Origin of the sequence: Streptomyces sp. NPDC014882, from assembly GCF_043081325.1 — a bacterium.
Taxonomy (GTDB): domain Bacteria; phylum Actinomycetota; class Actinomycetes; order Streptomycetales; family Streptomycetaceae; genus Streptomyces.
The window spans coordinates 57,672-113,779 of sequence record NZ_JBIBWL010000020.1; the positions used below are offsets into that span (position 1 = coordinate 57,672).

The following is a 56,108-nucleotide window of genomic DNA, read 5'->3' on the forward strand; positions in this document are numbered from 1 at the left end:
CCAGGCCGCACTCGCCGCCCGTTCCGGCGCGACCGCCACGTCCCTCCTGGTCGCGGCCCTGGCCCCGGCCGGCCGGATGTTCGCGAGGAGGGCCGGCATGAGGAAGGTGAGCATCACATGAGCCGGAACCCGAACCGGGGCGCGAACCAGGACGTCACCGGGGAGGCCCGTGCCCCGGCCCCGGCCCCGGAGTCGAGCCGTGTCCCGGTCCCGGAGTCGAGCCGTGTCCCGGTCCCGGTCCCGGAGTCGAGCCGGGATGCGGGCGGCCGCGCGGCCCGGCACGTGAGCCGGGTGGCGGGCGGTGACGGTCACGGCCCGGGCGAGGACATCGCCCGGGACCCGAGCCGAGCCGCACGCGCGGACGGGGCCCGGGACGTGAACCGGCGCGCCGGCCACCCCCTCCGCTTCGGCTACGGCACCAACGGCCTCACCGACCTGCGCCTCGACGACGCCCTCGCCCTCCTCGCCGACCTCGGCTACGACGGCGTGGGCCTCACCCTCGACCACATGCACCTCGACCCGCTCGCCCCGGACCTCGCCGCCCGCACCCGCCGGGTGGCGCGCCGGCTGGACGGGCTCGGGCTCGGCGTGACCGTGGAGACCGGCGCCCGCTACGTGCTCGACCCCCGCCGCAAGCACGGCCCCTCGCTGCTGGACACCGACCCGGACGACCGCGCCCGCCGCGTCGACCTCCTCCTGCGGGCGGTCCGCGTCGCCGCCGACCTGGGCGCGCACGCCGTGCACTGCTTCAGCGGCACCGTCCCCGCCGGCACCGACGAGGACACCGCCTGGAAGCGCCTCGCCGAGACCCTCACCCCCGTCCTGGACGCCGCCGCCGGCGCCGGCGTCCCCCTCGCCGTCGAACCCGAACCCGGCCACCTCCTCGCCACCCTCGCCGACTTCCACCACCTGCGCCGCACGCTCGGCGACCCCGAGCCCCTCGGCCTCACCCTGGACCTCGGCCACTGCCAGTGCCTCGAGCCGCTCCCGCCCGCCGACTGCGTACGCGAGGCCGCCCCCTGGCTGCGCCACGTCCAGATCGAGGACATGCGCCGAGGCGTCCACGAACACCTCCCCCTCGGCGACGGCGAGATCGACTTCCCGCCCGTCCTCGCGGCCCTCGCCGCCACCGGCTACCAGGGCCTGACGGTCGTCGAACTGCCCCGCCACTCCCACGCCGGCCCCCACTTCGCCGCCCGTTCCCTCCCGTTCCTCCGCCACGCCGCCCCTTCCGCCCCCTCCGTCCCCGTTCCACCGCACGGCGATCCCTCCGCCACCCCCGAAGGGAGCACAACCCCATGACCCACCCGCCTGCCGCACCGGCCACCCCCGAGGCAGACACCACCGGCGGACCGGCGGCCCCCGGCGACGGCACCACCCCCGCCCTCACCCCGCCCGCCGAACTGCGCCGCCGCCTCGACGACCGGCTGGGCGGAGCCGCCCGCGCCTGGCTCGACCAGGCCCTGGACGAGGCCGCCGCCCACCCCGGCGCCCACGGGCCCCTCTCCGTGTGGGAGCTGCGCCTGGCCGAGGCCGGCCGCCGCTGCGGCCCCGCCCACGCCGACGCCGCCCGCGTCCTCATCCTGCACGCGGCCCACGCCGACGCCGACGCGCTGAGCAGGGTCTACCTCCAGGGCACCGCCGACGAACGCCGCGCCGTCCTGCACGCCCTGCCGCACCTCGTGCCCGACGGCCCCGCCGCCCTCCCGCTCGTCGAGGACGCCCTGCGCACCAACGACACCCGGCTCGTCGCCGCCGCCCTCGGCCCCTACGCCGCACGGCACCTCGACGCCCACACCTGGCGGCACGCGGTCCTGAAGTGCCTGTTCACCGGCATCGGCCTCGACCACGTGGCGGACCTGGACCGGCGCGCCCGGGGCGACGGCGAACTCGCCCGCATGCTCGGCGACCACGCCGCGGAACGCACCGCCGCCGGCCGCCCCGTCCCCGAGGACCTGCACCGCGTCCTGGCCCTGACCGAGTCCGCCCCCGCCACCCCGCCGCACGGCACGGACGACCCCCACGGCAAGGAGTCCTGATGCGCATCTTCGACCCCCACATCCACATGACGTCGCGCACCACCGACGACTACGAGGCCATGTACGCCGCGGGCGTCCGCGCCGTCGTCGAGCCCGCCTTCTGGCTCGGCCAGCCCCGCACCTCCCCGGCCTCCTTCCTCGACTACTTCGACTCCCTGCTCGGCTGGGAGCCCTTCCGGGCCGCCCAGTACGGCATCGCCCACCACTGCACCCTCGCCCTCAACCCGAAAGAGGCCAACGACCCGCGCTGCACGCCCGTCCTCGACGCGCTGCCCCGGTACCTCGTCAAGGACGGCGTGGTGGCCGTCGGCGAGATCGGCTACGACTCCATGACCCCCGCCGAGGACACCGCGCTCGCCGCCCAGCTCCAGCTCGCCGCCGACCACGGACTGCCCGCGCTGGTGCACACCCCGCACCGCGACAAGCTCGCGGGACTGCGCCGCACCCTGGACGTCGTCAAGGAGTCCGCGCTGCCCGTCGACCGGGTCCTGGTCGACCACCTCAACGAGACCACCGTCGAGGAGGCCAAGGACAGCGGCGCCTGGCTCGGCTTCTCCGTCTATCCGGACACCAAGATGGACGAGGAACGGATGGTCGCGATCCTGCGCGCCCACGGCCCCGAGCGGGTCCTGGTGAACTCCGCCGCCGACTGGGGGAGGAGCGACCCCCTCAAGACCCGCAAGGTCGCCGACCTGATGCTCGCCGAGGGCTTCACCGAGGACGACGTCGACCTGGTCCTGTGGCGCAACCCCGTCGCCTTCTACGGGCTCAGCGGCCGCCTGAGCCTCGACGTCGACGCCACCGGCGCCACCCACGAGGGCAACTCCGTCCTGCGCGGCGCACCGAAGGACGGGCCCCGGCCGGCCGGCGCCCCCGCCGCGGAGGCGTGAGCCGTGCGCTTCCGCCACCCCGACGGCACCACCGTCCACCTCGCCTACTGCACCAACGTGCACCCCGCCGAAACCCTGGACGGCGTCCTCGCCCAGCTCCGCGACCACTGCGAACCGGTCCGCCGCCGCCTCGGCCGGGACCGGCTCGGCATCGGCCTGTGGCTCGCCAAGGACGCCGCGCACGCCCTCGTCACCGACCCCGCCGCCCTGCGCGGACTGCGCCGCGCACTCGACCGGCGCGGCCTGGAGGTCGTCACCCTCAACGGCTTCCCCTACGAGGGCTTCGGCGCCGAAGAGGTCAAGTACCGGGTCTACAGACCCGACTGGGCCGACCCCGAACGTCTGGAACACACCACCTCCCTGGCCCGCGTCCTCGCCGGACTCCTCCCCGACGACGTCACCGACGGCAGCATCTCCACCCTGCCACTGGCCTGGCGCACCGCCCACGACGAGCAGCGGGCGAAGACCGCCCGCACCGCCCTGCGCACCCTCGCCGAACGCCTCGACGCCCTCGAAGAGCTGACCGGCCGCTCCATCCGGGTCGCCCTGGAACCGGAACCCGGCTGCGTCGTCGAGACCACCCGCGACGCCATCGCCCCGCTCACCGCGATCGCCCACGACCGCATCGGCGTCTGCGTCGACACCTGCCACCTCGCCACCTCCTTCGAGGACCCGCACACCGCCCTGGACGACCTCACCCGGGCCGGCGTGCCCGTGGTCAAGTCCCAGCTCTCCGCCGCCCTGCACGCCGAACAGCCCCACCTCCCCGAGGTCCGCGAAGCCCTGGCCGCCTTCGCCGAACCCCGCTTCCTGCACCAGACCCGCACCTCCACCCCCGCCGGCCTGCGCGGCACCGACGACCTCGACGAGGCCCTGGCCGGCCACGCCCTGCCCGACGCCGCTCCCTGGCGCTCCCACTTCCACGTCCCGCTGCACGCGGCCCCCGCCGCGCCCCTCACCTCCACGCTGCCCGTCCTGAAATCGGTCCTGACCCGGCTCGTCGGCGGCCCGCACCCCCTCACCCGCCACCTCGAGGTCGAGACCTACACCTGGCAGGCCCTCCCGCCCGGGCTGCGCCCCCGCGGCCGCGCCCAGCTCGCCGACGGCATCGCCGCCGAACTCGCCCTGGCCCGCGACCTGCTGACGGACCTCGGCCTGAAGGAGCTTCCATGACCGACCCCACCCCCCTCCTCGTCCTCGACGTCGTCGGTCTCACCCCCCGTCTCCTCGACCACATGCCCCACCTCAAGTCCCTGGCACAGAGGGGCTCCCTGGCCCCCCTCGGCACCGTCCTGCCCGCCGTCACCTGCGCCGCCCAGTCCACCTTCCTCACCGGCACCCTCCCGTCGGAACACGGCATCGTCGGCAACGGCTGGTACTTCCGCGAACTCGGCGACGTCCTGCTGTGGCGCCAGCACAACGGACTCGTCACCGGCGACAAACTGTGGGACGCCGCCCGCCGGGCCCACCCCGGCTACACGGTCGCCAACATCTGCTGGTGGTACGCCATGGGCGCCGACACCGACATCACCGTCACCCCCCGCCCCGTCTACTACGCCGACGGCCGCAAGGAACCCGACTGCTACACCCGGCCACCGGCCCTGCACGACGAACTCACCCGAGAACTCGGCACCTTCCCCCTCTTCCACTTCTGGGGCCCCGGCGCCGACCTCGTCTCCAGCCGCTGGATCATCGACGCCACCCGGCACGTCCTGCGCACCCGCCGGCCCGACCTGGCCCTGTGCTACCTCCCCCACCTCGACTACGACCTCCAGCGCTTCGGCCCCGACGACCCGCGCTCCCTGCGGGCGGCCGCCGACCTCGACACCGCCGTCGCCCCGCTGCTGGACGAGGCACGCGCGGAGGGCCGTACCGTCGTCGCGCTGTCCGAGTACGGCATCACCCCGGTGAGCCGGCCCGTCGACATCAACCGCGCCCTGCGCCGCGCCGGACTGCTGGAGGTGCACACCCAGGACGGCATGGAGTACCTCGACCCGACGGCGTCCCGTGCCTTCGCGGTCGCGGACCACCAGATCGCCCACGTCTACGTGCGCCGCCCCGAGGACCTGGACGCCACCCGGGCCGCCCTCACCGGCCTGCCCGGCATCGGCGAACTCCTCGGCGACGAGGGCAAGAAGGCACACCACCTGGACCATCCGCGCTCCGGCGAACTGGTCGCCGTCGCGGAGCCGGACTCCTGGTTCACGTACTACTACTGGCTCGACGACGCCCGCGCGCCCGACTTCGCACGGCTCGTCGAGATCCACCGCAAACCCGGCTACGACCCGGTCGAGCTGTTCATGGACCCGCTCGACCCCTACGTGAAGGTCAAGGCGGCCACCGCCCTGGCGCGCAAGAAGCTCGGCATGCGCTACCGCATGGCGGTCGTGCCCCTGGACCCGTCACCTATTCGGGGCAGCCACGGCCGCCTCCCCGCGAGCGACGACGACGGTCCGCTCCTCATCTGCTCCACCCCCCGAGCCGTCGGCGACCGGGTCGCGGCCACCGACGTGAAGTCCCTGCTGCTGCACCTGGCCGGTCTCTCCTGACCGGTCACAAGTGGAGCACTCACCACTGACAACGCCCTCCGACCACGAGGAGTTCCAGGCATGAGCCGCATCTCCCAGCCCGACCCCGAGCTCACCCACCGACTCACCAGGCGAGGCATGCTCGGCGTGGCCGCGGGCGCCGGCGCCGCGGCCCTGCTGGGTGCCGCCGCCCCCGCGACCGCCGCCCCCGCGACCGCCGCCCCCACGACCGCCGCCCCCACGACCGGGCCGACGGCCGCGACGACGCCCGCGACGGCCACCGGCACGACGACCGGCGGCCGCGGCCGGCCGGTCCTGCCCCCCGGCCGGCTCGGCATCCAGCTCTACAGCCTCCGCGACAAGGTCTCCACGCTAGGCTTCGCGCCCGTCTTCGCCGAACTGGAGAAGTACGGCTACGCCGAGGTGGAGTTCGCCGGATACACGCAGGGCTCCGCCGGCCCCCTCAGCCTGAAGCAGCTCAAGCGGCTGGCCCGCGACCACGGCCTGACGCCCGTGGGCAGCCACGTCGGCTACCACTCCGACGACCCGAACGCCTACACCTTCGCCCAGAACCTCACCAAGGTCCTCGACGACGCCCAGGCCCTCGGCCTCCCGCACATCGGCACCGCCTCCGGCCCGTTCCGCTACGGCTCCACCGTCGACGCGTGGAAGCGCGCGGCCGAGGAGTTCAACACCTACGGCGCGGCGGCCAGGGCCCGCGGCATGAAGTTCTACCAGCACAACCACTCCGAGGAGTTCTCCTTCGCCACCGACGACCCCACGGTCCGCCTCTACGACGTCCTGCTCGCCGAGACCGACCCCGACCTGGTGTTCCTCGAGATGGACGTCTTCTGGGCGTACTCGGGCCAGTTCCGCTTCTCCCGGCGGCCCGACGGCACGCCCGCACCGTTCGAGCCGCTCGACTACGTCCTCCGGCAGCCGCACCGCTACCCGCTCTTCCACGTCAAGGACGGGGTGAGCGACCCGGCGAACACCTACGGCTACCGGATGACCGACGTGGGCGACGGCGACATCGACTACCGGCGGTTCATCTCCGCCGTGAGCCGGCTGCGCGGCGAGCGGCTCGCCCACCACTGGCAGGCGGAGCACGACAACCCGGCCGACTCCCTCACCTTCGCCCGGCGTTCGAGCGAGCACCTGCACTCGCTGCGCGAGAGGTGCTGACGCCCCCGCGCGCCTGAGACGGCCCTCCCCGGCCGGACCGGACCGGGGAGGCGCTGTCGCGGCCGACGCCGCGGATCGACACCGAGGGCCGATGCCGATGCCGATGCCGATGCCGAGAGCCGGCGTCGCAGGTCGACGCCGCGGATCGACGTCGCGCGGGCCGACGCCGCGGGTCGCGGAGCGTCCCGTGGGAGCCCGTGACGCCCGCGGGCGCCGTGAGGGCCCGGGCACGCTCCGTGACGCGGTGGAGCGTGCGCCGCCCGGACGCCCCGCAGGCCCCCGGCCAGCGAATACTCGGGTGAGAGGCACTCCGAAAGCTTGGTATTGTTGTCCATGTCGTCGCGGGCAGCACCCGCAGCGGCAGACACCTGGTCCGGGTGGCGGAATGGCAGACGCGCTAGCTTGAGGTGCTAGTGCCCTTTATCGGGCGTGGGGGTTCAAGTCCCCCCTCGGACACGCATCACCCTCCTCGCCGAGCGCGTTCCCCTCGGTGAGGGGAAGGTCGCGGAGAGTGTCCGCGCAGAAGTCGCCCGCCTCCGGGATTCCCGGAGGCGGGTTTTCTCGTCTCCGGGCGCGCCCCTCTCGGGGAAAACGACCCAAGGGCTTGATTACCTCCCGAATGCCGCGGAAGCCCGTTTATCGGTTGTGTGTGCAGTGGCCTGTCTCCCGTTCACTGACGGTCCGTCAATGTTCATCCGGACCGCCCATGTTGGCGGTCTGTGACCGCTTCGCGTGGTGATACGATCACGGCGTTTGTAGAGCGGGCGGATGGGTGAAGGACGACATCCCCGACTACGGGGACAGTCCGGGCGGTGGTCTCGATGCGGGCGGTCCCGCCGGTCCACCCGCATTGACGGGAATTCAGCAACTGGCCGTCAGTCGCCTGAAGAGAGTCTTATGACTGATTACATACAGAACCCGGTACTCTGGGCTCTCCTCGTCGCCGTGCTCGTCGCCGTGGCCCTCATCGTTCGTCAGCGGAGGGCGGCGCGGGCCTTAAGGCAGGAGTTCGCAGATCTCAGGGCTCGGCACAGTGAGCTCGAGAACGGGTACGCGAAATCCGTCGAGGCGGCGCAGGAAAGAGCCGAAGAGGCAACGAAAACAGTCCTGAAGTCCGCCATGCGGACCCTCCAGGGCCTTGCCGCGGAACAGCAGTTGATCGTCTCCCGGCTCCAGACCAAGTACGGCGAGTCGGTCATCCTCCAGGACCTTCTGGAGATCGACCACACGAACTCCCAGTTCGGCCGTCGGGCCCAGTCCATCGCCGTCCTCTGCGACGGCTGGCTGGGACGTCAGCGCGAAGTGGCGTCGGTCTACGACGTGGTCCGCAGCGCCCAGGGCAGGATCCGCCACTACCGGCGGGTGGAAATCCTCTCGCAGGTCGATTTCGGCATCACCAGCCGCGCCGTGGAACCGGTCGCGCTGGCCCTCGCCGAAATGCTCGACAACGCGACCAGCTATTCGAGCCCGGACACCGTCGTCGAAATCAACATTCGCACCGTGCCCAAGGGCATTTGCATCGTCGTGGACGATGCCGGCGTCGGCATGAACGACGAGGAGCGGGCCCGCGCGGAGAAACTCCTCTCCAGCGACCGCGTCTCCGGCGTCTCCGGACTCGGCAACCCGCCGCAGTTCGGGTTCGCGGTGATCGGCGTCCTCGCCGAGCGGTTCGGCTTCGAGGTCTCGGTGGACTCCAGCTCGCCCTACGGCGGCGTCCGCGCGGTCCTGCTCCTGCCGCACGACCTGCTCACCAACGCACCGGAGCAGAAGGAACCGGCGCCGGTCGTTCCCGCCGTCGCCGTGGCCGCACCCACCCGCGGCGGCCCCGAGGTCGCGCCGGCCCCGAGCACCACCGCCGACGGCCTGCCCAAGCGGCGCCGCAAGCGGCCGATGGCCATCGTGCCCGGCAGCGCACCGGCCGCCGCGGCCCCCTCCCGCTCCGGCGCGGAGACGGCGGCGATCATGGGCGCCTTCCAGCGCGGTACCCAGTCCGGCCGGCGGGCCACCCCCGCGGACCCCGCGGAACAGGCCGGCAGCACACGTGGCGCAAGCAGCGAAGGGCATGAGTTCTCGTGAACGACGATCTGTCATGGATGCTTGACAGCGCCCTGGAGATACCCGGGGCCCTGCACGCCGTCCTGATATCCGCCGACGGCCTGCTGATGGCCCGGACGCAGGACTTCGGAAAGGACGACGCCGACCGGGTGGCCGCCGCCATGAGCGGCGTCCAGTCGCTCAGCCGCTCCCTGGCCTTCTTCTGCGAGGACGCCCAGCAGCGGTGGCGGCAGACACTGGTCGAGTTCGACGGCGGCTGGGTCTTCCTGATCTCCGCCGGAGAGGGCGCCTACCTCGGCGTCTCCGCCTCGCCCGAGGTCGACATGGCGGACATCACCTTCCGGATGCAGCAGCTCGTCGGCCAGCTCGGCAAGGCGCTGACGACACCGCCGCGCGAGAACCTCGGCGCGCGCTCATGACCGGTTTCGACGAACTGGAACCGCAGACACCGGAGTTAGTGCGTCCGTACGTCATCACCAAGGGCCGCGGACTGCCCGACGAGGAGCAGCTCTCCCTCATCACCCTGGTGACGGCGGCAGCCGACCACCAGCAGCGGCCGACCCGGCTGTCCCCGGAGGAGCAGAGCCTGCTCGAGCTGTGCTCGGCGGGCTACCTGTCGGTCGCCGAGATCGCCGGGCACACCCACCTGCCGCTCGGCGTGGTGAAGATCCTCCTCGCCGCCCTCACCGAGGGCGGCTACCTCATCACCCGCCCGCCCGTGCAGCGGGCACCCCTCGCCGACCGGGAGATCCTGGAGGAGGTGCTGAATGGTCTCAGGGCCAAGTTTGGATGAACAGGCGTACGTCCGTGAGGGCGCGTCGCAGACGGCGGTGAAGATCCTCGTCGTCGGCCACTTCGCGGTGGGCAAGACCACGTTCATCGGGGCGATCTCCGAGATCACCCCGCTGTCCACCGAGGAGACGATGACGCGGGCCGCCGAGTCCGTCGACGACCTCAAGGGGGTCCAGGGCAAGGTCACCACCACGGTCGCCATGGACTTCGGCCGCCTGACCATCAGCGACCGGGTCGTGCTCTACCTGTTCGGGACGCCCGGACAGCAGCGTTTCGTGCAGATGTGGGAGGACATGGCCCGCGGCGCCCTCGGCGCCCTCGTCCTCGTCGACCCCGAGCGGCTCGCGGACTCGTTCGCCGTGATCGACCTGATCGAGCAGTACGGGCTGGACTACGCCATCGCCGTCAACCACTTCGACGGCTCCCCCCTGCGGGACGAGACCGCCCTGCGTGACGCGCTGGACCTGCTCGACGACACCCCCGTCGTCACCTGCGACGCGCGGGACGAGCGGTCGTCGGCCGAAGCGCTCATCACCCTCGTCCGCCACCTGCAGGACCGTGCCCACTAGGAGCATCAATGGACCAACCCACCGCTCCCGTGCCCCCGCCCGGGTGCCCGGCGCACCACAGCGGCGCCCGAGTGCCGCTCCACGGCCCCGAGTTCGCCGCCGACCCGCAGGCCTACTACAGCTACCTGCGCCACTACGGGCCGACCGCCCCGGTCGAACTCGCCCCCGGAGTCGAGGCCACCCTCGTCACGGACTACGCCACCGCCCTGCAACTCCTGCAGGACTCAGGCTCGTTCCGCAAGGACGCGCGCCGCTGGCGGCACTTCAACGAGGGCAAGATCTCCCCCGACAGCCCGGTCGCGCCCGTCCTGGCCTACCGGCCCAACTGCATGTTCAGTGACGGCGCCGAGCACCTCAGGCTGCGCCAGGCCGTCACGGACAGCATGGCCCGCATCGACACGCGCAAGCTGAGCCACACCACCGAGCAGGTCTCCAACTACCTGATCTCACAGTTCGGTTCCCGTGGCTCGGCGGACCTGCTCGGGGACTACGCCAAGCAGCTCCCGCTGTTCGTGTTCAACGAACTCTTCGGCTGCCCGCCCGACATCGGCGACCGCGTCGTCTACGGCATCAGCGGCATGTTCGACGGTGTCAACGCCGAGCGCGCGATGGGCGTGCTGTTCGGCGCCGTGGGCGAACTCGTCACGCTCAAGCGCGTCAAGCCCGGCGACGACGTCACCTCCTGGCTCATGGAGCACCAGGCCGCCCTCACCGACGAGGAGATGGTCCACCAGCTGGCCCTCCTGCTCGTCGGGGGCAACGAGCCGCTGCGCAACCTGATCGGCAACACCCTGCACCGGCTGCTCACCCACGACGCGTACGCCAACCAGGGCGGTCTGATCGACGAGGCGATCGACGACACGCTGTGGGAGAACCCGCCCATGCAGAACCTCGCCCCGCACTACCCGGCCTCCGACATGGAGTTCGCCGGCCAGCGGTTCCAGGCCGGCGACCTGGTCCTGGTCAGCTTCGCCGCCGCCAACACCGGCCCCGCGCTGACGGCCGCCCGCCAGGCGGGCAGCAACCGCGCCCACCTGGCCTGGAGCGCCGGCCCGCACGCCTGCCCCTCCAAGGACCCCGCCCGGCAGATCACCGTCACGGCGCTGGAGAACCTCCTCAACCGGCTCCCCGACGTCGAACTCGCCGTCCCCGAGGAGAGCCTGACCTGGCGCCCCGGCCCCTTCAACCGCGGACTCACCGCGCTGCCCGCACGGTTCACCCCGGTGGCCGCGCGCAAGCCCGCCGCCCCGGCGCACACCGACGCCCCCGCACGCCCGCAGCAGCCCCAGCCGGGCGCCCGGTCCGAACGCGGGGTGTGGAGCCAGTTCCTCAACTGGCTGACGAGGTGATTCACACAACACCGACCAATTCTTCACCCTTGTATGACGGTTCAACCTCAGGGGTAGTGAGCCATGCGGTAATGCGCATGCCCCACCAGCCCGAGGAGTTGCTGTGGACCACATATCCACCAACACCGTTCCCCCTCAACACCCCGCGGTGTTGAGCCTCGAGATACCCGCCCTCACCGGCGGGTATCTTCATGTCGGCTCCGGCCCGTGGCGGGAGGGCCGGTGACCGCCGCCCGGCCCGGCGCGCCGAGACCCGCCGGCACGGACACGCTCGGCGGCCACACCGCCCGCCAACTGCTCGGCCTGTGCGAGGTCGTGGGGCTGTCCGCCCACGACGCCGGGGTCTACGCGCGTACCCTCACCGCCATGCTGGGTGCGGCCGCCGAACGGCCGCTGGACCTGCCGCCCCCGAACCCGACGTTCCTCTCCGACGACCACACCCCGGTGGAGTTCTCGCTCTCCTTCGTGCCCGGCGCGGCGCCCGCGCTCCGGGTGCTGCTGGAGCCGGGCTGCGCGGCCGGCGGCCCGGCGCGGAACGGGCCCGCGGGACTGCGGGCCGTCCGCGAGGCGGCGGCGCGCTGGGGCTTCGCCACCGACCGGCTCGACGAACTCGAGGACCTGTTCCTGCCGGCGTCGCCCGAGGGGCCGTTCGCCCTGTGGTGCGCGCTCGAACTGCGCCCCGGCGGCGTCCCCAAGGCCAAGGTCTACCTCAACCCCGCCGCCAACGGCCGCGGGCACGCCGCCGCCACGGTGCGCGAGGCACTGCGGCGGCTCGGCCACCACGACGCGTTCGCGGCACTGCCGCCGCACGACCGCCACCTGTTCTTCGCCCTGGACCTGGGCGACTGGGCGGAACCCCGGGTGAAGGTCTACCTCGCCCACCAGGACCTGTCGGCCGCGGAGGCCGGCGCGCTGTCCCGCACCGGCGGCCTTCCCCGCGCCGCGGAGGCCGAGCGGGCCGAGCAGAACGAGGAGTTCTTCCGCATCGCGGCGGGCCAGGACGGCGCGGACGGCGGCGGCCCGGAGACAGCCCTGGCCCCGGCGGTGCGACGCCCCGTGCAGTCCTGCCACGCCTTCACCGAGAGCGCCTCCGGCCTGCCCAGCGGCTTCACCCTCTACGTCCCGGTCCGGGACTACGCGCCGCACGACGGCGAGGCCCTCACCCGCGCCACCGCCCTGCTCGGCCGCTACGGGCAGGACCCCGCCCCGCTGTCGGCGGCCGTGTCCGCGCTCACCGACCGCGGCCCGGAGGAGGGGGTGGGACTCGTCGCCTACCTGGCGCTCGCCCACCAGCAGGGGCAGCCGCCCCGGGTCACGACGTACCTCTCCTCGGAGGCGTACGCGGTGCGCCCGCCCGTCGGCCTGCTGTCCGCCCAGCCCGCGGCCGTGCGGTAACGCCGGTAACAGCGGTGACGGAGGGACACCTCCTGGGGAGCCGTACGCCGATGACGTCGGACCGCTCCCCTCCCACCGCCGCGCCCCGGAGACACGACGACGTGACGACGTGACGTGACGACGTGACGTGACGACGTGACGTGACTACGTAACGGGACGACGTGACGTGACTACGTAACGGGACGACGTGACGGGGTCGTACGACCGGGCCCCGCGGCGAGGCGCGCGACACGGTGGCGGAACGCGGCGGCGCAACGCGCGGGCCGAGGGGCGCGGCACGGCGAAGCGCGGCGGAGCACGACGGAGGGGCCGGCCCGCGGGGGAGTCCCCGCCGCTCGCCGACCCCTCACCGACGGCCCGTCACACCGCTTGCAGCTCCTGGAGATACGGCACCACGTTCACCTGGATCGAGGCGCCCTCCGTCTGGCCGTACTGGCCCGCGATGCCGCCGAGGTGGTCGGCGACCTCCTTGCGCATGACCTCCGGCTCCGGCAGCACCGCCTCTCCCGTGACGATCCGCGCGATCCAGCGCGACTGCGCCTCCACGAGCCGGGTGATGGAGCCGTGCGGCCGGACCAGGCCGACGAAGTACAGACCGGCGTGGCCGGGCGCGACGACCCGCTTGTACAACTCGACCGAGCCCCGCGGTCCGATCGGGCAGCCGGGCGGCAGGAACGGGAACGCCATGCGGTAGCCGGTGCAGTACACGATCGCGTCGGCCCGCGCGGACGTCCCGTCGGTGAAGACCACCCGGTCCCCGGCGAAAGAGGCGATGGCGGGTCTGGGGACGACCCCGCCGTGCCGGATGCGGGTGAGTATCTCGTCCGAGATGGTCACGGCCGAGGCGAACAGCGGATGGTCCGGCTCGGGCAGGCCGTAGTCCGAGAGCCTGCCGCGGGCCACGAGCAGGGCCTGCTCGATGAAAGCGCGCTGCTCCTCCAGCGACATGCTCGTCCACCACGGCGCCTCGGCCACCTCGTCGAGCGGTGTGCCGTACAACTGCTTGGGCAGGATGTGCAGGCCCCGGCGCACCGAGAGGAGGGTGGTCGCCGCGTACCGGGAGAGGTCCGCCGCGATGTCCACCGCCGAGGCGCCGAGCCCGACGACGACCACCTCCTGGCCCGCGTAGTCGCTGCCGTCGCGGTAGTCCAGGGCGTGCAGGACCGTTCCGGTGAAGGTGTCCGCGCCGGGCGGCGGAGGGGGCAGCAGGGGCTCGGTGTTGTGCCCCGACGCGACGACGACATGGGTGAAGCTCCGCGTGCCGCGCACGCCCGCGGCGTCCACGACGGCGACCGTCCAGGAACCGTCGGCCTCCTGCCGCACGGACTCCACGGCCGTCTCCAGCTCGACGTGGTCCAGGACGCCGGCCCACTCGGCGAACGACCTCAGGTAGGCGGCCATCTGGCTGTGCCGGGGATAGACCGGGTAGGAGGCCGGCATCGGGTAGTCGGCGTAACCGGTCAGCTTCTTGGTCGTGTTGAGGTGCAGCGACAGGTAACCCGGTCCGCGCTCCCCGGCCCCGGGGCGGCGCCAGATGCCGCCCACGTCGGCCGACCTCTCCAGGCACACGAAGTCGACACCGGCCGTCTTGAGGGCCCGTGCCGTGGCCAGACCCGACAGGCCCGCACCGATCACACACACACTCACGGTTTCCCCCACAGCAAGAACAGCACCTTTACGAACACCCGCAGTGCATGCCCATCGGGCACTCCGCCCAACCAGCGACAAAGATCACAGAGGCCCGCCCCGGCCTGCCCCGGACGGGCGGGGCGGGCGGGGCGGGCCGGTGGCGGGGAGGGGCTGCGGGGCGCGCGGGGCTGCGGCCGGGGCTGTGGGGTCCTGGGTTCGAGGTCCTGGGTTCGGGGTCCGGCCGGGGCTCAGTCGAGGTTGCTCGGCGTCGGGGTCGGCGTACGGCCCGCCAGGACCTCCTTGAGCCGCTTGGTGCCCTGCTCCACGGCGGTCTTGGTGGTGTCCTCGTCGGCGCCGTCGAGCCCGCCGTTGGTGATCGTGATGGCGTCGTCGCCGACCCGGACGACGGCGACGTCCAGGGTGAGCGTCACGGGGTCGCCGTTCGAGGTGCCCTTCACCGTCACGGTGAGACCCTGCCGGGCGTCGCCCTCCTTGGGCAGCGAGGTCTCCACGACCTGGACGGTACGGTCGCCGCCGTCGCCGCCGGTCAGGGTGAACTGGTCACAGGTCTCGGGCAGCTTCCCCAGCCAGTCCATCGACTTGTCCAGCGTGGCCTTCTGATAGGCGGCGACCTGGTACAGCAGCCGGGAGTCGCCCTCCTGGAAGCCGTTCAGCGCCGACGCCCCGGACGGGCTGCCGAGCAGGGTCTCGTCGTAGAGCGCGTCGACCAGGCGCTGGCAGTCGGCCGCGTCGGTCTTCCCGGTGACGAACTGGGCCGCGTCCACCTGGCCGATGAGCAGCTTGTCGCTCCAGGACTGCGGGTTCTTCACCTGGACCCAGTCGTCCTCGATGTCCGCCGCGGTGATCAGCGCGTTCCGGGCGCCCGTCTCGGAGAGGGTGGCGGAGGGCGACGGGGTGGCACTGGCCGAACCGCTGGCGGCCGACGCCGAGACGCTCGGCGACGGGGTGGTGGTCCGCGCGGCGAGGGGCCGCTCGGCGACGGCGGCGGCGGTCTCCGACTCGGCCGACGTGCCGTCGTCCCCGCCGGCACAGGCCGCCGTGGCGAGCAGCGTCCCGGTGGCCATCGCGGCGGCCAGGACACGGACCGGTCGGACCGGTCGGGCCGTGCGGGCCCGGCGGCCCGCCGTGCGGGGTACCGCTGCCACGGGCGTGGCCGTACGCGGCATGGCCGGGTCCGGCGCGGCAGCGGTCTGCGCCGGTCGGGACGGGCGGCCGGTCGGGCGAGGGGTGATCACGTGTGCCTCCAGAGGGCGGACGGGGCGGGACGGAGCGGGACGGGGAACGGCCGGGACGGGGCGGGTGAGGGCGGGACGGGTTCCCGGCGCACCTGTGCCCGGGCGGCTCCCCTCGCCTCCACCGCACCACCGGCCCGGCCGCCCGACCAACGCAGGGGGTCATACGGGTGAGGGCGCACGCCGGGTGCGGGGCGGGTGTGGGCGCGGAGGGGATGGGGGCGTACGCCTGGTGGGAGGCGGAGGCGGAGGCGGAGGCGGAGGCGGAGGCGGAGGCGGAGATGGAGGCGGAGATGGAGATGGAGGGCGCGGGCTGAGGCGGAGGGCGCGGGGCTGAGGCGGCCGACCCGGTCGCGGCGCGATCGGGCCGCGCTGCCGGTCGGTGTCCAGGCGCTCCGCGGCCCGGCGTCCTGGCGTCCTCGCACCCCTGCGTTCCGGCAGGGCCCGCATCCTCGCGTCCCCGCACCCCGGCGCCCGCAGCCTGGCACCCGGCGTCCCCGCACCCGGCAGCCCGTATCCCCGCGTCTTCGCACCCCGGCAGCTCGTGCCCCCGCACCCCGGCGACCCGCAGCCCGGCGTCCCCGCACCCTCGCGTCCCCGCCGCCCTGTCGGCCGAACCGGCCCGAGACCGGCCCCGGGCACCCCGCGGGCCGGAAAATGCGAGGTGGCGGGGCCGGGCGCCGGGGCATGATGACGGCTCCCGCCGCCTTCTCGCGGCGCCGGCCGATCACCACCGGGGGAGTCCGTGACCGTCCAGAACATCCTGTTGTCCGGCGTGGTCGGCTCGACCGCCTACGGGCTCGCGCACGCCGGGTCGGACGTGGACCGGCTCGGCCTGTTCGCGGCGCCCACCGAGGAACTGCACGGCCTGCACCCGCCGAAGGAGTCCCACGTCGGCACGGCACCCGACCGGACCCTCCACGAGGCCGCCAAGTGGTGCAGGCTCGCGCTCGGCGGCAACCCCACCGTCATGGAACTCGTCTGGCTGCCGGACGAGTTGTACGAGGTACGCACCCCGCTCGGCGACGAACTCGTCGGCATCCGCACGACGTTCCTGAGCGCCCGGCGCGTCCGGGAGGCCTACCTCGGTTACGCCACCCAGCAGTTCCGCCGGCTGCTCGGCCGCGGCGACGGCTCGTTCTCCGCGGACACGCGCAAGCGGACCGCCAAGCACGCCCGGCACCTCAAGCGGTTGTGCGAACAGGGCTACGAGCTGTACACCACGGGCAGGTTGAGCATCCGCGTCGACGACCCGGAGAGCTTCCACCGCTTCGGCGAGCAGGTGGTGGCCGATCCCGAGGCCGCCCTTCCGCTGCTGCGCCGCTACGAGGCGGCGTTCGACGAGGCCCGCGGTGTGCTGCCCGAACAGCCCGACGAGAGAGCCGCCGACGCCTGGCTGCGGAAGGTGCGGCGGCACTTCTACCCGTCCTGACGGACCGCCCCGGGCGAGCTCTCCCCGGGGCCGGGAAAAGCACGTGCCCCGCCGTCCCCTCCCTCCCTACACTCACTCCATCGAGCGCCGCCCACGCACCGGGCCGACGCCGCACCGCGACGAACGAGGGGAGCCCGGCCATGCGTGACCGCACCGCCGTCACGGCTCCCCGTTCCCGCTACGAGGTGATCCTCGTGTCCTCGTCCGTCCGGTGCCCGCGGCGCGGCCGGCACCGGATGGCCTGACGCGGCGAGAGCCACCGCGACGGAGCCGCCCACGGGCGCACCCCGCCCACGGGCGGCGGCTCCACCGCCATGCTGCTGTACCGCCATGCCGGTACAGCGGTATGACGCCATGACGTCATACCGCCATGGCGTCATACCGGCTGTCGCCCCGTCAGCAATCGCGCTTCCCCTTTCACGAGACACACCTCGAAAGGCCACGGGCCGTGCGCGACAACCTCGACCGTCAGCTCGCCGCCGTACGCAACCTGGGCGTCCTCGCCCACGTCGACGCGGGCAAGACCACCGTCACCGAGCGGATCCTCTTCGCCACCGGCACCACGCACAAGCGCGGTGAGGTCCACGACGGCACCACCGTCACCGACTTCGACCCCCAGGAGCGCGACCGGGGCATCACCATCTTCGCCGCGGCCGTCACCTGCGACTGGGACGGCCACCGCCTCAACCTGATCGACACCCCCGGGCACGTCGACTTCGCCGACGAGGTGGAACGCTCGCTGCGGGTGCTGGACGGGGCGGTCGCGGTGTTCGACGCCGTCGCGGGCGTGGAGCCGCAGAGCGAGTCCGTGTGGCGGCAGGCCGACCGGCACGGCGTGCCCAGGATCGCGTTCGTCAACAAGCTGGACCGCACGGGCGCCGACCTCGACGCGGCGGTGGCGTCGATCCGGGAACGGCTGCACCCCGTCCCGCTCGTCGTCCAGCTGCCGATCGGCGCCGAGGACGCCTTCACCGGCGTCGTCGACCTGCTCCGGATGCGGGCGCTGACCTGGGACGACGACGGCGGGGCGGCCGTGGTGGGACCCGTGCCCGACGTGCTGCGGGAGGAGGCCTCGCGACGCCGCCGGCTGCTGGAGGAGGCGGTCGCGGAACGGCATTCGGCCGCGCTGGAGGAGTTCTGCGACCGGGAGACGCTGTCGGCCGGGACGCTCGCCGCGGCGCTGCGCGACCTGACCCGCACCGGCGACGGTGTGGTCGTGCTGTGCGGCTCGGCCTACCGCAACCGCGGGATCGAGCCGCTGCTCGACGCCGTGGTCGCCTATCTGCCGTCGCCACTGGACGTGCCGGCCGTGCGCGGTGTGCGGGACGGTGCCGACGAGCGCCGGCCGGCCGACCCCGCCGCACCGTTCGCGGCCCTCGCGTTCAAGGTCGACGCCACCCCCACCGGCAGGCTCACCTACCTGCGGGTGTACTCCGGGACGATCGGGAAGGGAGACACGCTGTGGGACGCGACCGCCGGCCGGAGCGAGCGCGTCGGCCGCATCCTGCGGGTCCAGGCCGACCGGCACGCCCGGCTGGAACGGGCGGTCGCCGGGGACATCGTGGCCGTGATCGGGCTGAAGGCGGCCCGCGCGGGCTCGACCCTGTGCGCGCCGGACGCCCCGCTGGTCCTCGAACCGCCCGGGGTCGCCGATCCCGTCGTCTCCGTCGCGGTCGAGCCGCGGCGCGGCACCGACGCCGGCCGGCTGGCCTCGGCGCTCGCCCGGCTGGCCGAGGAGGACCCGTCGCTCACGGTGCGCACCGACGCCGAGACCGGACAGACCGTGCTCTCGGGCATGGGCGAACTGCACCTGGAGGTCGCGGTGGAGAAGATCCGGCTCGCCCACGGGCTGGAGGCCAACGTCGGCCGGCCGCGCGTCACCTACCGGGAGACGGTCGGCCGCGGCGTGGCCCAGCTGGTCTTCCGGCACGTCAAACAGGACGGCGGCGCCGGTCAGTTCGCGCACGTCGTGCTCGACGTCGAGCCGCTGGAGGACGGGTTCGACTTCCGGTCCGCCGTGGTCGGCGGGCGGGTGCCGCAGGAGTACGTCCGTGCCGTCGAGGCCGGCTGCCGGGACGCCCTCGTCGAGGGCCCCCTCGGCGGGCACGCGGTGACCGGCCTGCGGGTCACGCTGACCGACGGGTCGACCCACGTGAAGGACTCCTCCGAGACGGCCTTCCGCACGGCGGGCCGGCTCGGCCTCCGCGAGGCGCTGCGGGCGTGCGCGATGGTGCTGCTGGAACCGGTCGCGGAGGTCACGGTCACGGTGCCCGAGGGCGCCGTCGGCGGGGTCCTCGGCGACCTCGCCGCCCGGCGCGGCCGGGTGACCGGTTCCGAGGTGCGCGGTGGCGCGGCGGTGGTGACCGCCACCGTGCCGCTCGCGGAACTGTTCGGCTACGCGACCCGGCTGCGCAGCCGCACCCAGGGCCGCGGCACCTTCACGGCCCGGCCGACGGGCTACGCCCCGGCGCCGACCCCGGTACCGGCGCCGTAGGACCCGTACGGGCCGTGGAACCCCTACGGCCCGTGGAACCCGTACGGGCAGGAGAACCTGTGCGCCCCGGAGGCCCACTCCTCCGGGGCGTACGCGCGGGATCGTGCGCAGGAAACCGCCCAGGACGCACACGGCCGTCGGCGGCGTCGTCACCGCGTCGACGAGGACCGGCCCGAGCAGGCCGTCGGTGAGCCCGAGACGGTCGAAGAGGACGTACCGCGGGACGATCGCCGCCTGCGCGGGCACCGCGAGCCCGGCGACCAGCACGCCGAAGATGGCCCGGCCCACCCGGCCGGGGATCCGGGCGCAGAAGAACGCGGCCGGGCCCGCCACCACCAGCGTCAGCGTCACCGCGCCCGCCGTGACGACCGCGCTGTCGGCGAACGCGGCGCCGAGACCGCCCTCCTCCACCGCGGGCCCCTGAGGGGCGCGGCCTCGGACGCCGGCGGCCGGGAAACGGAACGGCTCCTCGTCCCAGGGGACGAGGAGCCGTTCCGTGCGGTGCGAGCGCCTGATCAGGCGTGGCGGTGATGGGCGTGGCGGTTGTTGGTGACCAGGCGGTAGAGGGCGAGGAGGATGACGGAGCCGACGATGGCGGCGATCCAGGTGGACAGGTCGAAGAAGCCGTCGACGGAGTCGACGCCGAAGATCACCTTGCCGAGCCAGCCGCCGAGGAGGCCGCCCGCGATGCCGATGAGCATGGTGATGATGACGCCGCCGGGGTCCTTGCCCGGCATCAGCGCCTTGGCGATGAAGCCCGCGAGCAGACCGATGAGGATCCAAGCGATGATTCCCATGACGCGTCTCCTGCCTCGTTGTATAAAGTTTCTGTTAGCGCATCGTGTTTACCGTCGGGCCGCTTCCAAACATGTGCGCACTCATCTGCCGGGCCGGTTTCCGTCTTGCCCCGTCCTGCCCTCCGGGCCGCGGCTGCGCTTCACCCGGGAGCCGCCGGAGAAGGACCCGTTCGCCACCGCGGTTCCGGACGGAACCTGCGGCAACCCGTTCCGGGCCGCGCGCGGCGAGTGAGGCGTCGGCGCAGGGGGCCGGTCCGCACCGTTCGTCCGGACGCGCGAGCGTCCGGCCGGGAACTCCCTTGTCCGGAAGGCGGTGTGCTGCAAGGTTCCCCACCATGCCCGCCTTCTCACGTCGCACAGGACGATCGGTGTCATGGTGTTCTCTCCCCTCCGTCCGGCTCTGGCTGCTCCCCAACGTCGTCCTCCTCGCCGCAATGGGCGTCTGGGGTGCGATGCGCTACTCCCACCTGCCGGAGCGGATACCGAAGCACATCGGTACCGACGGAGTGGACGCCTGGACGGACCGGTCGATCGGCAGCGCGTTCGTCCTGGTCTTCGTGTACGCGGGCATGACGGTGTTGACGACCGCCGGTGCCGAGCTGGCCCTGCGCACGACACCACGCGACGAACTGCCGGACACCGGCGAGGCGTCGTTCGCCGCCGGGATGTCCTCGTCCCTCCTCGACAGGCCCGGCAGTCGCGCGTCGGCGCACCGGATCGCACGAGCCCTGCTGCTGTTCGACATGCTCATCGGCGTCTCCCTGCTCATGGGCTGCGGAATACTGTGGCGCTCCACGCCTGACCGGGACGTGCCCCCATGGCTGCTCGCCGCGATGCTGCTGCCGCTTCTCGCCGGCACCGCTCTGACGGTCGCCGCGGCCCTGGGTGACCGGAAGCGCTGAGGCCCCTGCGGCCTCGCCCTCCTCCGGGCGCGTGGAGGACCGGTGGACCACCGCCGGGCCGAGGGCTCGAACCACTGTGGTGACCGGGAGGGTTCGCCGGACCGGTGGAGCGGCGAGTGCAGGTCCGGTGGAGCGGCGAGTGCAGGTCCGGTGGCAGGCCGGCGCCTTCGGCTTCCTGCGGCAGGGAGCCCCGCGCGGCGGATGCGGACGCGGCAACGGACGCCGGGACCCGGCGCCCGACACCTTCGTGTCGAAAACGTGTACGCACGTTCCTGGGGTGTCTGGCACGATGAGGCGCTGCATCGAAGTGTCTTCACGCGGACCGAGCGTCCTGACCGAAGGGGATCCGATGGCGGACTGGATCTACATCCTCGATCCGCGCAGGGACATGCTGGACGGGGAGCCGCCCGACAAGGAGATGATGCTGCAACTGGCGGAAGAGGAACCGGAACTGGAACTCTGGCTCAGCCGCCGCAACCGCATGGAGCCGGGTGACCGCCTCTGGTTCTTCTTCGCGCAGCCCGAGTCGGCGGTCGCCGCGGTGGCGGAGGTCGACGAGGAGCCCCGCCCGGACGACGAGGACCCCGACATCCCCTTCCTGGTCCCCGTGACCCTGCTGACCGAGGCGACGAAGGCGCTGTACCGCGACCCGGTCAGCCGCGAGGAACTGGGCCTGGGGCAGGTGCGCTCGGTGCAGAAGGTGAAACCTGAGGCCCTGACGGTACTGCTGGCACGGGTGACGCCTCTTCGAGCGTGACCGGGGCGCCGGACGCAACCGCGCCGGCTGGCGCTGCTCGGTCGTCGCACTCGGCCCACACGGTCGTGTCACCCGGCGGATACGGCTCACCGCCCCAGCGGTCGGCGAGGGCGGCGACGATGAGCAGGCCCCGGCCCGACTCGTCGTCGGGTGGCGTGGCGAAGTCCGTCACGGGGGAAAGGAGCCGGTCTCCCCAGGCGTCGGTGACCGTGACGCGCAGGACGCCGGCGGCAGGGTCGCAGGTGAGGGTGAGACGGAATTCGCGGCCTTGGACCCGGCCGCGCAGCGCCGCGCCGGCACGAGCGGTCCGCGCCCGGCGGGGCCGCTCCGGGACACCGGTCAGCACGACGACTTTGTGAGCGCCCCCCGTGATCGTACGGACGCGGCGAGGGCCGACAGGGGCGGAGGGGAGGGGACGGAGGGGAGCGGAAGGACCGTCGACGGTCCCGCCCGGGACGGGAAGGGACGGGCGGAGGCGGGCGGACCGTCGGGCCGGGCCGGTGTCGGCCGGTTCAGGAGTCCTTCCGGGCCACTCCGCCGTACATGCCGATCAGCGGCGCGCCGGGGCGCGGCGGCTCCGCGGGGCGCCAGTCGGTGACGCGGACCAGGCCGGGGTCGAGCAGGGTGAAGTCGCCGAAGAAGTCCAGGATGCGGGCGTGCGTGCGGAGGTTCATGGACGCGGTGGCCCTGCCGTAGACGGCGGCGGCTTCCTCCCGCCGGTCCTCGTGGACGTCGCCCGTCGCGTGCGACAGGACGAGGTAGGAGCCGACGGGCAGCGCGTCGCGGAGGGTGGCGAGGACGCCGTCCGGGTCCTCCGCCTCGGCGACGAAGTGCACGACGGCCACCAGCAGCAGCGCCACCGGCCGGTCGAGGTCGATGAGTTCGCGCACCTCGGGGTGGTCGAGGATCGCCCGGGGATCCCGCAGATCGGCCAGGACGACCGAGGTGTCGGGCTCGTCGAGGAGCGCCATCGAGTGGGTGCTGACGATGGGGTCGTTGTCGACGTAGGCGACCCGGGTGTCCGGCGCGAGGGCCCGCGCGATCTGATGGACGTTGGGCTCGGTGGGCAGACCGGTGCCCACGTCGAGGATCTGCCGGATCCCGCCCTCGGCGACCACGTGCTCGACGGCGCGCCGCAGGAAGCGCCGGTTGGCACGGACGGCCTCCCGCACCTCGGGCGCCACCTTGATGAACTCCTCCGCGGCCTCCTGGTCGACCTCGTAGTTGTCCTTCCCACCGAGGAAGTAGTCGTACATCCGGGCCGGATGGGGCTTGCTCGTGTCGATCACGGGGGCGGGGGCACCACCCTGGTCACCGCTGCGGGGGGAGGACATGTGGACTGGCTCCGTCCTGAATTCCTGAATCCGTTCACCGCCGTGCGGGACGGCTTTGGTGATGATCCGTCAATTGACGTCTTACACATGCATCTTGGCATGTTGCGGGAGCCCGCCGGGACCGGACTCCCGGTGGGCGGTTCAGTGTCCGGCCACCGCGCTCACGCCGTGCTCACCGCGTCGACCAGGTCCGCGAGCGCGTCGGCGAGGGTGTCCAGGCCGGGGCCGGCCGGGCCGCCCGGTTCGGTCATGTGGACGTCCCGGTGTCATCTCGACCATCGAGATGACACCGGCCGGTTCCGCGCAATGGGGAGTGGCCCACCGAGCGCCACCGTCGGGCGCCGGTCGCAGGAGCATCGGGAAAGGAGCGGGCATCGGTGGCCCTGGGACTCCGCGTGACACGGCCCGCTCACGTCCATGGAGGTGCCGGACACGAAGCGCGATCTGCCGGGGACAGGAGGCTGCGGATGCCGGAGCGACTTGGCACCATGTGGCGTGGCGATCGCTGTGTGAGCGGTGCCTGACGTGCATGTGCGGCCCGGTGACGGGTGGCGCGTGCCGACCGAGGGGGAGCCGTGGCGGACTGGATCTACATCCTCAACCCGAACAAGGACACACTGGACGGGGAACCGTCCGGCAAGGAGACGATGCACCGACTGGCGGAGGAGGAGCCTGAACTCGAACTCTGGCTCAGTCGCCGCAACCGCATGCAGCGGGGCGACCGCCTCTGGTTCTTCTTCACCCACCCGGAGTCGGCGGTCGCCGCGGTGGCCGAGGTCGACCAGGAGCCTTGGAACGATCCGAATGAACCCGATATCCCGTACCTGGTCGGGGCGACTCTGCTCCCCGAGGCGACGAAGGCGCTGTACCGCGACCCCGTGGGCCGGGAGGAACTGGGACTCGGGCAGGTGCGATCGGTGCAGACGGTGAAACCGGAGGTGCTTGCGGTACTGCTCGCGCGGGCGGGTCTCTGACCGGTACGGCGACGATCCGGTGCCCGGTGCCCGGTGCCTCGGTGAGGTGATCGGCATGCCGTCCTCGCACCTGCTGATCAGCGGAGACCGGGCAGCAGATGGCGTTCCCGGCCGGGCGGGCCAAGGCGGCGCGGACGCTGGAAGAGGGTGACGAGATCTTCCTCTACACGACGCGCGGCTGCTTCCGGAACCCGACCCGCGACCGGGGCCGTGTGATGGGCCCGGGCCTCGGTCGCCGCCCCCCCCGCACGGGTTCTGGACGAGCCGGTCGTCTTCGGCGACCGCTCCTTCACGGAGGGCTGCCGCCTGGAGGTGTCCGGCCTGGCCCCCTTCCGCGACGGGCTCGTCCTGCGCGACATGGTGCCGCGGTTGTCGGTCTTCCCCGACCCGGCGACGTGGAGCGTCCGCCTGCGGCGGGCGTCGCTGGCACTGCCGCCGGGTGACGCGGACCTGGTGCGCGGCGAACTGGAGCCGCTGCTGGGCCCGTACGACGAGGTCGCCGACGCCTATCGCCGGGAGCCGGCGCCGGCCTGAGCCGGGGTACGGCTCCCCTGAGGTCCGGGAGCCGGTGACCCTCTACTGCCCCGGGCCCCGCAGCTTGATCGGTGTCCGGTCGCGTGCTCCGTCCAGGACCGTGCGGTCGACGGCGGGCCGGACCCGGGGCGCGGCCGCGGTGAGCGTGATGACGCCGCGGTCGCTCAGCGCGGTCTGCCACTCGCCCGGCCGGGGCCGGCTGCCGCGCTCGCCGGCGGCCTGCGCGAAGAGCCTGCGCACTCCGTCGCCCTGGCGGTCGTCGAGGCAGCCGCGGACGAGTTCCAGGTCCTGGCCCGGTCTGGCATACGGCTGCCGGGCGACGATGCGACCCGTCACCAGAGCCGTCTTGTAGGCGTCCGTGTCCACCGTCGCGTCGGTGGAGGGCGCGAGCGGGTCGTTCCAGTCCGGAGTGGCGGCCTGGGCCTGGACCCCCGCGCGTCCCATCCGGCGGAAGCCGTCGCAGTCCAGGAAGTGGACGGCGGGCTCGGGGGAGAGGGACCACAGGACGTTGGCCTGTGAGATGTCACCGATCACGAGTCCGGCGTCGTGGAACCAGCCGATGGCCTGGACGCAGGCCAGCGCGAGGGCCCTGCGCTGCTCCGGAGCCGGCTGCACGACGTCCTGCCAGGCCGCCTTGGGCGGCCGGATCAGGTACTGCAGCTCGAGGAGCTTCGTCGCTCCGGTCGCGGTGCGCCACGTCATGTGGGCGGGAGCCCGCCTCATGAGGAAGCCGAGCGTCCGGCCGCCCTCGACCACCCGGCACAGGGGCCAGGCGGCAAGGGTGTCGAGGCGGCTCCGGTCCGCCTGGCCGAGAGCCTGCCGCAGCCCGACCAGGTCGGCCAGGGCGGTGCCGTTGACCTTGGACGGGTCCTTGTACTCCTTGAACAGGAGCGGGCCGCCCGTGATCGCGTACACGTCCCCCTGGCCGCCGCTGCCGACCCGTTCGCCCAGGGCGAGCGAGGACCGTGTGACGTCGGTCCCGTCCTCCGCGCTCATTCCGGCTTCTCCCACACGCAGATGACGGTCCGGTCGTCGTCGTAGGACTTGGCCCTCGTCTGCGCCTGCCACAGGAAGTCGGACAGCGAGGGCGCCTCGGGCCTGCCCCACGCGTGCGCGAGACGCCGGGCGAACTCGGGATCTCTCTGGGTGAGCGGGTTGGTGATGCCGTCGGTGCCCAGGAGGAGGACCTCGCCCGGTTCGGTGCGCAGCAGTTTGGCCTCGACGCTGCGGTAGGAGTGCGGAAGAGCCTCGGTACGGGTGTCCAGGAGACTTCCGTCGTCCACCGGACCGCCCTGTTCCCACAGGCCCTCCCGCAGCACGAACAGACCGCCGTCCCCCACGCTGAACACGACCCGCTCGCGGACACGGGAGTCCGTGGGAACGAGGAGGACGTGCAGGGTGGTGGCGTAGTCCTGGTCGGCGTGACAGGCCCCGCGGCTCGTTGCGACTTTCTCCCACTGGGCACGCAGTTGACCGGTGGCTTCAGCGATGGCCTTGGTGGCAAGGACGCGCAGTTCCACCTCGTTCCGAGAACACAGCGCCGCGTACAGATTCTCGGCCTCCCGATCGAGGCGAACAGCGGCCAGGCGGGAGAACTGGTGCGAGCCCATGTGCGAGTACCGCGCGGATCCCACGCCATCGGCGACGGCCAGCAGGAGTATCTCCGCCTCGGGCGGACCGATCCGGGTCACCACCATGGCGTCCTGCCGGCAGCTGCCCTCCCAGTTGTGGGAGTCGCCGCGCACGGAGGCGGCACGCACCGTCAGCCGCCCGAATTCGCCTCCGTCCAGCATGACAACGGGGGAGAAGGCCGCGAACTCGTCCCCGTCCCGCAGGGAAGGACGTATCAGAGGGTGGGGAGGATAGCTGGGAGGGCGAGTGCCGACGTGCTCGGGCACTCCTCGCAGAACCCCGGAGTCGGGCACCTGGGCCGTCTCCGGGTGGCTCGGCACTCGGGGCGACGGCTGCTCGGCGGAAGCTGAAGCCACCCACTCTTCGTCACTCATCGGGCCGCTCACAGCTTGTCCAGGGAAAGGCTGGTGAAGCCGGGCACCTGCTCCTCGACCTGGAGGTCGAAGCCTTCCCCGCCCTGAGCGGCCATGCCGGTCGCCGAGCTGACGATGGATCGGGTGATACTCGCGGCGAACTCGCGCAGCGCGACAGCCGGGGAGACGGAGTCGTCCCGCTGGATGAACGCCTTGAAGTTGGCCACCTCGGAGATGGTCGCGACGTCGGCGTCGCTGATCCCGAACGCGATGATCTTCGGCGCGTAGCGGAACCCGTTCAAGTCGTCGAGCGCGGTGCGCCAGCCCTCGTCCGTGGGGATGCCGTCGGAGAGGAAGAACACCACGGGCCGGTACACGTCGTGGCCCTCCGCCTTGAGCGCGACGACGTCCTTCTCGATGGTGTCCTTCAGCAATCGGAAAACGGCGCCGAAGGAGGTCACACCGCCCGCCGACAGGGACGGCAACTGCGTCAGCTCACTCAGGTCGGCGAGCGGCTGCAGCACGGAGGCCTGGGTGGAGAAACCGATGAGCGCGAAACGGGTCTTGTCCGCGACACTCGGGTTGGTGCTGATCTCGTGGTGCAGGTCAGGCAATGCCGAGTTGATGGCGTCCACGCCGTCACCGGCCATGGAGCCGGATTCGTCGCACACCATGTAAAAGGGAAGGATCTGCATGGATTGGCTCTCCTGAGCTCTTGAGACGGCGTGGCCGTCAGCGGGTGTAGAAGTAGATCTCCAGATCGGCCGAGCCCGAGGGGCCTTTGCTCCAGAAGTCCCGTGTCGTCGCGTCGGTACACATGTCCGGCCGCGCCTTCCGCAGCGCCTCGTTCACCTTCCGCGCGTACGCCTGGCCGTCACCGGGCTCCGGTGCCTGGCCGAAGGTGAGGACGAAGGCGGCTTCGCGTTCCTCGTAGCGGGCGGTGGCGGCACGGAGCTGTTTCACCATCAGCGCGGTGTCGCCGACCGCCGCGGTCAGGTGGATCTTCACCGGCTTGCGCGCCACCGACCGCGGTCCCGTCGGCGTCCGACTCGGTTCGGGAGAGGGCTCGACGGCGGCCGGCTTGGAGGGCTTGGCGGCGGCCTGCGCGGCGAGCGGGTCACCGCGGTCTCCCATGGACACCAGGGCGAGCACGAGCAGCATGTCGGCGAAGAGCCACCCGGCCAGGTGGAGCGGTGTGAACCGGAAACGTCTTTTCAACGGGCTCACCGGTCCGGTCCGATCCCGACCCGCAGCTTCTCGGCCTGCCGCAGCTCGCTCTCCGCGCGCCGCTCGGCTGCCTCAGCGCCTTTGCGAGCCGTCTCCGCCTCGTTGCGCGCGGTCTCGGCCTCGGTCCGGGCGGTCTCCGCCTCAAGTCGAGCCGCCTGCGCCTCGATCCGGGCCCTCTCCGCTTCGCCCCGTGCCGCATCCGCCTCGATCCGGGCCGCCTCCGTCTCGCGGAGCGCCCGTTCCAGGGTGTCGGCGACTGCGACGAAGCGGTCCGTCGCCTCCTGGACGGCGCGGCTGCGTGCCTCGATGCCGAGCAGGGCCTCCCGCGACGCCTCGGCGGCCTCACCGGTCCGGTCGGCCACCGCGCCGAGGTCGTCGAGCAGACGGCCGTTGACGTCCGCGACGACCTCGATGCCGGTGGTGAATCCGCGCTGGGAGGCGGCCAGCACGGTCAGGGAGTCCTCGACCTGCCGGGCCGCGTCCGACAGCGCGCCCCGCACGCGGTCACCGTTGTCGCCGACCGCCGTCTCCAGCCTGTCCGTTGCGCGGGACAGGACGTCGCGCATGTCGTCGCCGGCCGTCCTCAAGTCCTCCAGTGCCTTGTCCAGGACGCCGGTCTGCCCGCTGACGGCGTCGGCCAGACGGCGGCCCGCCTGCGCCAACGGGTCGTCCAGGCCCTGGACGGCGGCCTGAATGGCTGTGCCGCTGTCCCGGACGGTCTCCTCGATCCGCAGCACCACCTGCTCGATCGGCCGTACGTACGACTCCGCCTGGACGAGACGCTGCTCCGCCTTCTCCGAGGCCTCGCTCACCAGCTCGGCCGCTCGGCTGAGCGCCTCCTGCGTGGTGATGGCCTTGGAGTGCATGCGCTGCAACCGGCCGGCCGCCGAGTTGAGCTCCGCCGCGAAACGCTGCGGCGAGGCCACCCGGTGCTCGTTGAGCGAGAGTTGCGCACGTGTGAGGACCGGGAGCAGGCGTCCCAGAGCCGCACGGGCACGCTCCCGTACCTGCTCCTCGCGACGTTCCGCGCGGGTGCGTCGGTAGCCGTGCACGATCGTGAGGGCGAACAGCATCACCAGGGCCAGACACCCGAACACGGCGACGTGGCCGAAGCGGTACGCCTCACTCAGGCGGCCGTCGAACCCGGACTGCCACAACTGCAGGAAAGGCCGGCCGGCTGCCTTGGGGTCGGCCCCGGTGAGCGCCCCGTAGGCACTCGACGCCTGCCACAGGCCGAACCACGTGAAGAGCAGGGGCAGGAAGACCAGGGCTCCCAGAACCCCGTCCAGCGCGGAGTCGAGCCGCTCCCCCCGACCGGTGTCCGCCGGCTCGGCGATGCTCTCGGGCCGGGCGAAATGGGCCATCAGATCGAGATCGGCCCATGCGTCGAGGGCGTGCATGTCGATGGAGTCGAGTGCCTGGGCCAGCCTGCGCAGTTCCTCGGCGCGCGGGGCGAGAGCAGGGTCCTGCGCCGCGTCCTCGAGGTGACGCGCGGTCACCCCTTTGTCGATGTGTGTCCCGGTGAACATTTCCCACCCTTGCCCGGTGATGCCGGGACTTCGTACAGGTCCGAGCGCGACGAGAACAGGGCGACGACGCGCCGCACATGCCCCCGTTGTGCGAAAGAAGTGAAGGGGATCTTCACGTCACCTTCACCAGCTGGGCAATAATAGATGACGATCACGTGATGTCGACGGCGTGGCGCAACATGGTTGCGCCGGTTGTTGAGGTATAGGGGTGTTCATTGAGCGGGGACGGCAGGCGGCGGACGGTCATCGACCTCACCGGAGGTGTGGTCGCCGGCACAGGAGCACGGACGCGGTGGGAGGTACCGGCGCGTCCGGTGGACCTCACCGGGCGCGCGCCGCGCGCCGAGATCACGGGCCGGGGCGTCATCCAGCTGAACCTCAACTGGTCGGTCACAGCCGAGGCCGACCTCGACCTCGGCTGTCTGGTGCTCACCCGCGACGGAGCCGGCACGGCGGTGCAACCGCTCGGCGCGCAGTTCGGCGACCTCGACTCCTGGCCCTACGTCGGTCTCGACCAGGACGACCGGACCGGCGAGACCTCGGACGGCGAGACCCTCCGCATCAGCCTCGAACACCGGCACCGGTTCGCCAAGCTGCTCGCCTACGTGTACATCTACGAGGGCGCGGCCGACTTCCGCACCCTCGGGGGCGTCGTCACCGTCAGTGCCCCGAACGGAACCTGGCGCATCCACCTGGACGATTCCCCGGCCGGAGCCACTTCGTGTGCCATCGCGCTGCTCACCCCGGGGCAGGGTGCCGCCACCCTCGAACTGCGGCGCGAAGTGCGCTGGTTCACCGCCGAGCCCCTCCTGTCGAACCAGGAACTCATCGACCGGGCCTACGGCTTCGGCTTCGACTGGGTGCCGGGCACCAAGTCGCCCCTGTAGGCGGGTGCCGTCGAGAGCCGGCTCGTGGCCTTGCCGTGGCGCCCGTCAGGAGTAGGACCAGCGCCAGCCGTTCGACCTGTACGTGCACGTGATCCGAGCGCCGCTCGCGGTCGTCGTCGAGGCTCCGTGGTCACCGTTCCTGCAGTACTGCCCCGCCTGGTAGCAGTTGCCCGCGTTGGAGGTGATGGAGCAGGTCCCGGAACCGCTGTCGCTGCTGCCGCCACCGGTGCCGGTGCCGGAACCGGCGGCCGCCCGGGCGGTCCTGGTGACGGTGACGGTGGGGCCGGGGGTCGTGACCTTCTTGGTCTTGGTGACCGTGGGGGCGGCCTTCGGCTCGGCGGTGACGGTGGCCGTCGTCGTCACCGTGGCCGTCGCCGTGGCTGTGACGGTCGGCACGGGCTTGGCGGCCAGCGCCTGGGCGGCGTTCACCTCGTCCTGCGCGGACTGGGTGCCGCCCATCGCCCCCAGGGCGAACAGGGCGGCGCCGACGGCCCACAGCCTCTTGCGCTTGCGCAGCGGTCGTATGTCGGACGGGCCCTGCGGGCGGTTCTGCGGGTTCACGGTCTCTCCCGGGGGCGGTGCGGAGGCGGGCGCACGGCGGTCCGGGCGCACGGGTGCGGCCGGGCCGGTCACCCGGTGGTGAACGGGAGCATGGCGTATGTGTGTTAGCTACGTCAACACGCAATTTTTCATGGATCCGTGTACGATCGTCGATGTGGGCCGTCGAGGGGGAACGAGCGTGCCGGCCGCGCGTCGGCCGCGTGGGCGGCGGACAGGCCGTCGGTGATCTGCGCGCCGATCGCGGCCATCCGGGAGACGGGCAGCTGGGACCCCCCTCGGTGAGGTCACGCAGCGTCTCGCCGTCCGGGAAATCCATCGCCGGGTACGGCAGTCAGCCGTCCTGGCTGACCCCCTCGGTGACGAGCCGGGTCAGGTGAGGTGTTCGAGGCGGCGCATGATGCGGACCTCGCGGGCGAAGCGCTCCGCCGACCTGGTGTCCGAGCCGGTGTCGATCAGCGCGCCCGGGCGGCGGCGCAGGATCGTCTTCACGGCGACCTGCCGCCCGGCACCGCCTTCCGGGGCTCGGCGGTCCTCGGCCCGGTGGGCTTCCCCCACGTCGTCCTTGCCGATGACCTGTCCGATGCGGAGCCTGCCATCGATCAGCTCCTGGCCCGCAGCCGCCCCTTTTCCTCGTTTCGCCACCGTGTGCGAGGACTTGTCCGCCCCCTCCGGTGGGTGCCCGCGCTTGTCGGCGTCGTTCCAGATGCGCCGCTTCCGACACCGTACACGAAAGGGTCGGTTTTGACGGGATTTGCCTCTGTTGACGGCGCTAACGCATCGAAGGTAGCTTTCCATGTGTCGCCGCGTGGGGAATCTGCACATGCACGCCGACATTGACTCGCGTCGCGGTGAAAAGGTTGTGTGGGGAAATGGGAAAAGCGTGAATCCGCGTGTCGCGCTCGCGCGAGGGCTGCTGGCGAGGTATGAGGGCGCCGAGGGCCGTGTGACGTCCCGGGTCGTGGAGGGTGTCGTACGGCTGGCGGGGCTGAGTGCCCGAGAGGCGGCCGAGCTGCGGGCCGTGGTCGATGTCCAGCTGGACGCGGACGGTGCGGCGAAGAGGGATTCCGGGCCTTCCGAAGCATTCGAGGGACCTCCGAAGAGTCCGAAGAGCATGTCCTCCGTGGCCGCCGGGGAGAATTCGGCTTCGGTGACGCGACCGCCGTCGGACACGAAGGAGGTGCTCCGGGCCGCTGTGGAGCCCGCGGCGGACTGGGACCGTGCCCGTCGGTTGGCCAAGGAACCGCCGAGCCAGGCGTGGCTCGCCGAGTACGCGCTTGCCGCCGTGGGTCGTCGGAGTCTCACGGAACTCATCGGGCAGCCCGCCTGCGAGGCGGTCCTGCGTGTCGCACGGAACCGGGAGCCTGCGGATCACTCGGTACTGGCGGCACTCGAAGCCCTCCGTCGTGTGTGGGACGGGGTGGCGAAAGCAGGTCTGCGCCCCGAGGACTTTCTCGATCGGCCCGCTGAGGCGCTCAGCGGTGCGACACCTCGCTCCTTCCTGACGATCAGGCCGCTGGTGCGCGCGGAGTCACGGGTGGCCGTACGCAACGCGCTGCGCGAATTCGCCATCGCGACCGGGCTGCGTGCGAAGCCGGTGCGGGAGGTGGCAGGGCCGAAGGGGGGTCCGGTCACGGGACGCGCGAAGGAGGCACGGCCTCCCGGCACGGAGGCGCGGCCCGGAACGGCCACCCGTGGGACGCCCTCCGCCGACGCGGATGCGACCGCGGCAGAGCAGACCCCGGTGCGCACAGAATCGTCTCGGGGCGGACCTTCGGCGCGGGTCGGCGCCCGGGAGACCGGTGCCGCCGGGAGGCCGCAGTTCACCGCTGACTGGGCCAAGGCCGCGGCGCTGGTCCGGCCGCCGTTCGGCGGGGACGTCGCCTGGCTCGCCGAGTACGCGCTGCTGGCCGTGGGACGCCTGCAACTGGGAGCGCTGCTCGGTCCGTCCGCCGCCGACGCCGTGGTCCGCGCCGTACGGCAGCGGGGCATGCTGAACCACCACGTGGTCAAGGCGCTCGAAGTACTCGAAGGCGTCTTCGACACGGTGAAGGAACTGGGGCTCAGGCCCGAGGACTTCTTCGAGCGGTCTGCCGAGGCACTCCTCGGAGAGACCCCGCGGACGTATCTGACCGAACGGTCCCTGGTGCGCCACGAGTCGCGTCTCGCCGTCCGTGCCGCCTTGCGGGAGTTCGTCGACGTGCAGGCGCACCGGAACGAACCGGAGCCGGCGGTCACCGAAGCGAGCACGCCCCGGGAGACCCGGACCGGCACGGAGAAACCCGCGGCACAGCCTGCCCCGGACGTAGACCAGTCGCTCGCCGAGGCCCAGGCCCGGCATGAGGCCGAGCTTGCCCGGCTCGCACGGGAACACGAACACCGGCTCGCGGAGGAGCGAGGCGCCGCCGCCGAGCACCTTGCGGCTGTCCGGGCGGAGGCCGAACAACAGCTCGCCGCGATGGAGGAGGAGCTGCTGGACCGCGCGGACCGGGCCGCGGAACGACGTGAGCAGCGTGTGCGGCGCCAGGCCGAGGAAAGCCTCGCGCGTCTGAAGAAAGAACACCACGAGGCGTACCAGGCGCTGTTGCGCAGGACCGAGCGTGCGGAGGAGGCCGCCCGGCAAGAGGAGGGCGCCGAGGAGCGGACCCAGGCCCTGGAGCTTCACCTGCGCCAGTACCGCGAGGGCGCCGAATCCCGTATCGCGGAACTCGAGTCACTGCTGGCGCGGGCCCGGGCGGCCGTCACCGAACGCGAACGCGCAGCCGAAGCGCGGGCCACCGAGCTGGAGACCCGCGTGCGGAAGGCCGAGGCGGCCCTCGACGAGCGCGAACGCGCCGCCGCGTCGGCGCGGGAGGAGTACCGCCAGGGTGCCCAGGTGCGGATCGCCGAAGCGCAGGCGCGGCTGCGCGAGGCCGAGGCGGCCGTCGCGCAGCGGGACCTGTTCGTCGAGGAGGCCCGGCGGCGTGCCGAGGAGGCCGAACAAGAGGCGGCCCGACGCATCGACCGGAGTCAGCAGGACGCCTGGCTCCGCATCACCGATCTGCAGACACAGCTCGACGAGGCCCGGGCACAACTGGCCGCGGCGCAGGAAGCGAACCGCAGCCGTGGCTCCCTCCGGAACCGCTGGCGCCGGTCCTGAGCCCGCCAGCCGCCCACCCGTCCCCTTCTCCTCTCCTCCCCTCCCGAGAACACCAGGAATGCCATGGACCCCAGACAGGAACTCGTCTCCTACCTGCGGCGGCAGCTCGTCGGTCCGGTCCACGGCGACGACGAGACGCTCGACGCGCCGCCCGACCGGCAGTACCTCATGGGCACCCTCTACCCGCAGGAAGCCCACCTGCAGGGGCAGTTGGACCTCGCCAAGGAGGAGTTCGACGGGGCCGGCACCGAGCGGGGGGCCGAGGACACCGCACCGGCGGGCGACCCCGTGCCGGAGTCGAACTCCTGGTTGCCGTCCTCCCTGGGATTCAGCTTCTACACCGACGCCGAGACCCTTGAGGTCGAGTGCTCCGCCGCCCGCTACCTGACCCGGTCACGCAGCGGTCAGCGCGGCCGGACGTGGCAGCGGGTCGTGCTGCCGACGGAGACGCACCTCCTCGGCTCCGGCCGGGACCAGGTCTCCGTGCTGGACGGGCGGGCCGAAATCCGGCTCAGACGAAGGGACTTCGGCAACGGGAAGCTCGTCACCGTCGCCCTCGTCAACACGGCCCGGCACGACCCCGCCCTCGGCAGGAACGCCCACTGGGACGGAATGCTGTTCCAAGTGGAGCTGCGGGCACGGCCCGTCGACGGGCGAGTGCTCCAGTACCCGAGCGTCCGCCTGGCCAGCAGGGACCCGGAGGAGCAGGAACTGCGCCTGCAGTACCGGCATGTGCGCACCCACGCCGTCGGCCATGGATGCGCCGTCGAGGAACTGCGGGACGGCGACGGGCAGGTGGTGACGGGCCTGCGGGCGGCCGTCATGCCCGAAGCGGAGGTCACGGGCGTACGAGCCGCCGGACTCACCGACACCCCCGTGCTCAGCCTCGTCCACCTCGCCGACCCGGCCGTATCCGCCGACCAACTCCATGAAGAACTGGCCGGGTTCGCCTCCGCCTACCGAGCCTGGTACGTCGGTCAGCTCGACACCGGGGTGCCCGAGTGGGGGCGCGAGGCCGCGGAGCGCGTCCTCGGACGGATCGGCGCCGCCGTCTCCCGCATCGAGTCCGGCGTCCGCACGCTCTGCGACCCCCGGCGCCCAGAACTGCTGCACGCCTTCCGGGCCGCCAACCACGCCATGGCGCTGCAGATGCGGCACTCCGCCGCCGACCTGGCCGGCACCCGGCGTCCCCGCCGTGACGACGGCGTACCGCCGGACCCGCAGCCGTACGCGGACGCCCGATGGCGCCCCTTCCAGCTCGCGTTCTTCCTGCTGGCCGTCGACGGCGCCGTCGACCCCCGGCACCCGGACCGTGCCGTCACGGACCTCATCTGGTTCCCGACCGGTGGTGGCAAGACCGAGGCGTACCTGCTGCTGGCCGCGTTCGTGATGGTGCTGCGCCGGGGCGAGCCCGACGGCGCGGGCACCGCCGTGCTCAGCCGGTACACGCTCAGCCTGCTGACCACACAGCAGTTCCAGCGCGCCGCGACGACCGTGTGCGCCCTGGAGTCCATGCGCCGGGCCGACCCGGGCGCCTACGGTGAGGAGCCGTTCTCCATCGGGCTGTGGGTCGGCGAGGCGACGACCGCGAACAGCTACGAGAAGGCGCGCCGCGACTTCGCCGACGTGCGGCAGGCCGCGACCCCCGACGACGTGTTCATCCTGGACCGCTGCCCGTGGTGCGGCACGCGCATCCTGCCCGCCCACAAGTCGCCCGACATCGGCGACTACGGGGTGCGTGCCGCCGTCGACTCCTTCGCCTTCTTCTGCCCGAGGGACGCCTGCCTCTTCCACGACGAGCTGCCCGTGGCCGTCGTGGACGAGCAGCTGTACGACCGTCCGCCCACCTTCGTCCTCGGCACCGTCGACAAGTTCGCCCGCCTCGCCTGGGAGCAGCGGGCGGGACGGCTCTTCGGCGCCGGCACCGGGAACCGGCCGCCGTCCCTCGTCATCCAGGACGAGCTGCACCTGCTCACCGGCCCGCTCGGCACCACCGTCGGCCTCTACGAGGCCGCCGTCCTCGGGCTGTGCACCGCGCCGGACGGCACCGGGCCCAAGGTCGTGGCGTCCACCGCCACCATCCGCCGCTCCGGCGAGCAGGTCCGTGCCCTCTACGGGGGAGACGTCCAGCTCTTCCCGCCCGCCGGACTCGATGCCCGCCACTCCTACTTCGCCGAGCCCGACACCTCCCGGCCGGGCCGCCGCTACGTCGGCGTCATGGCCCAGGGGCACACCGCCGGCCGTGCCTCCGTCGCCACCGCCGCCGCCCTGCTCCAGGGGGCATGGGAACTGCCCGAGGAGCACCGGGACGCCTACTGGACCCTCGTCGCCTACCACCACAGCCTGCGCGAACTGGGCCGCACGGTCACGGCAGCCGCCGACGACATCCCCGCCCAGCTCGCCGGACTCGATTCCGGCAGCGGCGTGCGCCCCCTGCCGGACCAGCAGGTCGAGGAGCTCACCAGCAACCTGCCGCGCTCCGAACAGCCTGTGCTGCTGGACCGGCTGGAGAAGCGCTGGGACGACACGAAGACCGTGTCCTTCCTGCCCTGCACCAACATGTTGTCCGTGGGCGTCGACGTGAAGCGGCTCGCGCTGATGCTGATGCAGGGTCAGCCCAAGACGACCGCCGAGTACATCCAGGCCACCAGCCGCGTGGGCCGCCACGCCGTTCCCGGCCTGGTGGTGACCTTCTTCAACGCCACCCGGCCCAGGGACCGTTCGCACTACGAGACCTTCGACGTGTACCACCGGGCGCTGTACCGGCACGTCGAGCCGACCAGCGTCACCCCCTGGTCCGCGCCCTCCCGCCGCCGCGCCCTGCACGCCGTGCTCGTCGTCCTCGTACGGCACCGGCTCGGACTGGCGGCCGAGAACCAGGCCGGACGGATCCTCGAGCGGACGCACGAGACGGAAGCACTCGTGGACGAGTTGGCCGCCCGGGCCGAAACCGCCGAACCGGGATCCGGCGACGCGGTACGCGAGGAGCTCGCCGGGCTGCTCGGCGACTGGGAGGACCTCGCGCGCCAGGCCCGCAAGGACGGCCGCGAGCTGTACTACCGAAGTCAGGGCAAGGGCCAGACCAACCTCATCAAGAGCTTCGAGCAGGTCCACGGCCTGTGGGAGACACCCAACTCGATGCGCAACGTCGACCGGGAGTGCCAGGTGACAGTGAAGGGAGCCGACCTGTGAGCCGCACACTCCGGGTACGCCAGTCGCAGACCGTGGTGCCCTTCGGGGCCGGGGCCGTCTTCGACGTCCAGGGCGAGTCGTTCGTCGCCACCGGCATCGGCGACTGGCCGTCCCACGGCAGGCAGCCGGTCGAGGCGGCCCGGCTCGCGGACCGCCTCGGTGTCTCCGGCTTCTACGCCGCACCCGCCACGGCCAACGACCGTTTCGACGTCGCCGATGCGCCGGGAGCGCCGTACGTCCGCTTCCCCTCCTGGTTGTTCTGTGGGGCGTGCCGACGGATGAAGCGGTGGCGGATCGCCGACGAGAAGCGCGGCCAGGCACCCCGCTGCCCGTCCTGTTCGCCCGCACGGACGCTGGCGCCGATGCGGTTCGTGCAGATCTGCCAGGCCGGGCACCTCAGCGACGTCGACTGGTGGTTCTGGGCGCACTCACGGCGCGACGGAGGCGAGCGCCGGCAGTGCGGGGAGCGCGAGAAACTGCGGTTCCTCGTCTCCGAAAGGGCCTCCGGCCTCGAAGCGCTCTCCGTCGCCTGCACCGCGAAGGGCTGCGGCGCCGTCCGGGACCTGCTCGACGTGCTCGGCACCCACGGCATGCGCTGTTCGGGACGCAACCCGTGGCAGCGTGCGAGCGAGGCCGTTCAGTGCCCGCGCCCCGTGCAGATCGTGCAGCGCACGGCCGGCAACCTCTACTACCCGATCGTGCACTCGGCGCTCGACATCCCCGAGACCGACGTCCCCGCGCACGCCGACGACGCGCTCGCGGACCAGGTGCGTGAACACCACCTGTGGGTGTCGCTCTGCCGGGACGCGGCCTCACCGCGCGCCGCCCTGTTCCGGCAGATGATCCAGGAGGACACGGGAGCCGACGACGCACTGCTGGACGCACTCCTGGCCGAGGAGACGGGCGGCACGAGCCCGACCGCCACGACCGCCGCTCACGAGGGCTCCGCGCGGCCCGACCTGAGCCGGGAGGAGTGGGCCGCCTTCATGGCGCCCGCCCCGCCCGCCACCCGTGACTTCGCCCTGCGCGAGACCACGCTCGGCCTGGCGGGGGAGACTGCCGAACCGTGGGCGGGGCTCGCCCGCCGCTTCGGCCGCGTGGTCCTCGCCGACCGGCTCCGCGAGGTCCGCGCCCTGTCCGGCTTCACCCGGGTCTCCCCGGACGCCACCGTCGTCCCCGCCGACACCTCCCGGCGCCTGAAGTGGCTGCCCGCCGTCGAGGTCTTCGGCGAAGGCGTCCTCCTCACCCTCGACCGCGACGCGCTCGGGGAGTGGGAGGCGCACGCGGAGGTGCGCCGACGCGTCGCCGGCATGCGGGCGGACCTCGACCGCTCGTTCCAGAAGGACCGTCTGGAGAGCGTGACCGGGCCCGGGCTCGCCCCCCGCTTCGTCCTCCTGCACACCCTCGCCCACCTCCTCATCCGCCAGCTGTCCTTCGAGTCCGGGTACACGACCGCGAGCCTGCGCGAACGGATCTACGCACGCCCCGAGCAGGACCAGTACGGCATCCTCGTCTACACCGCCGCCGGGGACGCCGAGGGCACCCTGGGCGGACTCGTCCGCCAGGGCGAGCCCCCGCGACTGGCCGAGACGCTGCTGCGGATGACCGAGGCGGCCGCCTGGTGCTCCGCCGACCCCCTCTGCGCGGAACACTCCGGGCAGGGTTTCGGCAACCTCAACCGGGCCGCCTGCCACGCCTGCGCCCTGCTCCCGGAGACCAGCTGCGAGGCCGGCAACTCCCTCCTGGACCGCGTTCTCGTCGTCGGTGGTGAACACGTCCCCGGCTACCTGCAGTCCCTCGTCACCGCGGCCCGCGCCGCCGCGGCAACCGCCCTGGAGCAGTCGTGACCGTCACCTACCTCGACCTCGACCCCGACCAGCGGGCCGGCCTCGACGCCCTGCCCTTCGACGGCAACCACCTGGTCAGCGGCCCGCCGGGCAGCGGCAAGAGCGTCCTGGCCGCACAGCGGGCCGTCATGCTCGCCCTCACCGGAACACCGGTGGTCCTGCTGACCTACTCGAACCTGCTGCGCCAGTCGCTCGCCGGGACGGTGCACACTCTGGGGCCCGCGGACCGCTCGGTCCGCGTCACGACCGCCCACCGCTGGCTCGCCGAGTGGTACGGCGCCGCACCGCCCGGCGGCGGCGACGGCTGGTACGACTGGGACGCCCTCTTCAACCGCGCCGCGGACCCCGCGGCGGCCACCGGCCCGACCCTGGTCGTCGACGAGGGCCAGGACCTCCCCCCGGAGTTCTACCTGCTGGCGCGCATGCTGGGGGCCCGCACGACCGTCTTCGCGGACGAGTGCCAGCGGCTCACCGACACCAACTCCACCCTCGACGAGATCGCCCGCAACCTCGGCCGGTGCACCCGGCACGACCTCGGCGGCAACCACCGCAACACCGAGCAGATCGCGGCCTTCGCCGCGCACTTCCACACCGGCCCCGGCACACCCGCCCTGCCCGGCCGCCAGGGACCGCCGCCGCGCCTGCACCGCTTCCACGAGCGGGGCGTCGCGGACCTGCTGGTCCTGCTGGCCGAGACCCAGCCCAAGAAGAGCATCGGGGTGATCGCCGCTTCCAAGCACACCCAGTTCTCTCTGCTGGGCAGCATCCAGAGACGGGCGCCGCGCCTCAAGCCCCAGTTGTACACGTCGGAGTCGAAGGGCAGCCTGTACCGCAACCTCGACCTCGGCCGGCCCGGCATCGTGATCGTGCACCGCCGCAGCGCCAAGGGGCTGGGGTTCGACACGGTCGTCATCCCCGACACCCACGAGGACGCGGCGACCGACCCGAGCTCCGCCACGCTGCGGATGTCCTACTACGTCATGGCCACCCGGGCACGGCAGGAACTCCACCTCGGCCATGAGGGGGAGTCGGAGCCGCCGCTCCTGGCCCGGGTGAATCGCGGGGATCTGCAAAGGGGGTAGGAAGCAGGCAGGGGGTAGGGAGCAGACATGCGCCTTGGCACGTCCCGGGAGCCGGCTGGAAGTCGGCCGAGGGCCGGGCCCCGGTGCGTGGTTCAGTGCCCGGCGGACGCGGTCGTACCGCTCTCCCGCCGTGCCCAGGCAGTACTCACACCGTGCTCACCGCGTCGACCAGCTCCGCGAGCGCGTCGGCGAGGGTGTCCAGGCCGGGGCCGGCCGGGCCGCCCGGTTCGGTCATGTAGACGTCCCGGCGGATCTCGACCATCAGGGCGCCGACCCGCGGGTCCTTCCCGTAGTGCGCCAGCGGGACGTACGTGCCGGCGAAGGGGCTGTTGATCCCCGTACCGCCGAAGCCGGCGAACGCCCGCTCGGCGGCGAGCCGCAGCTCCTCGGGGGTGTGGAAGTCGTCGCTGCCCAGGCAGACGGGCGGGCGCGGGCCGTCTCCGTGCAGTTCGTAGGGCAGGGGCGCGGTCGGGTACGAGTGCACGTCGACGATCACCGCCCGCCCCACGGCCGCCAGCCGCTCCGTCACCGCGGCGGTCATGGCGGCGGCGTACGGCTCGAAGTACTGCTCCACGAGCGACCGCCCGTCGTACCCGGCGGGGCGCAGCTCCTCCCGGTGCGTGGTCCGCGTGTACACCGCTCCCATGCCGACCGACAGCATCTCCTCCCGCTCGTCCGGGAACCGCTCGGGGTCGACGACCAGCCGGGACAGCCGGTTGACGAACCGCCAGGGCGTGGTGGCGCAGCGCGCCGCGGCGGCCGCCGCGATCTCCGCCGTGTGCGAGTCGGTGATGTGGTCCAGCTCCTGCTCCAGGGCGGCGTCGTCGAGGACGATGCCCTGCCGCACCGGCGCCGGCACCGCCCGCGAGGAGTGCGGGACGTGGAGGATCACGGGGGAGCCGGGGGCTCCGGGGAGGAGCTGGTAGGAGGCTGTCGTGTCGTTCATCTGGAGTGTCCTCGCTGCGAGTTGCCGTGGATCGTGCGTCGGGGGCGAGCGCGCCTCCCGCCCGGTCGGCCGGACGCGGGAACCGCGCCGTCCGAACGCATATGATCATCGTGTACGCACCCTCTTCGCGTCAAGCTGTTAAACAACGCTTTCGCGTGAGGTTGGCCTTTCGGACCCCGACGCTCGCGGAACCGCCTCCGGGTACGGTGCCCGACGCACGGCACACGTACGTGGTGGGCCACGGGGGGACTCACCGGAGGACGTGGACGTGGAGCAGTCCGCTGCGGGCAGGATTCCGCGCGGCAGGTACCGGCAGGTACCGGCTGGAACGGATCCTGGGCCGAGGGGCGATGGGGCACCTCTGGCAGGGGTCGGAGACTTATCCGGAGCGCCCCGTGGCGGTCAAGACCGTCGCCGCGGACCTGCCGGCCCTGACCGACCGGCGCGGCACCGCCCTGGCGCGCTTCGAGCGGGAGGCCAAGGCCGCCGCCCGCCTGGCCACGCCAACATCACCACCGTATGCGACGCGGCCGTCACCGAGGACGTCTGCTGCCTGGTGATGCAGCTCGTCGACGGAACGACCCTCGACAACGTCGTCGACGGCGCCGACGACGGACGCCTGCCCGTGTCGGCCGCGGTCTCCGTGGCCGCGCAACTGTGTTCGGGACTGTCCGCCGCCCACGCGGCCGGCCTCGTGCACCGCGACCTCAAGCCCCAGAACGTCATGGTGTCCGCCGGCGGTCTGGTGAAGATCCTCGACTTCGGTCTGGTGAAGGTGCTCTCGGACACCGACCCGCGGCTCACCGTGACGGGTGAGACCCTCGGCAACGTCTCCTGCGCCTCGCCCGAACTCCTGGCCGGTGAACGGCCGTTAGACGACCGTTAGACGGCCGCAGCGATCTGTGCGCGGTGGGGTGCCTGCTGCACCACATGCTTACCGGCCACCCTTCCTTCCGCGGCGTGGGGCCTGCCGAGCTCATGACCCGGCACCTCACCGCACCCCCGCCCCGGTTCGCCGACAGCGGGGTCGAGGTCCCGGCCGCCCTTCAGGCCCTGTCGCACGCGCTGCTCGCCAAGCGTCCTGAGGACCGACCCGGCGACGCGGTTGGAGGTGTACGCGGCTCTCGCCCCGTACCTGCCCGCCCCCGGTGCGGCGCTCGCGACCCGCAGGATGCCGCCGGAGGATCCCCGGCGGCCGGTCCTCGGCCCGCTGGAGCAGCAGGTCGAGCATCTTGTAGTTGGTGATCAGCACGTCGGGTGGGGACAGCCGCATCTCCTCGCGCCGGGTCATCACTCGCCGGAAGTCGGTGTCCGGCTTGTCGCCGATGTAGAGGCCGGCTGTCACCTGGGCCAGTTCGGGCTGCGCGAGGGAGTCGCCGACGCGGCCGGCCCGGTCGGTGGCGAGCGCGTTCATCGGGTACAGCAGGACGGCCTTCACCCCGCGCCGGCCCAGCGCCTTCTGCCGCCGGCAGTGGTCGAGTACGGGGATCAGGAACGACTCGGTCTTGCCGGACCCCGTGCCGGTGGTCACGAGCGTCGGCTCGGCGGCACCCCGGTAGGTGCTCAGCCGCTGCCACGCCCTCGCCTGGTGCCGCCACGGCGTGAACGCCGGCTGCCACTCCAGCGCCGACCGCCAGGTGTCGTCGGCGGGGTGGAACGGTGTCCTGATCCGCAGGTACGGTCCCCGGAAGATGCCGGTCTCCGGGTCCCCGAGGAACCGCTCCAGCGCGAGGCGGGTGTCCTCGTCGGCCAGCGCGTACGTCGTCGTGAGGTACTGCGTCAGACTGCCGCGGAGCTGAGCGGCGGCCAGGGTGGGCTTCACGAGGACCTTTCGGACAGGACAACTGACGGGACCGCCGCGCGCCCCGCGCCGTGACGGGCGGCGAGGGCGTCGTGACGATCAGCGTCAAAAACAACGCCCACCTCGGACATCGGTACCCACCTGGTCGAATCCCGGACGCCGGACGCGCGGCACGGACGGGACGCGGGTGCCCGGTGACGCCCATGGCCGAAGATGCCGTGCCTGCCCGTCGACGGCTCTTCCACGGGCCCGCCGCCGGGCGTCGGCTCGGGAAGAGCGCGAGGTTGGGATCACCCTGCACACACGGTTTGCCATGCCGAAGTCGCGGGGGCGGAGGTACGAAGCATGGGTGTAGGGGGAGCAGGCGCGGGCCAGGAGGGCGGCGTCGATCTGAAGGTGTCGGGCCAGGACCTCACCCGACTGGCCGACGACCTCGACGACATGCAGGATCACCTGGACAAGCAGGTCAGGCGGATGGACGCGATCGTCGACCGCGTCGAAGCGGGTTGGCGAGGGCCGGCGGCCACGGCGTACCGGGAGTTCCACCGGGCGGCGGCCGAGGACGCCGTACGCATCCGTGAAGTGATCCGGCACATCGAGCAGGCCGTCCGTCTGAGCCGGGACGGCTTCACGGAACAGGAACTCGAGGTGATGGCCCAATTGCGGGCGATCACGGTGGACATCGACAGCGAGGTCGACAAGCTGTCGACACCGAACCCGGAGGCCACCGGGCCCGTCCCTCCGCGCAGCAGCCTCGACTCCTTCTGACGGCTCCTCCGACAGCCCCTACGGCGACCGCGACGACATCTGTGAAACGGGGAGCCATGACAACCGGGAGCGCGGACGACGGCCACATCACCGTCTCCTTCGCCACCCTCCGCGAGCTCGCCGCCGAGCTGGAGGACATCCTCAAGAAGCTCAACGACGGTCTGGACGACCTCCACGACCGGGTCGTGCCGGTCGTCCTGTCCTGGGAGGGAGAGGCCCGCGAGGTCTTCGTCGACAAACTCGACGAGTGGGACCGCTCGGCCCAGGACCTCCAGGCGGCCCAGAAGTGGCTGCACGAGTGCGCGACCACGAGCCACGTCAACTACGCGGCGGCACACCAGGCCGTGCTGCGCGGCTGGGGGGCCGGCTGATGGGGACGCCGCCGCCGGGCCAGAACGGCACCATCGACGTCAAGCCGGCCGACCTCCACCGCGTCTCCGCAGGTGTGGCGAGCCAGCAGACGGTGATGGACAAAGGCGCCAAGACCCTGCTCGAAGACCTGCACAAGTACCCGGACGCCGGCGGTTACGGCACCTCGCCCCAAGCTTTCGCGACGTCGTACGTCAAGGTGGGCAACCGCTTCCTCGAGGTGTGGGCCAGGAGCGTCGTCAGCATCGGCGGTGCCGCGGTCGGCTTCACCACGACGGCCAACACCTAAGCGAAAGCCGAGGCGGTCAACGATCCGACGGGGAAGGCGAAGCCGGTCGTCCAGCCGTTGCCGAAGGTCATCGAGAAGCCGCCCGCCTACGGCTCCGTGCCCGATCTGAAATGGGGCGACGACGACGGAGGCGACGATTTCATCCGCAGGGTCCTGGAGTGGGTGCCCGAGCCGGTCCGGGACGTGCTGAGGCCGGTGGTGAAGCACGCCTTCCGGATGGGCAAGGTCGCCGAGGTCTATCCGTTTCCCCAGCAGCACTATCTGAACTCGCTGTCGAAGGCGTGGACGGCGACGACCACCTCGCTCTCCATGGCGGAGAGCGGGCTGACCGGGAACGTCAGCAGCATCACGCAGCAGAGCAACAGCGAGTGGCACGACGCGATGCGTCATTTCTGCAGTTCGCTGTAGGGCACGACATCGTGGGGCACGAGCCGTGAGGGCTACGAGTGGAAACACGACAGCTCCTCCTCGCAGACCGCCACCCACCCCGTGATGACCGTGCTGTTCGACACGGCCCAGAAAGTCGGCGACCTCCTCTACGAGTTCGCCGAGGCGGCCCTCTACCTCAACCGCGAGGTGTGGGACGTCTACATCGAGGCCGTACGCGACGCGATCCCCAAGGTCGAGGTCAACCTCAAGGACGGCGTCGGCATGGACGACGTCAAGGGTTTCCTCAAAGGCGTGGCCAAGGGGGTCGCCAAGGGCGCGAGCCAGCTGGGCCAGGGCATCGTCCTGAACATGGACACCGCCAAGCTGAACGCGATCGTCAGCGAGTACAACCGACGGGTCGACGCGCTCGTCCCGAAACTCGACGCGCTCATGGGCCCCTTGGACGAGGCGCACCGGAGCGCCCCGAAGTTCGAGGCTCAGGAGGCACGGGCACAGGGCTTCGGGATGCGGGCCCTGGAGGAGTTCAAGGACTCACAGGTCTGGCTGAAGATCGACTCGGCGGGCAGGTACGACCTCGACCTCGCCGCCAACGAGTACCTGGAGCACGGTCACACCCTGGACAGGCACGTCGGCAAGACGGACGAGCAGCTCGCACAGCGCCTGCGGGACCAGCAGTCGAATCCGACGCCGACCCCGACCTGGCCGTACGGCAAGCCGTACCCCAGAGCCGCCTCGGCCTTCCCGGCCTACCGGCGGGCGGAGGAATTGACTGAGTACAACCTCAACCAGAACAAGGCTGCCATCGAGGCGTGGATCAAGGGCCCGCCACCGCCGGGAGAGGGGGAGGTCAGGGATTACCACTCGACCGCGCCGAACGGCGAGACCAGCGGCCGCAGCGTGTTCAAGCAGCCGCTGGACCCGAACGACCCGCTGTCCGGGTACAAACAGGGCGGCATGAACGCCAAGGCGTACGACGTGAACGGCATCGACACGCGGATCCGCTACGACAGCAGCCGCACCCCGCCGTTCACCGTCATGACGTCGATGCCCTCCAAGTCCTAGCGCCCCGCCGAGAAAGGCCGGCACCACATGCCCATTGACCAGACCTCCTGGGAAGCCGCGGTACGCCACCTGTTCGAGGACGCGTACCCGTACGACGCCACGGGCCCGCGCCGCCACGAGGACTGGGTCCTCGATGTCCTCGCGCTGATGGCGCGGGTCCCGGACCCACGGGGTTGGGCCGGTCTCGACGACGCGGCCCAGGCCCCGGAGCGTGAGGCCTCACCCACGTATCCCTTCGCCGTCCATCCTCCGGAGTACATCGCGCAACGTCTCCGCGAGATCGACCGTCCCAGCGCCGAAAACCTGCTCCTCGCTCTCACGGACGATTGCTGCACCCTGTCCAACCTGAAGCGTTTCACGGAGAGCGAGGAGGAACTGCGGGCGATGGCACGCACGATCCTCGCGCGGTACGGAGACGCGGCCACTTACCACACCAACGTCAACAGACGCGGCCCTGTGCCCGGCACACTCGACTTCACGACGTCGCACTGGGGATACGACCCGCTGAGCGACGTCTACTCGGAGGACTACGGCCTGATCGTCGTCTCCGACACCGAGGTGGGCATGTTCTGGAACTTCTCCGACTACTGACCCGCCGGGGCGCGGCCCTTGACCACGTTTTTCCGAGAGGATTTCCCCGTGCTGACCCGTTCCGCCTCCTACCCCGACCGGGAGACCGCCCACTGGGCCACCCAGCAGGTGGTGACCGCCAACGAGCAGGTCGTCCACCGCTGGCTCGCCCAGGGCACCCGGGCCCGCCTGACCATCGAGGCCGCCTGGCCGTCCCGTGAGGAGCCCGTGGGGCGGGTCCAGCTGGAGGGCGACCTGCTGGCCGGGCGCGGGCCCGTCGACGTCCGCGCGGCGCGCGTGGTGCTGCGCCGCGAGCCGTCGAGCCCCCACGGCTTCGTCGTCCGCACGACCGTTCCGTTCTACCTGTAGGGGCTGCCCGCACATGTCCATGAAGCCCCTCGAACACGACCGCCGGTACGGCGAGCTGGACCAGGTGATGCGCGCGTACCTGGGACAGCCGGCCGACGACACCCCGGAGCGGCGCAGCCGCGCGCTGGAGGCGTACCTCCGTCACACCTGGCACACCCGCCCCTGGGCCGTCGCGGAGGCGGAGCACCAGCTGCGCGAGTACAGCCGCAACCCTCCCGGTCGCCTCCGGCAGAAGCTGGGCGAGTTCTACGCGATCCCGGACACCGGGACGGCGGAGTCCGAGATCGGTGACTGGCTGTTGGTGCTGGCCGATCACCTGAGGAGGAGCGTCGAGGAAGGCGACGTCCCCGAACCGTCGCCCCCGCAGACGCACTGGGAGTGGCACGCGCGTTTCCCGGAGACCGCACAGCTGCTCGGCGGCTGGTTCTCGCAGGACGTCGTCGACGAGTTCCCCGACCACGACGCCGCCGTCGCCGACTACGCCGCCACCACCGATCTCCACCTGGTCACACGCCTGGTGGGGGAACTCCACGAGCTGCTCGCCCTCCCCCTGGACGAGGGCGACTACGCCTTGGCGGCCGCCGAACTCGGCATGGAGGTCGGCCCGCCGGAGCCGTTTTCCTACGGAGCCTGGTTCCGGTCGGTGGCGACAGTCCTGTCCGGCGTCTGATCCGGCCCGCGGGCTTCCCGCACCGGTGGAGCGGAGGTGGGGCGGAGGTGGTCCGGAGGTCAGCTCCAGCCCGTGAGGTCCCCGACGAAGTCCGCGTACGAGCGGTTGCCGCCGCGCGGGGAGGGGATCAGCCGGTGCTTCAACGCCTCGCGGGCGACGGCGGGGCCGTCGCTCTCGTCCATGCCGGAGCCCGCTTCGGAAACGGCCACCTTGTCGGTTTCCCTGGGGTCGCAGCGGCGTGATCATCCTCAATCAGCTTGTGAATCAAGCAGGTTGATAGGTTCGACTCGACTTGAGTGACCCCAGCTGAGGGAGTGGGACGTGACCGGTGCGGTCAACCTGCGTCAGGTGCTGCGGGACATCGAGGTCTTCGCCGGCGAGCTTCCCGGGTTCGACCCGTCGACCGCGCCGGACACGCCGTTCGAGCTGTTCACCGAGTGGTTGCTCGAGGCGTTGAGCGCCGGGGTGCGGGAGCCGCACGCGATGACGCTGGCCACGGCGGACGCCGGCGGTGATCCGACCGCCCGCGTGCTCATCCTCAAGGACGTGAGCCCCGAGGGCTGGCAGTTCGCCTCGGACGCGAACAGCCTCAAGGGCCGCGATCTCGCTGCCCGCCCCTATGCGGCACTGACTTTCTACTGGGCACCGCTTGCCCGGCAGGTCCGGGTGCGGGGACCGGTTGTGCGAGAGGCCCCTGAACTGTGCGCTGTGGACTTCCTCGCCCGCAGCGCGGGGGCACGGGCGGAAGCCCTGCTCGGTCGGCAGTCGCAACCGCTCGCGGATCTGGCCGAGAGGGATGCGCACGTAGAGGCATCGCTCAAGCGGATCAGGAGCGAGCCGGACCTCGTGGCGCCGGATTGGACGCTGTACTCGGTGCGCCCGGAGTCGGTGGAATTCTGGCAGGGCGACAAGCAGCGCCGCCACACCCGGCTCGTATACCTGTCGTCACCCGCCGGGTGGACCAAGCAGATGCTGTGGCCTTGATTCCCGTCCGGTCCGCGACCACTGACAATTGCTCGCGAGGTGACCGGTGACGGCTCGGGCGGTAGTGAGACCGCCGGTGTGCTCCCTCGGTGAATTTCCGGGCAGGTGAACAAGTGGCCGCACATCGGGTGATGTGCGGCCACTCTTCGGTCGAACGGATAACCATCGGCGCGACAGGGACGCCGCCTCGGATGCCGCCTCAGATGGTCGGGGTGTCGTCGACGACCGGCTTGTGAACCTCCACGACCGGCTTCCACCCCGCGGAGAACTCGATGAAGTCCGCGCGGGTGGGGTAGGTGTCGATCGCGCGACGGTCCCGCTTGGGGCTGTCGCCCCCCTTGCGTCCCCGGGGAATCTGCTCCTCGAAGATGTCGACCTTCACGTCGGGAACCTCCTTGAGGCCCTGGCGCCAGATCTGCACGACGTCGGCGCCGAACGCCTGCCGGACCGCGGCGTAAAGGGCCGTGAGGGACCCCTTGTCCCCGCCGGGGACGAAGAGAGCCAGGTCCAGCACGACACCGGCGGACTGGAGGACCTCGATGGTCGCCGAGCCGTTCTCGTCGGCCACGTAGATTCCGGCTTCGTTCTCGTCGTCGGGAAGGCAGGAGACCTCTTCCTGGAATACGGTTCTCGCCGTGACCGAGCCGCCCTCGAAATTCCCGCCGGGCTTGGTCAGGAAAGCGGGGACATAGCAGTCGGGAAGCTTGAGTTCTGCCGTGCCGGCGGAAACGAAGATCCTGTCCTTCACGCTGAGCTTCGTCACCTCTTCCAGCGAGAGGCGGCGAGCGGCGATCTTCTCCGTGTTCACGATTTCCCTTTCAGGTTGCACTGTCCCTCCGGGCAGGAACGCTACCACGAAACCCCGAGGTCAACTGCCCAGTAATCCTTGGGTAAATGGCTTCCGGCGGCCTGTGTGGGAGGGTGTCGGAGCGAGTGCCGACCGGTCGGGAACGCGCATCCGCCGGGCAGTGTCCCTCGTCATGGTGTGGGGGATCAACCGCCGGCTGCATTTCGGTGCGTCGGGTGACGCGGAGGAAGTAAAAGAGAGTTTGCGGCAGATGTCGTCCATATCCCCTTCGGGGAGGTGGCGCCGAGGTGAGGCGGTCCATTCGTCGTGCATCTCGAAGCACGCAGCGGAAGCCGACCGGACGGCCCGACAACGCGGCAATGCGGCAACGGAGACCTTCGCCGGCAGCATCCGGAGGGAGTGCGAAGGGGATCCGTCCGCGACCGCGGGGGAGGGCACGCGGACTCCCGGCCCCACCCGCTGCTTCCCTCCCCGTTCGCGTCACGGGCGGTAGCACTCGCGGGCCGTGCCGTCGGCCGGCAGGAAACAGAGGCGCAGATCGGTTCGGTGGTCTCCGCCCAGCATCGGGGTGAAGCGGTAGACGCTCGTGTCGGCCGTGGTCCGCACGACGACCCGGCGCGGTGGTGCGCCGGGCGCCGAGACCTCGACCGCGTCCCCGACCCGCGTGTGCCAGACCCGCCCCCACGCCGCGGCGCACACCGTGCTGTACCGGATCTCCACGTTCGCGCCGGTACGGGTGCGGTGGGGCGGCCCGAGCGCGTCGGCCCGGCCGGGCAGTCCGCAGGACATGCGGGCGGGGTCCTTCCCGTCGCACGCCTCGCCCCGGCAGCCGGGGGCCGGATCCAGCGTCGAGGAGTCCGGCGTCGTCGGACGGCCGGAGGTCTGGTGCGGCAGCCACCACAGGGCGGCCGTCATCGCGGCGGCCGCCACTGCGGCTCCGGCGCCGAGGACCGGCAGGCGCCACCACCGGGCCTGCCGGGCGTGGGGAGCCGTCCGCCCGGCGTCCGGTGTCCCCGGCCTCGGGGTCGCCGACCCCGGGATGGCCGACCCCGGGGCGGCCGGCGCCGGAGCGGGGGAGCGGGCGCGTCCGCTCCACTCGGCGTCGGCCAGCTCCCAGAGTGCGAGCAGCCGCCCGGGATGTTCGCCCGCCATCGCGCAGAGCGCCTCGACGGCCTGCCGGGGGACCGGCAGCTTGCCGTTGAGATAGCGCTCCCAGGAGGACTTGCTGTACGGGGTGCGCTCGGCCAGGGCCGCCAGGCTCAGGCCCGTGCGGGCCCGCACCGCGCGGAGTCCCTCGGCCAGGGCCGCGCATTCGGGTGCGGGGGTGGTCATCCGCGCAGCACCTGCCAGGTGTGGGGGCCCACGATGCCGTCCGCCGGCAGCCCCGCCTCCTTCTGCAGCCGCATGACGGCCGCGATCGTCTGCTGTCCGTAGACCCCGTCGATGATGCCCGGGTCCATCTTGCGGTGCTTCAGCAGGCACTGGGCCTCCACCACGTCCCAGCCGGGTCCGGCGAGGACGGCGGTGCGCGTCGTGCTGTACCCCGCGACCAGGACACCGCCGTCCGGGCCGCCGGCCCTGTGCACCTCGCAGGGGTAGGACCTGCCCGGCTTGAAGACGTACCCCGATGGACCGTGCGCGGCGGGCGTGGCCTGGGCACGGGAACTCCGCTGTGCGGTCGGCGTGCCGAGCACGGTGCCCGCCCTCCCGCCGTCGGGGTCGCCGCCCGGTACCTCGCCCGTCAGCAGCCCCGCGCACAGCCCGGCGACCGCGGCGGCCGCGACGGCGACGGCGACGACGGGCCCGGGGACTCCCGGCCGGCGCCCGCCGTTCACCGGCGCGGGCTCCTCGATGGGCGGCGCCGCCGGTACGGCCGTACCGGCCTCGCCCCGCCGCTTCTCGCCCCGCCGCTCCTCGTCCTCCGCGTCGGCCGGCGGAGACGGCACGGACGACCGCTGCTGCCACGCCTTCTCGGCCACCTCGTGCAGGACCAGCAGCCGGATCGGTTCCGTCCCCGTGATCCGTGCCAGCTTCTCCACCGCGTGGCGCGGTGGCAGCGCCTTCCCGTTCAGGCAGCGCTCCCACGACGACCGGCTGTACTCCGTCCTGGCCGCGAGCGCGGTGAGGCTCAGCCCGCTGCGGTCCTTCAGTCTTCTCAGCTGGACCACCAGTTGCCGGACTCTCTGATCCAGCGAATCCGGCAGTTCCTTCCAACGCGGCATGGGGCGCTCCGTAAGGGTCAGGGCCCGGGGGTCTTCACCTTCTTCATGTTCCGACCGTGGGCAACCCCGGCGCAGGCTCCTGGTTACTGGTCCTCCCCCGCGCCCGTGTCGTGTCGGCCACCCCCACGGCGTCCCGGCGTCCCGTCGATCCGGCGTCCCGTCCCACGTCTTCGCAGGTCAACGCATGGGACGTCCCACGGTGTCCCAGCCGGCCCGACACCGCTGGCCCCGTTCCAGATTGGCCAGCAATCTCGGTAGGGCCGAGCCGGACGGTGCGGACCGGTCCACCGCTCGCACCGTCCGCCGGCCACCACCGACAACCATCACCATCGACAACCATCACCACCGACAAGGGGAAGTCATGCGCAGGATCACATCGGCCGTCGTCACCTCGGTCGCGGCAGCCGCTCTCACCCTCGGCATCACCGGCGGCGCCACGGCCGCCGACCGGGCCGACGCCGGCCAGGGCGTCAGGGCCGGGCAGGTCGCCGCCGCCGGAACCGCGCCCGCCTGTATCGAACGCACGAGCGTCACGAACAAGCCCGGCGGTGGGGTCCGGGTCCACCTCCGCAACTTCTGCGGCAGGACCATGCACGTCAAGGTGGTCGTCAAGAGCTGGTCGGACAGCGGGTGCAAGTCCATGCCCAAGGGATCCGGCTGGGTCTTCCAGACGGTCGGCGGCCGGTACGACCGGACCGTGGTGTGCTGAGCGGGAACGGGAGAGGACTCATGAACATCGTCACCAGGACGTTCCTCGTCGCGACGACGGCCCTGGCGGGACTGGCGGGACTGGCGGGCACGGCGCTGCCGTCCGCGTCGGCCGCGTCGGCCACCACCGGCGCGCCCGCGGCGGTCGCGGCGGCCCCGAAGCCGTGCCCGGTCAAGGCCTGGGGCTATCAGGGCCGCTACAAGTGCGGCACGAACCTGAAGGCCGGCTACATCGACTGGAACCGGGACGGGCGGACCGACGAGGTCTTCGTGGTCGCCCCGAACCGCACGATCTGGCACACGTGGAAGAACGCCGGCGGCTGGAAGCTGATGCCGGGCGGCGGCCGTGCCGACGACATGGAGGGGGACAACAGCACCGGCCCATCGCGTCGTTGCATCGTCGTCCGTGTGAACGGCGACCATCCCTACTGGCAGAACTGTCACTACAACGGCAAGTGGCACCGCTGGACCATCACCGGCTGAAGCGCCTTCCTCCCGCCGTGTCCCGCGAAGTGCCGGGCCCCGGGGACGCCATGACGGCCGCCCAGGGGTCCGGCGACCTGCCCGAGCACCCGGAGCGCGGGCCGTCGGGGTGCTCGCGGGCCGTGCCGGGCGGCGGTGACGGCGGGCCGGTGTTCCGCGCGGGTGTCGGAGACCCCCACGCGCAGCCGCCCGCCGTCCGCCTCGGCGGTCAGCCGGACGTGGAAGTCCCGGCCGGGAACGTGCCCGTGCCGTACGGCGTTGGCGCACGGCTCGGCGGCGGTGAGCGCCGGCGTCTCGTTGGCGTGGCCGTCGTGGGGGGTGGCCCCAGGAATCCAGGCAGTGCGCGACGAACGGCCGGGCCAGGCGGGCGCCCCGCGGGGGTGAGGTGAAGGACAGGGCGAGCCCGGTGGCCGCCGTGACGCCGGGGGAGGGCCGGTGCCGCTGGGAGGAGGGGCTGTGCATGCCGTCAGCGCGGCGGCCGCGCCGGGCGTGCCACCAGCAGCGACACCTGTACGGGAGGGGCTGTAAAGGAGACGGGGTGCTGGTGTCGGCACTGATGCGGTTCTCCTTCGCCAGGACCGTGACCCCGGCATCAGGGACTCCATGAAGCTCAGTACGGATCCCTTCGGCTGCGAGCAGCGGGCTCGGTCTGAATGACCGGGGGCGGGCGGCATGACACCGGGGTGCGCGAGTGTCCCCTCCCGGAACTCAGATCGAGTGCGGCTCGTGCAAGAAGACGACTCACGATGGGCGCAGACGGAGTCGCCGCCGTCTGCGCCCTGGTGTCATCCCGTCGCTGCTCGCTCCTTGGACGGCGCCCGGCTCGCCGCCGGGGTGTCCAGGTGGACGACGACGCCGGTGTAGAAGCGGTGCACGGCGTCGTCGACGCTGCGGATGAAGCCGGTTTCGGCGTTGCCGCGGCCGCTTCCCATGCTCTTGAGCAGGGACAGGCGGAACCCGGTGATCCTGGTGTTGTTGTCCTTGGGGAGCAGGTCCGCCGGTTCGGGGCGGAGCCGCTCCAGCGTTCCGCGCGGACCTCCGGCCTCGCTGTCGACGAGGGTTTCGACGTGCAGGTCCGCCGGTGCCTCGGCCAGGCGCCGGACGAGCCGCTTGGCCCAGCTCAGGGGATAGCCCTGCGCGGGGGCCGGTACGTCGATGCCGGTGCGCACTTTGCCGGTGCGCAGGTCGGCGCCGAGGGTCAGGACGCCGGGGGTGCCGTCGATGCGCAGCTCCGCCTGGAGTCGCCCGTCGAGGCAGAGATGGTCGGCGAGGCGGCTGCGGCGTTCCTTGGGATCCGTTCCGCGCTTGGCGCGCTGAACGGGGAGGACCTTCTGCCCGAGCTCGCCGCCCAGCCTGAGACAGACCTGGCGGATGAGCCGCTCCCAGCTCTCCACCACCTCCAGGGCCCGTGCGTCACCCTGGCAGAGGGTTTCCTCGTCGATCCCGTTGCGCACGGGGACCCAGGCCGGGCCCATGTTCTGGAAGCCGTGGCAGCCCGAGTTCTCGTGCTGCAGGTAGTGCAGCAGTTCCTGCAGCAGCCAGGCGTGTGCCGCGTTGCCCACTCCCTCGTGCCTGATCAGCATCTGCGCCTGGTACGCGACTTCCGCCCAGGACAGGTGCCAGAGCGCCACCTTGTGCTTGCGCCGCTTGTCGATCTTGACGTCGACGAGCGGACTGCCCTCCAGCGCGACGTCGTTCGTCAGCGTGATCACGGCCTCGTAACCGCGGCGCGCGGCGATGTCCATGTACGCCTGCACCTGGTCGGCCTTGAGCGCGTTGCCGTTGGTCTTCGTCTCGACCAGTGCGGTCCACAGCTTGCCGGCCCGCTCCACGCGGATCACCCCGTCCGGGCGCCGCGGACTCTCACCGTGGGGGAGGGAGACCTCCGTGAACGTCTCCATGCGCCCCGCCGGAGCCCCGAACCCGGCGGTCAGTCTCCTGCTGAACTCCGGGACCTGCGCCATCACCGCCAGGAGCACCGAGGTCGCGCGCGTCTCGCGGTCCCGGTCGGTCTTGAGAACCGACACCGGGAAGAGCCGGGCCTGTCTCCAGGAGTCGTTCTCCGCCAGGGTCTTCTTCGCCGTCCGGGGAAGGGTGACCTTCTTCTTCGCGGTGCGGGGACGAGGGGCCGGCTTCCCCGGCTCACCGGCCTCGTCCACCGGCCGGCGGGGAGCGGGAACGGCCTCCAGCGGTGCCCGCCCGGCCGGCTCCTCGGCCGGCGCCGGGACGGTCACCTCCGGGATCGTCGCCTCCGCCTGCTCGTCGGCTTCGGCGGCCTCGAACGCCGCTTCCGTCTCCGCGGCCGCGTCGTCCTCGACATCGACGCCGAAGTCCGCCGCCAGCCCTGCGAGACCGGTCTCGTAGCCCTGTCCGACGGCGCGGAACTTCCATCCCTCGCCCCGTCGGTACAGTTCGCCGAAGATGACCGCCGACACGGAACCGGCGTGATCGACGGCGAACCGCAGGAGGCTCTCACCGGCCGCGTCGGCCAGCGTGATCCTCACATCCTCCAGCTCACCGAAACGGGCCCCGTCGTACCTGCTCGCGGCGACGACGATCCGGTCGATCCCGGCCGGCACCGCGCTGAGGTCGAAACTGATCCGGTCCTCACTGCCGTCAGCCGTCGGCGTCTTGCCCAGGAGTTGCACGCTCCCGTCGGCGGCCACCGGATGGTTGTAGAAATAGAAGTCGCCGTCGCTGCGCACCTTGCCGTTCGAGTCCAGCAGCAGGACCGACACGTCCGCGTCGCCCTCGCCGGTGGGGCTGACCCAGCCCAGACTGACGATCACCGAACCGACGTCGTCGCTCAGATCCGCCAGGGCCACGTTCGAACCCATGATCATTTCCTGCACAAAGCCCCCCGACGGCATCCCTGGGCATGCGGAAGATTCCGCCCCATCTTTCTCTTGCGCGACACAAGGTGACGAGTCGCGCGGAGGAAACTGTAATACGCACCGAGCTCGATCGTGGAGGTTCCGTGAAGCCCGGTGCGCAACGGTGCTGTCCGGTGTCGGACCGCGCCTGCTTCCCATCCCGGCCCGGTCGCCCCGCAGCCGGGATCCGCCTCGCGGCCCGCTCCCCTCACCCCGCAGTCCGGCTGGGGCCCAGTGCCACCGGCCCCGCCCGTCCCGCCCGTCCCGCCGGCTCCCGTCGCGCTCGCGGCCCGCCGCAAGCAGCGGATCAAGTACGGAGCCACCGCCGCCGTCGCCCTGTTCGTCGGCGTCGGCGTCAGCGTCGGGGTCGGGGTCGGGGCCGGCGTCGGCCGACGCCAAGGCCGGCCCCCGCCCCCACGGTCACCGGGACGGTCACCGTCCA

Annotated in this window: 55 protein-coding genes, 1 tRNA gene and 1 pseudogene (1 of these 57 only partly in view); 39 read left to right on the forward strand and 18 right to left on the reverse strand. The window is 72.1% G+C overall.

Annotated elements, in window-relative coordinates; genetic code table 11:
- The 14 genes from ACF09K_RS31920 to ACF09K_RS31985 all read left to right on the forward strand — a co-directional run.
- On the forward strand, window positions 1-121 hold the final stretch of the coding sequence (locus tag ACF09K_RS31920; RefSeq protein ID WP_392248811.1) for an SCO3242 family prenyltransferase. 1,079 nt of this gene lie to the left of the window's left edge; the window shows 121 of its 1,200 coding nt (coding positions 1,080-1,200); its start codon lies off the left edge, out of view; it ends in the stop codon at window positions 119-121.
- A gap of 254 nt (window positions 122-375) precedes the next feature.
- Entirely contained in the window at window positions 376-1,302 is a 927-nt protein-coding gene (locus ACF09K_RS31925) for a sugar phosphate isomerase/epimerase family protein (RefSeq protein ID WP_392248880.1), read from the forward strand.
- The gene (locus ACF09K_RS31930) at window positions 1,299-2,039 is read left to right on the forward strand and encodes an EboA domain-containing protein (protein ID WP_392248812.1); all 741 of its coding nucleotides are present in this window, start codon (window positions 1,299-1,301) and stop codon (window positions 2,037-2,039) included. Before ACF09K_RS31925 ends, ACF09K_RS31930 begins: the two co-directional genes overlap by 4 nt.
- A complete protein-coding gene (locus ACF09K_RS31935; protein ID WP_392248813.1) occupies window positions 2,039-2,929 on the forward strand; it encodes a TatD family hydrolase in 891 nt (296 codons plus the stop codon). The genes ACF09K_RS31930 and ACF09K_RS31935 overlap by 1 nt, the downstream gene beginning before the upstream one ends.
- 3 nt (window positions 2,930-2,932) lie before the next feature.
- Window positions 2,933-4,102, forward strand: coding sequence for a metabolite traffic protein EboE (gene eboE, locus ACF09K_RS31940; protein ID WP_392248814.1), 1,170 nt, complete (start codon window positions 2,933-2,935; stop codon window positions 4,100-4,102).
- Window positions 4,099-5,478, forward strand: a complete 1,380-nt coding sequence (locus ACF09K_RS31945) for an alkaline phosphatase family protein (protein WP_392248815.1) — start codon at window positions 4,099-4,101, stop codon at window positions 5,476-5,478. Before eboE ends, ACF09K_RS31945 begins: the two co-directional genes overlap by 4 nt.
- A gap of 60 nt (window positions 5,479-5,538) precedes the next feature.
- Window positions 5,539-6,642 (forward strand): sugar phosphate isomerase/epimerase family protein, encoded by a 1,104-nt coding sequence (locus tag ACF09K_RS31950; RefSeq protein ID WP_392248816.1) that lies wholly within the window; start codon window positions 5,539-5,541, stop codon window positions 6,640-6,642.
- Window positions 6,643-7,013: 371 nt separating this feature from the next.
- Window positions 7,014-7,098 (forward strand) — tRNA-Leu (locus ACF09K_RS31955).
- Between the two features lie 441 nt (window positions 7,099-7,539).
- A complete protein-coding gene (locus ACF09K_RS31960; RefSeq protein ID WP_392248817.1) occupies window positions 7,540-8,718 on the forward strand; it encodes an ATP-binding protein in 1,179 nt (392 codons plus the stop codon).
- The gene (locus ACF09K_RS31965) at window positions 8,715-9,116 is read left to right on the forward strand and encodes a roadblock/LC7 domain-containing protein (protein WP_392248818.1); all 402 of its coding nucleotides are present in this window, start codon (window positions 8,715-8,717) and stop codon (window positions 9,114-9,116) included. Before ACF09K_RS31960 ends, ACF09K_RS31965 begins: the two co-directional genes overlap by 4 nt.
- A complete protein-coding gene (locus tag ACF09K_RS31970) occupies window positions 9,113-9,490 on the forward strand; it encodes a DUF742 domain-containing protein (RefSeq protein ID WP_392248819.1) in 378 nt (125 codons plus the stop codon). Before ACF09K_RS31965 ends, ACF09K_RS31970 begins: the two co-directional genes overlap by 4 nt.
- The gene (locus ACF09K_RS31975; protein WP_392248820.1) at window positions 9,465-10,058 is read left to right on the forward strand and encodes an ATP/GTP-binding protein; all 594 of its coding nucleotides are present in this window, start codon (window positions 9,465-9,467) and stop codon (window positions 10,056-10,058) included. The genes ACF09K_RS31970 and ACF09K_RS31975 overlap by 26 nt, the downstream gene beginning before the upstream one ends.
- An 8-nt stretch (window positions 10,059-10,066) precedes the next feature.
- Window positions 10,067-11,407 carry a cytochrome P450 gene (locus ACF09K_RS31980; protein ID WP_392248821.1) on the forward strand — a complete coding sequence of 447 codons (1,341 nt, stop codon included), beginning with the start codon at window positions 10,067-10,069 and terminating at the stop codon, window positions 11,405-11,407.
- 222 nt (window positions 11,408-11,629) lie between these two features.
- Window positions 11,630-12,802 (forward strand): tryptophan dimethylallyltransferase family protein, encoded by a 1,173-nt coding sequence (locus tag ACF09K_RS31985; protein WP_392248822.1) that lies wholly within the window; start codon window positions 11,630-11,632, stop codon window positions 12,800-12,802.
- 360 nt (window positions 12,803-13,162) lie between these two features.
- Here ACF09K_RS31985 and ACF09K_RS31990 read toward each other — a convergent pair whose 3' ends face one another.
- On the reverse strand, window positions 13,163-14,449 hold the full coding sequence (locus ACF09K_RS31990; RefSeq protein ID WP_392248823.1) for a flavin-containing monooxygenase: 1,287 nt from the start codon (window positions 14,447-14,449) through the stop codon (window positions 13,163-13,165).
- Window positions 14,450-14,679: 230 nt separating this feature from the next.
- Window positions 14,680-15,516, reverse strand: a complete 837-nt coding sequence (locus ACF09K_RS31995; protein ID WP_392248881.1) for a hypothetical protein — start codon at window positions 15,514-15,516, stop codon at window positions 14,680-14,682.
- A gap of 913 nt (window positions 15,517-16,429) precedes the next feature.
- Between ACF09K_RS31995 and ACF09K_RS32000 the strand changes: the two genes are divergently transcribed.
- The 3 genes from ACF09K_RS32000 (at window position 16,430) to ACF09K_RS32010 (ending at window position 20,034) form a co-directional block, all read left to right on the forward strand.
- Window positions 16,430-17,116, forward strand: a complete 687-nt coding sequence (locus ACF09K_RS32000) for a DNA polymerase beta superfamily protein (RefSeq protein WP_392248824.1) — start codon at window positions 16,430-16,432, stop codon at window positions 17,114-17,116.
- A 448-nt stretch (window positions 17,117-17,564) separates the two neighbouring features.
- A complete protein-coding gene (gene fusA, locus ACF09K_RS32005) occupies window positions 17,565-19,610 on the forward strand; it encodes an elongation factor G (RefSeq protein WP_392248825.1) in 2,046 nt (681 codons plus the stop codon).
- 103 nt (window positions 19,611-19,713) lie between these two features.
- Complete coding sequence (locus ACF09K_RS32010; RefSeq protein WP_392248826.1) at window positions 19,714-20,034, forward strand: hypothetical protein; 321 nt, start codon at window positions 19,714-19,716, stop codon at window positions 20,032-20,034.
- 91 nt (window positions 20,035-20,125) lie between these two features.
- Here ACF09K_RS32010 and ACF09K_RS32015 read toward each other — a convergent pair whose 3' ends face one another.
- Window positions 20,126-20,407, reverse strand: coding sequence for a GlsB/YeaQ/YmgE family stress response membrane protein (locus tag ACF09K_RS32015; protein ID WP_392248827.1), 282 nt, complete (start codon window positions 20,405-20,407; stop codon window positions 20,126-20,128).
- Window positions 20,408-20,775: 368 nt separating this feature from the next.
- On the opposite strand from ACF09K_RS32015, the gene ACF09K_RS32020 reads away from it, so the two are divergent.
- Together ACF09K_RS32020 and ACF09K_RS32025 are read left to right on the forward strand one after the other, a co-directional pair.
- The gene (locus ACF09K_RS32020; RefSeq protein ID WP_392248828.1) at window positions 20,776-21,309 is read left to right on the forward strand and encodes a DUF1648 domain-containing protein; all 534 of its coding nucleotides are present in this window, start codon (window positions 20,776-20,778) and stop codon (window positions 21,307-21,309) included.
- Window positions 21,310-21,658: 349 nt separating this feature from the next.
- Complete coding sequence (locus ACF09K_RS32025; protein ID WP_392248829.1) at window positions 21,659-22,066, forward strand: hypothetical protein; 408 nt, start codon at window positions 21,659-21,661, stop codon at window positions 22,064-22,066.
- A 512-nt stretch (window positions 22,067-22,578) separates the two neighbouring features.
- On the opposite strand, the gene ACF09K_RS32030 is transcribed toward ACF09K_RS32025, so the two are convergent.
- Window positions 22,579-23,400, reverse strand: a complete 822-nt coding sequence (locus ACF09K_RS32030; RefSeq protein ID WP_392248830.1) for an SAM-dependent methyltransferase — start codon at window positions 23,398-23,400, stop codon at window positions 22,579-22,581.
- A gap of 575 nt (window positions 23,401-23,975) precedes the next feature.
- Here ACF09K_RS32030 and ACF09K_RS32035 point away from each other — a divergent pair.
- Window positions 23,976-24,374: a hypothetical protein gene (locus ACF09K_RS32035; RefSeq protein WP_392248831.1), complete on the forward strand. Its 399-nt coding sequence runs from the start codon at window positions 23,976-23,978 to the stop codon at window positions 24,372-24,374.
- Between the two features lie 312 nt (window positions 24,375-24,686).
- Window positions 24,687-24,908 (forward strand): hypothetical protein, encoded by a 222-nt coding sequence (locus tag ACF09K_RS32040; protein ID WP_392248832.1) that lies wholly within the window; start codon window positions 24,687-24,689, stop codon window positions 24,906-24,908.
- Between the two features lie 42 nt (window positions 24,909-24,950).
- On the opposite strand, the gene ACF09K_RS32045 is transcribed toward ACF09K_RS32040, so the two are convergent.
- The 5 genes from ACF09K_RS32045 to ACF09K_RS32065 all read right to left on the reverse strand — a co-directional run bounded on the left by ACF09K_RS32045 (window position 24,951) and on the right by ACF09K_RS32065 (window position 29,649).
- Entirely contained in the window at window positions 24,951-25,904 is a 954-nt protein-coding gene (locus ACF09K_RS32045) for a hypothetical protein (protein ID WP_392248833.1), read from the reverse strand.
- The gene (locus tag ACF09K_RS32050) at window positions 25,901-26,701 is read right to left on the reverse strand and encodes a protein phosphatase 2C domain-containing protein (RefSeq protein ID WP_392248834.1); all 801 of its coding nucleotides are present in this window, start codon (window positions 26,699-26,701) and stop codon (window positions 25,901-25,903) included. The genes ACF09K_RS32045 and ACF09K_RS32050 overlap by 4 nt, the downstream gene beginning before the upstream one ends.
- A gap of 221 nt (window positions 26,702-26,922) precedes the next feature.
- Entirely contained in the window at window positions 26,923-27,588 is a 666-nt protein-coding gene (locus ACF09K_RS32055; protein ID WP_392248835.1) for a VWA domain-containing protein, read from the reverse strand.
- A 37-nt stretch (window positions 27,589-27,625) separates the two neighbouring features.
- Window positions 27,626-28,120, reverse strand: coding sequence for a hypothetical protein (locus tag ACF09K_RS32060; protein ID WP_392248836.1), 495 nt, complete (start codon window positions 28,118-28,120; stop codon window positions 27,626-27,628).
- Window positions 28,117-29,649 carry a hypothetical protein gene (locus tag ACF09K_RS32065; RefSeq protein ID WP_392248837.1) on the reverse strand — a complete coding sequence of 511 codons (1,533 nt, stop codon included), beginning with the start codon at window positions 29,647-29,649 and terminating at the stop codon, window positions 28,117-28,119. The genes ACF09K_RS32060 and ACF09K_RS32065 overlap by 4 nt, the downstream gene beginning before the upstream one ends.
- 314 nt (window positions 29,650-29,963) lie before the next feature.
- Here ACF09K_RS32065 and ACF09K_RS32070 point away from each other — a divergent pair, with 314 nt between their 5' ends.
- Window positions 29,964-30,536, forward strand: a complete 573-nt coding sequence (locus ACF09K_RS32070) for a tellurium resistance protein (RefSeq protein WP_392248838.1) — start codon at window positions 29,964-29,966, stop codon at window positions 30,534-30,536.
- 45 nt (window positions 30,537-30,581) lie between these two features.
- Here the strand turns inward: ACF09K_RS32070 and ACF09K_RS32075 are convergent, their stop codons facing one another.
- Window positions 30,582-31,097 carry a hypothetical protein gene (locus ACF09K_RS32075; protein WP_392248839.1) on the reverse strand — a complete coding sequence of 172 codons (516 nt, stop codon included), beginning with the start codon at window positions 31,095-31,097 and terminating at the stop codon, window positions 30,582-30,584.
- 369 nt (window positions 31,098-31,466) lie between these two features.
- Complete coding sequence (locus tag ACF09K_RS32080; RefSeq protein ID WP_392248840.1) at window positions 31,467-31,739, reverse strand: hypothetical protein; 273 nt, start codon at window positions 31,737-31,739, stop codon at window positions 31,467-31,469.
- A 1,099-nt stretch (window positions 31,740-32,838) separates the two neighbouring features.
- Here ACF09K_RS32080 and ACF09K_RS32085 point away from each other — a divergent pair.
- The 4 genes from ACF09K_RS32085 (at window position 32,839) to ACF09K_RS32100 (ending at window position 40,354) form a co-directional block, all read left to right on the forward strand.
- Window positions 32,839-34,233 carry a hypothetical protein gene (locus tag ACF09K_RS32085; RefSeq protein ID WP_392248841.1) on the forward strand — a complete coding sequence of 465 codons (1,395 nt, stop codon included), beginning with the start codon at window positions 32,839-32,841 and terminating at the stop codon, window positions 34,231-34,233.
- Window positions 34,234-34,296: 63 nt separating this feature from the next.
- Window positions 34,297-37,425 (forward strand): helicase-related protein, encoded by a 3,129-nt coding sequence (locus ACF09K_RS32090; protein WP_392248842.1) that lies wholly within the window; start codon window positions 34,297-34,299, stop codon window positions 37,423-37,425.
- Window positions 37,422-39,272, forward strand: a complete 1,851-nt coding sequence (gene drmB, locus ACF09K_RS32095) for a DrmB family protein (protein WP_392248843.1) — start codon at window positions 37,422-37,424, stop codon at window positions 39,270-39,272. Before ACF09K_RS32090 ends, drmB begins: the two co-directional genes overlap by 4 nt.
- Window positions 39,269-40,354 carry a DNA helicase gene (locus ACF09K_RS32100; RefSeq protein ID WP_392248844.1) on the forward strand — a complete coding sequence of 362 codons (1,086 nt, stop codon included), beginning with the start codon at window positions 39,269-39,271 and terminating at the stop codon, window positions 40,352-40,354. Before drmB ends, ACF09K_RS32100 begins: the two co-directional genes overlap by 4 nt.
- A gap of 145 nt (window positions 40,355-40,499) precedes the next feature.
- Here the strand turns inward: ACF09K_RS32100 and ACF09K_RS32105 are convergent, their stop codons facing one another.
- Window positions 40,500-41,300: an N-formylglutamate amidohydrolase gene (locus ACF09K_RS32105; RefSeq protein WP_392248845.1), complete on the reverse strand. Its 801-nt coding sequence runs from the start codon at window positions 41,298-41,300 to the stop codon at window positions 40,500-40,502.
- A gap of 395 nt (window positions 41,301-41,695) precedes the next feature.
- On the opposite strand from ACF09K_RS32105, the gene ACF09K_RS32110 reads away from it, so the two are divergent.
- Both ACF09K_RS32110 and ACF09K_RS32115 read left to right on the forward strand, forming a co-directional pair.
- Entirely contained in the window at window positions 41,696-41,860 is a 165-nt protein-coding gene (locus ACF09K_RS32110; protein ID WP_392248846.1) for a hypothetical protein, read from the forward strand.
- Entirely contained in the window at window positions 41,860-42,186 is a 327-nt protein-coding gene (locus tag ACF09K_RS32115) for a protein kinase (protein WP_392248847.1), read from the forward strand. Before ACF09K_RS32110 ends, ACF09K_RS32115 begins: the two co-directional genes overlap by 1 nt.
- Before the next feature lie 306 nt (window positions 42,187-42,492).
- On the opposite strand, the pseudogene ACF09K_RS32120 reads toward ACF09K_RS32115, so the two are convergent.
- Window positions 42,493-43,122 (reverse strand): annotated as a pseudogene (locus ACF09K_RS32120) (DEAD/DEAH box helicase); the annotation flags it as partial.
- 324 nt (window positions 43,123-43,446) lie between these two features.
- Here ACF09K_RS32120 and ACF09K_RS32125 point away from each other — a divergent pair.
- The 8 genes from ACF09K_RS32125 (at window position 43,447) to ACF09K_RS32160 (ending at window position 47,588) form a co-directional block, all read left to right on the forward strand.
- Entirely contained in the window at window positions 43,447-43,869 is a 423-nt protein-coding gene (locus tag ACF09K_RS32125) for a WXG100 family type VII secretion target (protein ID WP_392248848.1), read from the forward strand.
- Window positions 43,870-43,925: 56 nt separating this feature from the next.
- Window positions 43,926-44,240, forward strand: coding sequence for a WXG100 family type VII secretion target (locus tag ACF09K_RS32130; protein WP_392248849.1), 315 nt, complete (start codon window positions 43,926-43,928; stop codon window positions 44,238-44,240).
- A complete protein-coding gene (locus ACF09K_RS32135; protein ID WP_392248850.1) occupies window positions 44,240-44,527 on the forward strand; it encodes a hypothetical protein in 288 nt (95 codons plus the stop codon). Before ACF09K_RS32130 ends, ACF09K_RS32135 begins: the two co-directional genes overlap by 1 nt.
- Before the next feature lie 57 nt (window positions 44,528-44,584).
- Entirely contained in the window at window positions 44,585-44,935 is a 351-nt protein-coding gene (locus ACF09K_RS32140; RefSeq protein ID WP_392248851.1) for a hypothetical protein, read from the forward strand.
- An 84-nt stretch (window positions 44,936-45,019) separates the two neighbouring features.
- Window positions 45,020-45,979: an RNase A-like domain-containing protein gene (locus tag ACF09K_RS32145; protein WP_392248852.1), complete on the forward strand. Its 960-nt coding sequence runs from the start codon at window positions 45,020-45,022 to the stop codon at window positions 45,977-45,979.
- 27 nt (window positions 45,980-46,006) lie between these two features.
- Complete coding sequence (locus tag ACF09K_RS32150) at window positions 46,007-46,570, forward strand: hypothetical protein (RefSeq protein ID WP_392248853.1); 564 nt, start codon at window positions 46,007-46,009, stop codon at window positions 46,568-46,570.
- 48 nt (window positions 46,571-46,618) lie between these two features.
- A complete protein-coding gene (locus ACF09K_RS32155) occupies window positions 46,619-46,918 on the forward strand; it encodes an RNase A-like domain-containing protein (protein WP_392248854.1) in 300 nt (99 codons plus the stop codon).
- A gap of 13 nt (window positions 46,919-46,931) precedes the next feature.
- Window positions 46,932-47,588, forward strand: coding sequence for a contact-dependent growth inhibition system immunity protein (locus ACF09K_RS32160; protein ID WP_392248855.1), 657 nt, complete (start codon window positions 46,932-46,934; stop codon window positions 47,586-47,588).
- 59 nt (window positions 47,589-47,647) lie between these two features.
- Here ACF09K_RS32160 and ACF09K_RS32165 read toward each other — a convergent pair whose 3' ends face one another.
- On the reverse strand, window positions 47,648-47,797 hold the full coding sequence (locus ACF09K_RS32165) for a hypothetical protein (RefSeq protein WP_392248856.1): 150 nt from the start codon (window positions 47,795-47,797) through the stop codon (window positions 47,648-47,650).
- Between the two features lie 112 nt (window positions 47,798-47,909).
- Here ACF09K_RS32165 and ACF09K_RS32170 point away from each other — a divergent pair, with 112 nt between their 5' ends.
- The gene (locus ACF09K_RS32170) at window positions 47,910-48,572 is read left to right on the forward strand and encodes a pyridoxal 5'-phosphate synthase (protein WP_392248857.1); all 663 of its coding nucleotides are present in this window, start codon (window positions 47,910-47,912) and stop codon (window positions 48,570-48,572) included.
- Window positions 48,573-48,771: 199 nt separating this feature from the next.
- Here the strand turns inward: ACF09K_RS32170 and ACF09K_RS32175 are convergent, their stop codons facing one another.
- The 3 genes from ACF09K_RS32175 to ACF09K_RS32185 form a co-directional block, all read right to left on the reverse strand.
- Window positions 48,772-49,380, reverse strand: coding sequence for a hypothetical protein (locus ACF09K_RS32175; RefSeq protein ID WP_392248858.1), 609 nt, complete (start codon window positions 49,378-49,380; stop codon window positions 48,772-48,774).
- Between the two features lie 480 nt (window positions 49,381-49,860).
- Window positions 49,861-50,712: a helix-turn-helix domain-containing protein gene (locus tag ACF09K_RS32180; RefSeq protein ID WP_392248859.1), complete on the reverse strand. Its 852-nt coding sequence runs from the start codon at window positions 50,710-50,712 to the stop codon at window positions 49,861-49,863.
- A complete protein-coding gene (locus ACF09K_RS32185) occupies window positions 50,709-51,602 on the reverse strand; it encodes a helix-turn-helix domain-containing protein (RefSeq protein ID WP_392248860.1) in 894 nt (297 codons plus the stop codon). The genes ACF09K_RS32180 and ACF09K_RS32185 overlap by 4 nt, the downstream gene beginning before the upstream one ends.
- 361 nt (window positions 51,603-51,963) lie before the next feature.
- On the opposite strand from ACF09K_RS32185, the gene ACF09K_RS32190 reads away from it, so the two are divergent.
- Window positions 51,964-52,311, forward strand: a complete 348-nt coding sequence (locus tag ACF09K_RS32190; protein WP_392248861.1) for a hypothetical protein — start codon at window positions 51,964-51,966, stop codon at window positions 52,309-52,311.
- A gap of 20 nt (window positions 52,312-52,331) precedes the next feature.
- A complete protein-coding gene (locus ACF09K_RS32195; protein ID WP_392248862.1) occupies window positions 52,332-52,793 on the forward strand; it encodes a hypothetical protein in 462 nt (153 codons plus the stop codon).
- 785 nt (window positions 52,794-53,578) lie between these two features.
- On the opposite strand, the gene ACF09K_RS32200 is transcribed toward ACF09K_RS32195, so the two are convergent.
- Entirely contained in the window at window positions 53,579-55,636 is a 2,058-nt protein-coding gene (locus tag ACF09K_RS32200) for a TerD family protein (RefSeq protein WP_392248863.1), read from the reverse strand.
- Between the last annotated feature and the right edge of the window lie 472 nt (window positions 55,637-56,108).

What these genes read in the sequence shown, in the direction of transcription:
- ACF09K_RS32090 (WP_392248842.1), top strand. Translation starts at nt 34,297, where the DNA reads ATGGACCCCAGACAGGAACTCGTCTCCTACCTGCGGCGGCAGCTCGTC.
- ACF09K_RS32160 (WP_392248855.1), top strand. Translation starts at nt 46,932, where the DNA reads ATGTCCATGAAGCCCCTCGAACACGACCGCCGGTACGGCGAGCTGGAC.
- ACF09K_RS31960 (WP_392248817.1), top strand. Translation starts at nt 7,540, where the DNA reads ATGACTGATTACATACAGAACCCGGTACTCTGGGCTCTCCTCGTCGCC.
- ACF09K_RS32105 (WP_392248845.1), bottom strand. Translation starts at nt 41,300, where the DNA reads ATGAACGACACGACAGCCTCCTACCAGCTCCTCCCCGGAGCCCCCGGC.
- ACF09K_RS32130 (WP_392248849.1), top strand. Translation starts at nt 43,926, where the DNA reads ATGACAACCGGGAGCGCGGACGACGGCCACATCACCGTCTCCTTCGCC.
- ACF09K_RS32055 (WP_392248835.1), bottom strand. Translation starts at nt 27,588, where the DNA reads ATGCAGATCCTTCCCTTTTACATGGTGTGCGACGAATCCGGCTCCATG.
- ACF09K_RS32050 (WP_392248834.1), bottom strand. Translation starts at nt 26,701, where the DNA reads ATGCTGGACGGAGGCGAATTCGGGCGGCTGACGGTGCGTGCCGCCTCC.
- ACF09K_RS32185 (WP_392248860.1), bottom strand. Translation starts at nt 51,602, where the DNA reads ATGCCGCGTTGGAAGGAACTGCCGGATTCGCTGGATCAGAGAGTCCGG.
- ACF09K_RS32200 (WP_392248863.1), bottom strand. Translation starts at nt 55,636, where the DNA reads ATGATCATGGGTTCGAACGTGGCCCTGGCGGATCTGAGCGACGACGTC.
- ACF09K_RS32045 (WP_392248833.1), bottom strand. Translation starts at nt 25,904, where the DNA reads ATGAGCGCGGAGGACGGGACCGACGTCACACGGTCCTCGCTCGCCCTG.
- ACF09K_RS32195 (WP_392248862.1), top strand. Translation starts at nt 52,332, where the DNA reads ATGAACATCGTCACCAGGACGTTCCTCGTCGCGACGACGGCCCTGGCG.
- ACF09K_RS32015 (WP_392248827.1), bottom strand. Translation starts at nt 20,407, where the DNA reads ATGGGAATCATCGCTTGGATCCTCATCGGTCTGCTCGCGGGCTTCATC.
- ACF09K_RS32150 (WP_392248853.1), top strand. Translation starts at nt 46,007, where the DNA reads ATGCCCATTGACCAGACCTCCTGGGAAGCCGCGGTACGCCACCTGTTC.
- ACF09K_RS32115 (WP_392248847.1), top strand. Translation starts at nt 41,860, where the DNA reads ATGCAGCTCGTCGACGGAACGACCCTCGACAACGTCGTCGACGGCGCC.
- ACF09K_RS31950 (WP_392248816.1), top strand. Translation starts at nt 5,539, where the DNA reads ATGAGCCGCATCTCCCAGCCCGACCCCGAGCTCACCCACCGACTCACC.
- ACF09K_RS32180 (WP_392248859.1), bottom strand. Translation starts at nt 50,712, where the DNA reads ATGACCACCCCCGCACCCGAATGCGCGGCCCTGGCCGAGGGACTCCGC.
- ACF09K_RS31935 (WP_392248813.1), top strand. Translation starts at nt 2,039, where the DNA reads ATGCGCATCTTCGACCCCCACATCCACATGACGTCGCGCACCACCGAC.
- ACF09K_RS31995 (WP_392248881.1), bottom strand. Translation starts at nt 15,516, where the DNA reads ATGGCCACCGGGACGCTGCTCGCCACGGCGGCCTGTGCCGGCGGGGAC.
- ACF09K_RS32025 (WP_392248829.1), top strand. Translation starts at nt 21,659, where the DNA reads ATGGCGGACTGGATCTACATCCTCGATCCGCGCAGGGACATGCTGGAC.
- ACF09K_RS32190 (WP_392248861.1), top strand. Translation starts at nt 51,964, where the DNA reads ATGCGCAGGATCACATCGGCCGTCGTCACCTCGGTCGCGGCAGCCGCT.
- ACF09K_RS32135 (WP_392248850.1), top strand. Translation starts at nt 44,240, where the DNA reads ATGGGGACGCCGCCGCCGGGCCAGAACGGCACCATCGACGTCAAGCCG.
- ACF09K_RS31945 (WP_392248815.1), top strand. Translation starts at nt 4,099, where the DNA reads ATGACCGACCCCACCCCCCTCCTCGTCCTCGACGTCGTCGGTCTCACC.
- ACF09K_RS32030 (WP_392248830.1), bottom strand. Translation starts at nt 23,400, where the DNA reads ATGTCCTCCCCCCGCAGCGGTGACCAGGGTGGTGCCCCCGCCCCCGTG.
- ACF09K_RS32145 (WP_392248852.1), top strand. Translation starts at nt 45,020, where the DNA reads ATGACCGTGCTGTTCGACACGGCCCAGAAAGTCGGCGACCTCCTCTAC.
- ACF09K_RS31930 (WP_392248812.1), top strand. Translation starts at nt 1,299, where the DNA reads ATGACCCACCCGCCTGCCGCACCGGCCACCCCCGAGGCAGACACCACC.
- ACF09K_RS32125 (WP_392248848.1), top strand. Translation starts at nt 43,447, where the DNA reads ATGGGTGTAGGGGGAGCAGGCGCGGGCCAGGAGGGCGGCGTCGATCTG.
- ACF09K_RS32065 (WP_392248837.1), bottom strand. Translation starts at nt 29,649, where the DNA reads ATGTTCACCGGGACACACATCGACAAAGGGGTGACCGCGCGTCACCTC.
- ACF09K_RS31975 (WP_392248820.1), top strand. Translation starts at nt 9,465, where the DNA reads ATGGTCTCAGGGCCAAGTTTGGATGAACAGGCGTACGTCCGTGAGGGC.
- ACF09K_RS31970 (WP_392248819.1), top strand. Translation starts at nt 9,113, where the DNA reads ATGACCGGTTTCGACGAACTGGAACCGCAGACACCGGAGTTAGTGCGT.
- ACF09K_RS31980 (WP_392248821.1), top strand. Translation starts at nt 10,067, where the DNA reads ATGGACCAACCCACCGCTCCCGTGCCCCCGCCCGGGTGCCCGGCGCAC.